The following is a 57671-nucleotide window of genomic DNA, read 5'->3' as shown; positions in this document are numbered from 1 at the left end:
CGAGTATTCCCAGGGCGATGGCCAGTACGGCGAGAGGCGGGACAGTGTTGCCGATGTTGAAGAGCTGCATGAAGCGTTCGGCGCGTCCGACCATGGTCGGGCGGCTGAGGAGGATACCGGCGGGGATGCCCACAACGAGGGCGGCCAGCATGGAAACGAGGACGAGAATCAGATGAGCTTGCAGGTAAAACAACAAATCGTCGCGGTACAGGTCGATCGTGTTGATGCCGATCCAGTGGATCAGCAGGGCCAGAAGGGCGACGACAACCGCTCCTCCTATCAGCCCTTTGCCATAGCGAATAGCCACAGGCGGACTCCTTTATTTCAGTCGGCGAACAGCGCTTCGTGTGGCAACGCCATACTTGGCTGCCGAAGACACTGTTCGCGAAAAGCAGCTCGTCAATGCCGGCAAAGCGGCATGAGATCGAGCCATAAGCGCAGCCTCGTCAGGCTGACTTGCTGATATTTCAGCCCCTGGCGACAGGTCGTAACAGGGGAGTGGACGGCTCCACGGTTTAAAAGGTTCCCACGTTAGACAGTATTTGGCCACCCCGGTCGCCTCTCACTCCGTAGCAACTGCCGAGCCTGCGAGGCTGCGTTCGGCGGCGAAGCCGTCGTAAAGCCGTTACACACGGTATACCTGAAAGACCGCATTGTTTGATTTACGGCCGCTTCGCCGCCGAACGCAGCCTCGCAAGCTCGGCAGCTGCTACAGGGCGAATGGTGGTCCGTAGATGTCGTTTTGAGCTATACTCGCCGCCCTTTTTTGAATCACCTGCCAGGCGATTTCCCATGACCAAACAGGCCGCCGAAGTCGCGAAACGCCGCACTTTCGCCATTATTTCCCACCCCGATGCGGGTAAGACCACCATCACCGAGAAGCTCTTGCTGATGGGCAAGGCGATTGCGGTTGCCGGCACGGTGAAGTCTCGCAAGTCCGACCGCCATGCCACCTCCGACTGGATGGAAATGGAAAAGCAGCGTGGTATTTCCATTACCACGTCGGTCATGCAGTTCCCGTATCGCGATCACATGATCAACCTGCTCGACACTCCGGGCCACGAAGACTTCTCCGAAGACACCTACCGCACCCTGACGGCGGTCGACTCGGCATTGATGGTCCTCGACGGCGGTAAGGGTGTAGAGCCACGGACCATCGCCCTGATGGACGTTTGCCGTCTGCGTGACACGCCGATCGTCAGCTTCATCAACAAACTCGACCGCGACATTCGTGACCCGATCGAACTGCTCGACGAAATCGAAGCCGTCCTGAAGATCAAGGCTGCGCCGATCACCTGGCCGATCGGTTGCTACCGCGATTTCAAAGGCGTCTATCACCTCGCCGACGACTACATCATCGTCTACACCGCAGGCCACGGCCACGAGCGGACCGATGTGAAAATCATCGAGAAGCTCGACTCCGATGAAGCCCGCGCGCATTTGGGTGACGAGTACGAGCGCTTCATCGAACAGCTGGAACTGGTGCAAGGCGCCTGCCACGAATTCAATCAACAGGAATTCCTGGACGGCCAACTGACCCCGGTGTTCTTCGGTACCGCGTTGGGCAACTTCGGGGTCGATCACGTGCTCGACGCCGTGGTCGACTGGGCACCGAAGCCGCTGGCTCGTGTCGCCAACGAGCGTACCGTGGAACCGGTAGAAGAGAAGTTCAGCGGCTTCGTGTTCAAGATCCAGGCGAACATGGACCCTAAACACCGCGACCGCATTGCCTTCATGCGTATCTGCTCCGGCAAGTACGAAAAAGGCATGAAGATGCGCCATGTGCGCACCGGCAAGGACGTCCGGATCGGCGACGCGCTGACCTTCTTCTCCTCCGAGCGTGAGCAGCTGGAAGAAGCGTTTGCCGGCGACATTATCGGTCTGCACAACCACGGCACCATCCAGATCGGCGACACCTTCACCGAAGGCGAAGCCCTGGGCTTCACCGGTATCCCGCACTTCGCCCCGGAACTGTTCCGTCGCGTACGCCTGAAGGATCCGCTGAAATCCAAGCAACTTCGCCAGGGCTTGCAGCAGCTGGCCGAAGAGGGCGCGACCCAGGTGTTCTTCCCGGAACGCAGCAACGACATCATCCTTGGCGCCGTCGGTGTGCTGCAGTTCGATGTGGTCGCCAGCCGCCTGAAAGAGGAATACAAGGTCGAATGCGCCTACGAGCCGGTCACCGTGTGGTCCGCGCGCTGGATCGATTGCAGCGATAAGAAGAAGCTCGAAGAGTTCAGCGTCAAGGCTGTGGAAAACCTCGCCCTCGACGGCGGCGGCCACCTGACTTACCTGGCCCCGACCCGAGTCAACCTGGCGCTGATGGAAGAGCGCTGGCCGGACGTGAAATTCCGTGCGACGCGTGAGCATCATTAATTTGTAGAAGCACGGCTTGCCGGCGATGGCGATTTCGAATTTGCCATCGCGAGCAAGCTTAGTTCCTACAGGCTGATTGGTTGTATCCCAAGCCCCGTTGCGTAAGCTGCGGGGCTTTTTATTGGGCAAGTCGCCACCAGTGCCCAGTGGCAATTAAATAGCGATTCGACCTAGCCATTATTCCAAACCTGTCTTTTGGCAAACGGCAATTGGCGACCATCGTTAGTGTCCTATCTGGTCAATCCGATCTATCCAGACTAGATTTCAGACAGCGCTACGCTCGTTGGACATACGATCCGTAGCTACTCGTGATTCACCTACGAAAGGATGGAATCAGCTATGAGCATTTTTCAACGCATGGTTTTACTGATCAAAGTGCTGGTGCTGCTGTCGGTGGGCACTTCGGCAGCGTGGGCGAGCAGCGGCGCGGTGCAGGACCAGGGTTTTTGGGCAGCAAAAAGTGTGCAGGGCAGTGGCTTGGTGGTTGCCACCGGTGATCAGAGTCAAAGTGACACTAAAGGCGATGAGGACCCATCCTCCGACGATTCCGAAGACGATACCCAGGGTTAAGGCTTAAGGATTCAGACAAAAGAACCCTCCTCCTGTCGGACTGATGCGCAGTCCGACAGGAGGAGGGTTGGTCAACGCGTTTCAAAAAGCGCCCCGAGAGGGCGCTTTTTCATGCCCGGCCTAGACGACGAATTGCTCGGCGTAATGGCAGGCCACCTGGCGGCTGTCGAGCTGGCGCAGGGCCGGCTCTTCTTTGCTGCACAGTTCGGTGGCGTACGGGCAGCGCTTGTGGAACGCACAGCCGGACGGCGGGTTCAGCGGGTTCGGCAGTTCGCCGACGATCTTGATTTTCGGCTTGGTCGGATCTGGATGGATCGTCGGCGTGGCCGACAGCAGGGCCTGGGTGTACGGGTGCAGAGGACGGGTGTAGATGTCTTCTTTCGGGCCCATTTCCACCGGCCGGCCGAGGTACATCACCAGCACCTGGTCGGCGACGTGACGCACCACCGCCAGGTTGTGGGAGATGAATACATAGGCGGTGTTGAACTCTTGCTGCAGGTCCATGAACAGGTTCAGCACCTGGGCCTGAATCGACACGTCCAGCGCCGAGGTCGGTTCGTCCGCGACCAGCACTTTGGGTTGCAGCATCATGGCGCGCGCCAGGGCGATCCGTTGGCGCTGGCCGCCCGAGAACATGTGCGGATAACGCTGGTAGTGCTCAGGACGCAAGCCGACCTGCTTCATCATCGCCTGGACTTTTTCACGGCGTTCGGCCGCGGAAAGCTTGGTGTTGATCAATAATGGCTCTGCAAGCTGATCGCCGATTTTCTGCCGTGGGTTCAACGACGCGTAAGGGCTCTGAAAGACCATCTGCACGTCTTTGCGCAGCTGTTTACGTTCGGCCTTGTTGGCGCCGGTGACTTCCTGCCCGGCGATTTTCAACGAGCCCGAAGACGGCTCTTCGATCAGCGTCAGGGCGCGGGCCAGGGTCGACTTGCCGCAGCCGGATTCGCCAACCACGGCGAGGGTTTTGCCGGCTTCGAGTTCGAACGACACACCATTGAGTGCGCGTACCAGCGCGGTGCCTTTGAACAGGCCGCGGGAGACTTCGTAGTGACGGGTCAGGTCACGGGCGGTGAGAACGACGGCCATTACGCCACCTCCTGATTCAAAGGATAGAAGCAGCGGGCGAGGCTGTTGCTTTTCGGGTCCAGGCCTGGACGTTGTTGACGGCAGCTGTCCTGCACGTACGGGCAGCGCGGCGACAGCAGGCAGCCTTGCGGACGGTCATAGCGACCGGGAACAATGCCCGGCAGGGTGGACAGGCGCGAGGAACCCAGGCTGTGCTCGGGAATAGCCTTGAGCAGCGCTTCGCTGTACGGGTGCGCAGGGATGTCGAACAACTGCGGCACCTGACCGACTTCTACCGCTTGGCCGGCATACATCACGCATACGCGCTGGGCGGTTTCGGCTACCACGGCGAGGTCGTGAGTGATCAGCACCAGGCCCATGTTCTGCTCTTTTTGCAGCGCCAGCAGCAGGTCCATGATCTGCGCCTGAATCGTCACGTCCAGTGCGGTGGTCGGTTCGTCGGCGATCAGCAGTTTCGGCTCGCCGGCAATCGCCATGGCAATCGCCACACGTTGGCTCATACCGCCGGACAGTTGGTGCGGGTAGGCATCCATACGGCTCGCGGCGCCCGGGATTTCGACTTTTTCCAGCAGCTCGATGGCGCGCTTGCGGGCATCCTTGCTGGACATTTTCAGGTGCAGGCGCAGTACTTCTTCGATCTGAAAGCCGACGGTGTAGCTCGGGTTCAGCGCGGTCATCGGGTCCTGGAAGACCATGGCCAGGTCTTTGCCAACGATTTGCCGACGCTGACGATTGCTGAGCTTGAGCATGTTCTTGCCGTCGAAATTCAGGGCGTCAGCGGTGACGATCCCCGGGTGTTCGATCAGGCCCATCAGCGCCATCATGGTCACGGATTTACCGGACCCCGACTCGCCAACGATGGCCAGGACTTCGCCCTTGTCCACGGAAATGTCGAGACCGTCGACCACCGGAACGGCGTTCTTGTCGCCGAAGCGAACGTTGAGATTCTTGATTTCCAACAGTGACATTTGAATCTCCTCAGGCGGCGTTCTTGAGTTTCGGGTCCAGCGCGTCGCGCAGGCCGTCGCCCATCAGGTTGATTGCCAGCACGCTGAGCAAAATGGTCAAGCCAGGCAGGCTGACGACCCACCAGGCGCGTTCGATGTAGTCGCGAGCCGAAGCCAGCATGGTGCCCCACTCAGGGGTTGGCGGTTGTACGCCAAGGCCGAGGAAGCCCAGTGCTGCGGCATCGAGAATCGCCGAGGAGAAGCTCAGGGTCGCCTGAACGATCAGCGGCGCCATGCAGTTGGGCAGCACGGTGATGAACATCAGGCGCGGCAGACCGGCACCGGCCAGGCGCGCGGCGGTCACGTAGTCGCGGTTCAGTTCGCCCATGACCGCAGCGCGGGTCAGACGAACGTAGGCCGGCAGGGACACCACGGCGATGGCGATCACGGTGTTGATCAGGCCAGGGCCGAGGATAGCGACGATCGCCACAGCCAGCAGCAAGGACGGCAGGGCCAGCATGATGTCCATCAGGCGCATGATGGTCGGGCCCAGCAGGCGCGGGAAGAACCCGGCGAACAGACCCAGCAGGATCCCCGGAATCAGCGACATGACCACCGACGACAGGCCGATCAGCAAGGACAGGCGCGAACCATGGATCAGGCGCGACAGCAGGTCGCGTCCCAGCTCATCGGTACCGAGCAGGAATTGCATCTGCCCATTTGCCAGCCAGGCCGGCGGGGTCAGCAGGAAGTCGCGGAACTGCTCGCTCGGGTTATGCGGAGCAACCCATGGGGCGAAAATCGCGCAAAAAATAACCAGCAGCATGAACAACAGGCCGGCGACGGCGCCCTTGTTCTTGGAGAACGCTTGCCAGAACTCTTTGTACGGCGACGGATAAAGCAGGCTTTGGTCGACTGCTACGGCGGTAGTTGGAGTACTCATACGTAGGGTCTCAGCGCTGGTGACGGATGCGTGGGTTTGCGAAGCCATAAAGAATATCCACTACAAAGTTGACCAGAATCACCAGGCAGGCGATTAACAGAATTCCGTTTTGCACCACGGGGTAGTCCCGGGCGCCAATGGCTTCGATCAGCCATTTGCCGATACCGGGCCACGAGAAGATGGTTTCGGTCAGGACCGCACCGGCCAGCAATGTGCCGACCTGTAGGCCGACCACGGTCAGTACCGGGATCAAGGCGTTGCGCAGGCCGTGAACGAACACTACGCGCGACGGCGACAGGCCTTTGGCCCGGGCGGTGCGGATGTAGTCTTCACGCAGGACTTCGAGCATCGAGGAACGGGTCATCCGGGCGATCACCGCCAGCGGGATGGTGCCGAGCACGATGGCCGGAAGAATCAGGTGGTGCAGGGCGTCGAAGAACGCGCCGGTGTCATTGGCCAGCAGGGTGTCGATGAGCATGAAGCCGGTTCTTGGCTCGATGTCATACAGCAGGTCGATCCGCCCGGACACCGGGGTCAGGCCCAGGGATACGGAGAAGAACATGATGAGAATCAGGCCCCACCAGAAAATCGGCATCGAATACCCGGCAAGGGAGATGCCCATCACCCCATGGTCGAACAGGGACCCTCGCTTCAGCGCCGCGATCACCCCGGCCAGCAGGCCGAGAACGCCGGCGAACAGCAGGGCTGCCATGGACAGTTCCAGGGTGGCGGGGAACAGCGAGGTGAATTCAGTCCATACGCTTTCACGGGTCCGCAGGGATTCACCCAGGTCGCCGTGGGCCAGTTTGCCGATGTAGTCCAGATACTGGGCATACAGCGGTTTGTTCAGACCAAGGCGTTCCATTGCCTGAGCATGCATTTCGGGATCGACCCGACGTTCGCCCATCATGACTTCCACGGGGTCGCCGGGAATCATGCGAATCAACGCGAAAGTCAGCAAGGTGATGCCGAAGAACGTGGGGATCAATAATCCCAATCGGCGGGCAATAAAACTAAACATCTTGTGGTGTACCTCATCAGCCGGTTAGGCGTTCCCGGCAGCGTTGGGGTCAACGTTGCCGGGCGTTTTCTTATCTACTTCACTTCGGTAGTAGCGAAGTTGTTTGTGGTCAGGGGGCTCTGGTGGAAGCCCTCGACGTTTTTACGCATGGCGGTAAATATTTTCGGGTAAGCCATTGGAATCCATGGCTGCTCCTTGTCGAAAACTGTCTGGGACTGTTCATAGAGTTTTTTCCGTTCCCCAGAGTCGGTGCCGGCGCGAGCCTTGTCGATCAGGTCCTGGAACGTTCTGTTGCACCAGCGGGCGTAGTTCTCGCCGTTTTTTGCAGCCTCGCAACTCAGGTTCGGAGTCAGGAAGTTGTCCGGATCTCCGTTATCTCCTGCCCAGCCAGCCGAGACCATGTCGTGTTCCCCGTTCTTGGCGCGTTTGAGCATCTCGCCCCACTCCATCACGCGGATATCGACCTTTATACCGATCCTGGCCAGGTCCGACTGCATCATTTGTGCACCGAGCATCGGGTTCGGATTGGTCGGTCCGCCGCCGTTGCGCGTGAACAGGGTGAACACCGTACCTTCCGGCACACCGGCTTCCTTGAGCAGTGCACGCGCCTTGTCGAGGTCACGTGGAGGGTTCGTCAATGTGTCGTTGAAGCCTAGCAGGGTCGGCGGATACGGGCCGGTGCCGACCACTGCGTTGCCTTTACCGTACAAGGCATCAGTGTAGGCCTCCTTGTCGAAAGCGATATTGATTGCATGGCGAACCCGTGCATCGCTCATGTATTTGCGTGTGGTGTTCAGAGCGGTGTAGCTGGTGGTCATGGCCGCTATTTCATCGACCTTCAGGTTCTGGTCAGCCTTGATGCTCTGGATATCATCCGGTTTCGGATAGAGGGCGATCTGGCACTCGTTGGCCTTGAGCTTTTGCAGGCGAACGTTGTTGTCGGTGGCGATGGCCAGAATCAGCGCGTCAGCCGGTGGCTTGCCACGGAAGTACTCCGGGTTGGCCTTGAAGCGAACCTGAGCATCCTTGGCGTAACGCTGGAAGATGAACGGGCCGGTACCGACGGGCTTGTTGTTCAGGTCGCCGGTCTTGCCGGCCTTGAGCAACTGGTCGGCGTACTCGGCGGAGTAGATCGAGGAGAAGGCCATGGCGATGTCCGCCAGGAACGGCGCTTCACGGCGGGTCAGGGTGAATTTGACCGTATTGTCGTCGACCTTCTCGACACTTTTGAGCAGCTCTTTGAAGCCCATGCTTTCAAAGTACGGGAAGCCCACGCTCGACTTGGTGTGCCACGGGTGGTTCGGGTCCAGCTGACGCTGGAAACTCCAGACCACGTCGTCGGCATTCATGTCGCGGGTCGGCTTGAAGTATTCGGTGGTGTGGAACTTGACGCCTTTGCGCAAGTGGAACGTGTAGGTCAGACCGTCCTCGCTGATGTCCCAGGAGTCGGCCAGTGCCGGAATCACTTCAGTGGTGCCGGGCTTGAAGTCCGCCAGACGGTTGAAGATGGTTTCGGCCACCGCATCGGCTGTGACTGCAGTCGTGTACTGGACCATATCGAAGCCTTCCGGGCTGGCTTCGGTACAGACCACCAAGGGTTTGGCCGAGGCGCCAATAGCGACACTCAGCAGCGCGGCGGCGATGGCCGCACGTAGGGGTAGCATTTTCATCAAGAGCCCTCTGCAATCGGTTGAACAGGAAAAAACCAGACGGCCGACTCATCGTGAGTCAACCGTTTGGCAGCGCTTTTACAGAATGTTGAACGGGATGGTGGTCACGAGACGGAACTCGTTGATGTTGCCGTCGCCCTGGTTCGCGCTTGCACGGTGAGTGGTGTAGGTCGCGCGAACGGTGGTGGCTTTAAGCGGGCCACTTTGTACGGCGTAGGAAGTACCGATGCCGTATTCATAGTGGTGTTCGCCATCCAGGTTTTTCACGTCATAGGCAGTCCCGGTGTAGTGCGTACCGTCGATGCCCCAGCCGCGAGCCTGGTAGATGTTGAACTTCAAACCGGGCACGCCGTATTCAGCCATGTTCAGGCCGTAGGCGATCTGGAAGGATTTCTCGTTCGGACCGTTGAAGTCCGACAGCAGGGAGTTGGCCAGGTAGATGCCGTTGGTTTCGTGCAGGTAGTCGAAGTACTCGTCACCGACAATTTGCTGCCAGGAGAATGTCAGGCTGTGGGCCTGGTGGGTCAGGCCGAACGACAGGGAGTAGGCATCGTTGTCGATTTTCCCCATTTCCTTTTTGCCGGTGTCGAGGGTCTTGTAGTAGTTCAGGCCGGTGGTCAGGCCCAGCACCGAGCTATCGCCCAGTTCGTGGGTGGCGCCGAAGTAGTACTGATTCCAGAAGTCTTCGACATTCGCGACGTACAGGCTGGTCTTCAGGCTTTTGAACGGCTGATAGTTCAGACCCGCGGTATTCACGTGATCGGTTTCGGCGTTGTTGTTGTTATATTCGGAGCGGAATTTCGACAGGCTTTGTTCGGTCCGTGGCGATACGCGGTCGAACGTGCCGAGATCGAACGACAGGTTATTGAACTCTTCGCTGTGGATCGACACACCTTCAAAGCTTGAAGGCAGTGGACGGTTTCCGATGACATCGACAATCGGGGTGCTGAAGTTCTGACGGCCGGCGGTCAGGGTGGTGTTGGAAATACGTGCCTTGACGTTCGCCAGGCCGAGCTTGCTCCACTGATCTACCGGATCGCCATTGTTGTCACTCAGGGTGCGGTTGTTTGCACTTGCGCCACCGCTGCCAGCGGCAACGTCGTGACGGCTGCGATCCAGAGCAATCGCGTTATACGCCGCGATCTCGGTACTGATACCGACCGTGCCTTGGGTAAAGCCCGAGGTGTAATTGAGAATCGTGCCTTGAACCCAGTTTGTACGACGTGGAGTCGTGGTGAGTACGCCATCTTTTTGGTATTTGAAGCGGTCATCACGACGCTTCAATTCGTTTGCGTACCAGTTGCGGGTGGATCCCGACAGGCTCTGACCTTCGATAAAACCCTTGGTATCAGCCTGGGCATTGGTGGTGCTCAGGCCGGTTGGAACGAAATCCTGGCTTGCAGGTTCAGCGTAGGCGGTAGCCGTGACGCTGCTGATGGCCAAGGCCAATATCGCGGTGCTGCTCAGTTTCATGGGTGAAGCTCCTTTCTTTCTTTTTTTAATGCCGGTCTTTTTTGGTGATCCGGCTATTTGGTTTTGAACTCATTCACGTATCGCAAACGTTTGCATTTGGCGTGTTCGCCGAATTCAGGCAACACCTTTGCGTGAGGGCGAAAATCGCCCTCAGGTTTTTGGCTAATCAGTTATTGGTCGATGCTGACACCCGAGAAGACGTTACGGCCGAAGGGGCTGACCTTGAATCCTTCGACTTTGGCGCTCAACGGCTGGTTGACCGTCGAGTGGGCGACAGGCGTGATCGGCACTTGCTGCTTGAGCAATTGCTGAGCCTGTTTGTAGAGCACCGTGCGTTGCTCACGGTCGGTGACAATCTTGGCTTGCTTGATCAGCTTGTCGTATTGCGGGTCACACCACATGGAGTAGTTGTTGCCGCCAATCGCGTCGCAGCTGTACAGGGTGCCCAGCCAGTTGTCCGGGTCCCCGTTGTCGCCGGTCCAGCCGATCAGGCTGATGTCGTGTTCGCCATTCTTGGTGCGCTTGATGTACTCGCCCCATTCGTAGCTGACGATCTTTACTTTCAGGCCGATTTTCGCCCAGTCCGACTGCAGCATCTCAGCCATCAGCTTGGCGTTCGGGTTGTACGGACGCTGTACCGGCATGGCCCAGAGTGTGATCTCGGTGCCTTCCTTGACCCCGGCAGCCTTGAGCAATTCCTTGGCTTTTTCCGGGTTGTAGGCGGCGTCTTTGATGGTTTCGTCGTAGGACCACTGGGTCGGTGGCATGGCGTTGACCGCCAGTTGGCCGGCGCCCTGGTACACCGCCTTGAGAATCCCCTGCTTGTTCACCGCCATGTCCAATGCCTGGCGTACTTCGAGCTGGTCGAAGGGTTTGTGCTGCACGTTGTAGGCGATGTAGCCAAGGTTGAAACCGGGCTTCTCGATCAGTTGCAGCTTGGGGTCGTTTTTCAGCGCGTCGACATCGGCCGGACGTGGGTGCAGGGTGATCTGGCACTCGTTTTTCCTGAGCTTCTGCACGCGCACCGACGCATCGGTGTTGATGGCGAAAATCAGCTGGTCGAGCTTGACCCGGCTCGGGTCCCAGTACTGCTTGTTGCCGGTGTAACGTATGTTGGAGTCTTTCTGGTAGCTCTTGAACACGAACGGCCCGGTGCCGACCGGCTTCTGGTTGATGTCGCTCGGCTTGCCGGACGCGAGCAACTGGTCGGCGTATTCGGCGGAAAGAATCGCGGCGAAACTCATGGCGATGTTCTGAATGAACGCGGCGTCTACCGAGTTCAGGGTCATGACCACGGTCAACGGCCCGGTCTTCTCGACCTTGGCGATGTTCTTGTTCAGACTCATCCCGTTGAAGTACGGAAACTCGGTCGGGTAAGCCTTGCGGAATGGATGCTCGGTATCGAGCATGCGATTAAAGGTGAACAACACATCGTCGGCGTTGAAGTCGCGGCTCGGTGTGAAGTACTGGGTGGTGTGAAATTTCACCCCTTCGCGCAGGTGGAACGTGTACTTGAGACCATCCTCGGAAATATCCCAACGTGTGGCCAGGCCCGGTACAACATTGGTGGAGCCTTTTTCGAACTCGGCCAGCCGGTTGTACAACGGTTCGGCGGCGTCATTGTCGGTCGCAGTGGTGTACTGCGCGGTGTCGAAGCCCGCCGGGCTGCCTTCAGAGCAAAACACCAGGCTGTTATTGGCGGCCTGGCTGATTGACGTGGCGGCCAACAGACCGGTGCCCAGTAATGCGGATAAAACCAAGGTATGGCGCATAACGCTCCCTCTCTTTTTAGGTGTTAAACAGTGAGTCGTCGTCCCGTCCTGGGACGTGCAGACATCACTGATCCAAAGCCATGGGGTCAGCAGTTGCCAGCCGTAGCGAAAAAACGGCCGTACCCCGACGGTATGAGTCGAAGGTCAGGCGGTAAATGCGTAAGGCCTGAAAAACAGGTAGGAAAAGGCGACACGTCCTAAGCCCGCTGCAGTGGTCCGCAGTGGTTTGGGAAGTAGGCGAATTCCAGCTGTCTTGGCAGATAAGGCAACGGCGACGTCAGGGACGTCACCGTTGCAAAACCTTATTTGCTGACGCTGACTCCGTAGAAGGAGTTCAAGCCAAACGGGCTGATCTTGAAGTCCTGCACGTTGTCGCGCATGGGTTGGAACACCGTCGAGTGAGCGATAGGTGTCATTGGAACGGCGTCTTTGAGGACGTGTTGCGCCTGTTTGTACAGTTCGGTGCGCTTGGCCTGATCGGTGGTGCGCTTGGCTTCTTTCACGATGCCGTCAAACTTCTTGTCACACCATTTGGAGAAGTTGTTGCCCTGCAGCGAATCGCAGCCGAACAGCACGTTCAGCCAGTTGTCCGGGTCACCGTTGTCGCCGCTCCAGCCAATCAGCATCGCGCCGTTTTCGCCGCCTTTGGAGCGCTTGATGTACTCGCCCCACTCATAGGTCACGATCTTGGCCTTGATACCGATCTTGGCCCAGTCGGACTGCAGCATTTCAGCCATCAGCTTGGCGTTCGGGTTGTAAGGACGTTGCACCGGCATCGCCCACAGGTTGATCTCGGTGCCTTCCTTGATGCCGGCTTCCTTGAGCAGCTGTTTGGCTTTCTCAGGGTTGTATGGCGCATCCTTGATGGTGGTGTCGTAGGACCACTGGGTTGGCGGCATGGCGTTGACCGCCAGTTGACCCGCACCCTGGTAAACCGAGTCGATGATCTGCTGTTTGTTGACGGCCATGTCCAGTGCCTGACGCACTTTCAGTTGAGCCATCGGGTTCGGCTGATCGCTGCCCTTGATCTTGTCCATCACGTTGTAGGCGATGTAACCCAGGTTGAAACCAGCCTGGTCAGGCACCTTCAGGGTCTTGTCTTCTTTCAGCGCCTTCAGGTCAGCCGGGCGTGGGAACAGGGTGATCTGGCACTCGTTCTTTTTCAGCTTCTGAATACGTACCGACGGGTCGGTGGTGATGGCGAAGATCAGGTTGTCGATCTTGACGTCGTCAGGCTTCCAGTAGTCCTTGTTCCCGGTGTAGCGGATGTTGGAGTCTTTCTGGTAGCTCTTGAACACGAACGGACCAGTGCCGACCGGCTTCTGGTTGATGTCGGCGGCTTTGCCTTCCTTGAGCAGCTGGGCAGCGTACTCGGCGGACTGGATCGAAGCGAAGCTCATGGCCATGTTCTGGATGAACGCGGCATCAACTTCCTTGAGGGTGAACTTGACGGTGTGATCGTCGACTTTATCGATCTTGGTGATGTTGGTGTCCATCCCCATGTCGGTGAAGTACGGGAATTCGGTCGGGTACGCCTTACGGAACGGGTCATCCTTGTTAATCATACGATTGAAGGTGAACAGCACGTCGTCGGCGTTGAAGTTACGGGTCGGCGTGAAATACGGCGTGGTGTGGAACTTCACCCCATCGCGCAGATGGAAGGTGTAAGTCAGGCCATCGGGGGAAATGTCCCAGCTGGTGGCCAGGCCAGGAACAACGGCGGTGCCGCCACGTTCGAACTGGCTCAAACGGTTGAACATGGTTTCTGCTGAGGCGTCGAAGTCGGTTCCGGTGGTGTACTGACCAGGATCAAAACCGGCCGGGCTCCCTTCGGAGCAAAACACCAGGTTAGTCGCCGCTTGGGCGAAAGGTGCGCTAGCTAATAAGCTTGCGCCGACTAAAAACGGAATGACCGCGTGTTTAAGCATGGTGGCCTCATGATTTGTTGTCATTTTTGGAATTAGAGGACGACCTCGTGAGTCGACCTGCCGATACTTATGCAGGGCCCATACCCAATGCAAGATGCCGGGGAGCTACAAGCCTTAAACAGTGGCACGAACGTACCTAAATGTCGCATATGTATAAAAGTTGACGCATTTGACCGTTTGCGGTCGTATTTCTCGGTGCAAACGACGCACCATTGAGGTGCGGCCAGGGCGCCTGGCGCACCCGGCCGGAGCGTGGTGTTACTTATTTATACCCACGCCATAAAAGGGTGTGAGGCCGAACGGGCTGATCTTGAAGTCGGAAACTTCCTTGCGCAGAGGTTGAAAAACCGTCGAGTTGGCGATCGGTGTGATAGGCACTTGTTGCTTAAGGATTTTTTGTGCCTGTTGATAGAGCTTGACCCGCTCGTCACGGTCAGTGGAGACCTTGGCCTGCTGAACCAGCTTGTCGTACGCCGGGTCGCACCACTTGGCGTAGTTGCTACCTTTTACGGCGGCGCAGCTGTAGAGCACGCCGAGCCAGTTGTCCGGGTCACCGTTGTCGCCGGTCCAGCCGTAGATCATCGCGTCGTGCTCGCCGTTCTTGGCGCGCTTGATGTACTCGCCCCATTCATAGCTGACAATGTTGGCCGTGATGCCGACCTTGGCCCAGTCCTGCTGGATCATCTGTGCCGACATTCGCGCGTTCGGGTTGGACGCCCGCTGCACGGTCATTGCCCACAAATTGATGGTGGTACCGGGGGCAACCCCTGCTTCTTTTAGTAGCGCCTTTGCCTTGGTCGGGTCGTAGGGTGCGTCCTTGATGGTCGGGTCATACGACCATTGCGCTGGCGGCAGGGCGTTCTGCGCCAGTTGCCCGGCGCTTTGATAGACGGCCTTGATGATCGCCGGCTTATCGATGGCCATGTCCAGCGCCTGGCGAACCTTGAGCTGGTCCAGTGGCGGGTGGGATACGTTGTAGGCCAAGAAGCCAAGGTTGAAACCGGCTTGCTTGAGCACCCGCAGATTCGGGTCCTGCTCCATCACCTCGATGTCGGCCGGTCGCGGATAACCGCTGACCTGGCACTCGCCGGTCTTGAGCTTTTGCAGGCGCACGGCGGCATCCGGGGTGATCGAGAAAATCAGGTTGTCGAGTTTCACATCCTCGGGTTTCCAGTAGGCGCGGTTGGCGCTGTAGCGGATCTGCGAGTCCTTCTGATAACGCTTGAACACAAAGGGCCCGGTGCCGACCGGCTTCTGGTTGAGGTCGGCGGCTTTGCCTTCTTTGAGCAACTTGTCGGCGTACTCGGCGGACTGGATCGAGGCGAAGCTCATCGCCAGGTTCTGCACAAACGCGGCGTCGATGTTGTTCAGGCTGAAGCGCACCGTATGCTCATCGAGCTTATCGACACTTTTGATCGTGGTGTTCAGGTCCATGTCGGTGAAGTACGGCGACTCGGTGGGGTAGGCCTTGCGAAACGGGTTTTCAGGGTCGAGCAAGCGCTGGAAGGTGAACAGCACATCGTTCGCATTGAAATCGCGGCTCGGCGTGAAGTAGTCGGTGGTATGAAACTTCACCCCGTCACGCAGGTGGAAAGTGTAGGTCAGGCCGTCTTTGGAGACCTCCCAACTCGTTGCCAACCCCGGCTCGACTTCGGTGCCACCGCGTTTGAACTGGGTGAGACGGTTGAAGACTGTTTCGGCCGAGGCATCGAAATCCGTGCCGCTGGTGTACTGGCTCGGGTCGAACCCGGCAGGACTGGCTTCGGAGCAGTAGACCAGGGTCGTCGCGGCCTGGGCGAATGGGGCGATGGTGGCGAGGGTGAGGGCAAGCAGAAGCGGTTTGACGGTGGTTCTATCCATGGAGTCCCCGAGGGTTTGGCGGCGGCTTTTTCTGGAGAGTAGCGTTGTTGACGGGGAGCGCGGAAATATCAGTTTGTTAGGGGGACCCCTCTGTTTGGGCATACACAGGCCTCTGTCAAACGGAGCCGCCACCCATTCGTTACCGACATTTACGGTAACAACAGAGTTCGCTCCTACAAAAAGCGCTGTCAGCCGAGGGCATGAGGACGAATGTTCCGACGAGTTGTGGCGGTTGCGTTGGGTTTGGGGCTGCGCCTAACCTTTGGCTGTCGCTGAAAACTCAGCGAACGGGAGTGAGATCCCGGCAAAGAGTATGAATCGAGTGCCAGTACCACCATAATTGCCGCCAGCTTATCCGCTGTTCGCAATGCTTTATGGCGACTGTGTGCGGGCAGGCTTCGGTCTGGCCGGTTCTACTCCCGGTAATCTCACACCGCACACAGCTGCCACCCCTTCGCCGAGTGAGATCGGCAAGAGATGGCTCCCAAAATGAGTGGAGTATTCACATGGACAAGTTAATCCCCGATCCCCCCGCACCCGACGACGTTTCCCCGTACGAATCCCTTGATTCCAAAAAGCTCCACGATGCTGCCCACCGGGCGCTGGATCACTACCTGAAACCGACGCTCGCCAAACTGCGCTTCAGCGATTTGCGTTCCGACCGGTTATTCAGTGTCGCCCCTGATGTGGGCACTGAAAGCCTGTTGGCCAATGCCTCGGAAGACCTGGCGTCGGTGAAGGTCATGGCCGCCGACCTGGCGTTCGAGATCGAAGGTTCGCGGCGCCATGTGGCGTTGGCGATTTGTCGGCTGGTGGATGGGGTGCAGTTGCTGGTGGACAGGGCACTGGATGATTTCGATGTGCCGGAGCCAGCGGAGTACCAGGTCAAGTAGGGCGCAGTGGGTCAGTCAGCGGAAGGCTGGCTGACCCACCTCAACTTCAAGGCATCAACACTTCAATCGAGCCATCGGCGGTCATGTTGACCTGGCTGGTGCCGGCTTCGACATCCGGAGTGACCGGTGCGGGACCCATACGACGATTCGGCTTCTATAGGCATTCGCTCAATACCCCTAGAACAAGTACACCGCCGAAAGAAAAAGCCGCCATTCGAAACGGAATAATGACCCAGCGTCGTAGATGCGGGGGAAAGCGCCTGATGTCTTCAAGCGCCTGCGGGTTGTTTATTAGCAACACAGAAGCGCGCCCGCGAAGTATTGCAGTGATTTGGCTGAGTCTGTACCTGCGGCCGTATAAGCCATTGCCCATATCCCGGCGGTTGCTTTGAACGAGATAACAGTGCGTGAGGTGAGACTCAATTTCGTCGAGTTTGAAAAGGCTCACGTACGCCATGACGGCCAAGTTGATAAAAATCAGCGTGAACAAGACAACAGCAACAGCCGCGTAAAGCAACTTCGTTTCATTCATGGCGTTGTAGCTTCGTAAATGATTTCACCGGCGGATTCCAGGGCTTTCGAGCCTAGATTTCCTCCAACAGATGCTGTCGCGCCACTTAAAACCAAGACGCATATTACGCCTCCAATTCCGCGAGTTTTCAGCGCCAAACCCGCACAATACTCCATTGTGACAGGTGCGGCATAAGCACCCGCGATGGCTGAGCCTCCAACGTTGCCGGCCAACTTTCCTCCTTCTATGAGTTTCACCTTCCGGCACTCTTCGTTGGTTCCGGTGCGACAGACTTCATTGATTCGCATAGCTGAGGCCCCTGTCGCTAAGCCGATGCCGACATATCCTCCTGCCTGCATGAACCTCGCGGCCCGTGCTACTCCTTCAATGTTCGTGGCATAACCCGGCAACTGCGCCGGCGCTCCTGCCTTATTCCAATGGTGAATCGTTCTACGAGACGACAGCCCCAGCGCACGTTTGAGCTTGGGATGATCTGGAATTCCGATGCCCTTGCGCACCAAAGGTCCCAGACTGGCATCCAGCTTTGCCATCAGGCGTTTGCGTTGGGCAAAGAACTCTGGTGAGTGCAGGTGACCGTATTGGCGGTAGTGCTGTTGATGCAGCTCCTCGAAGTGTTTCAGTGTGATTTTCAGCGTTTCCAGATGTTGCCCGATCATGAAAGAAGCCACACCCAACGACCCCGCCGACACCTCAAGAAACGGCTCAATCACCTCATGATGCTCAACCATGAACGAAGCTTCTTCATCGCTAAGATCCTTGAGCGCTTCGTTGACCTTATTTGCAGCGATCATCAATTGCGCCTCCTCCCGGCGACACATGTAATGCCGAGGATCGCTGAAGATCACCATCTGCCCGGGCTTCACCTGTTCGCCGAGATGCCGGTTGAGCGAGCGGAACACTTTGCGCAAGGCATCGCTGGGCGGGTTTTCGTACAGTGAGCGTTCCAGTGTTTCGAGACTCATCGGCCGCTGGATGACGTGAAACCCTGATTCGACCGGTTGGGGCAGAGTGAAGGCGTGTTCTTCGACCAGATGCTGCGCCGGTGGCGGTTCGGATTTAGGCTTGTACGCATTCCACGAGGCGCCGCCGTTATCGGGGGCGACGCGTGGTGCCACCATCACCCAGTCGCCGCTGCTGACGGCGTCGATGAGTTTTTTCTGATGGGCGGTCTGCATGTAGTTGGAGCGATGGGCGCCGACGGAGCTCAGCAGGTCGTCGAAGCCTTGCAGATTGTCTGGAGAACTCAGGGCCTGGCGCAGGTCGTAGGCCGCCTGGCTGCTGTCGAGCACCTGGCCGCGCTGGCCGCGCCGGCCGGCGAGTTGGCTTTTGGGGATGAGTTTGGTCACGCCCGTGTCCCGTTCCGTGGAAACGGGCGACTGTGGCGAGTGGACTCAGGAAATGATGCCGGGAGATTCGGTGACGGATGTAGGGATGATCCGATTCGTTGGCATGCCGACATTAACGTTTACAACACCAGCGACTCCTACAAAAAGCGCTGTCAGCCGAAGGCATGAGGGCGATTGTTCCGACGAGTTGTGGCGGTTGCGTTGGGTTTGGGGCTGCGCCTAACCTTTGGTTGTCGCTGCAAAATCAGCGATCAGGTGTGGAAACCTGGAATCTCAGTAGGCGTATAGCCTCACCACCGCAATCGTTGCCGATGTATTCTCTCGTCGGCAAGAAGAGCGTCATGGCGGCTGTGCGTGGGCAGACTTCGGTCTGACCGGGGTCCTACTGTCCCGTTTTCCACCCCACGTATAGCCGCCACCTATTTGCCGTGTGGAAATGGCAAAAGATGGCTCCAATTTGCGAGTAAGGAGCATCTGCATGGACAAGTTAATCCCCGATCCCCCCGCACCCGACGACGTTTCCCCGTACGAATCCCTTGATTCCAAAAAGCTCCACGATGCTGCCCACCGGGCACTGGATCACTACCTGAAACCGACGCTCGCCAAACTGCGCTTCAGCGATTTGCGTTCCGACCGGTTATTCAGTGTCGCCCCTGATGTGGGCACTGAAAGCCTGTTGGCCAACGCCTCGGAAGACCTGGCGTCGGTGAAAGTCATGGCCGCCGACCTGGCGTTCGAGATCGAAGGTTCGCGGCGCCATGTGGCGCTGGCGATTTGTCGGCTGGTGGATGGCGTGCAGTTGCTGGTGGACAGGGCGCTGGATGATTTCGATGTGCCGGAGCCAGCGGAGTACCAGGTCAAGTAGGGCACAGTGGGTCAGTCAGCGGAAGGCTGGCTGACCCACCTCAACTTCAAGGCATCAACACTTCAATCGAGCCATCGGCGGTCATGTTGACCTGGCTGGTGCCGGCTTCGACATCCGGGGTCACCGGTGCCGAGTCCATGCCCGCGGCTTTCATCATCATTGGCGCACGCAGGTAAGGCTGTGGATAACCGTTGCTGTTGAGGTTCAGGTTGACGATTTTGTAACCCTTGCCGCCCAGTGCATCAGTGGCCAGTTGGGCGCGGGCCTTGAAGGCGGTGACGGCTTCCTTGAGCAGCGCATCTTCGCTGGCCTTGCGGGTCGGGGTGGCGATGGCGAAGTCCATGCCGCCCATTTTCAGGTCGGTCAGCAGTTCGCCGGTGAGCGTGGACAGCGCCGCGAAGTTCGAGCTTTCCAGGCGCAGTTCGGCACGTTCACGCCAGCCAGTGATCTTCTGGCCCTTGGTGTCGTAGATCGGGTAGCTGTGACGGCTGCCCTGACGCAGGGTGATGTCCTTGACCTGTTTGGCCTGGGCCAGCGCCTTGTTCATGGTGGTACTGACGTCGGCGGCGAGTTTCGCCGGGTCGGTGTTTTGTTCTTCGGTGTAGAGGGTCACGATCATCAGGTCGCGGGCCACTTCCTGACTGACTTCGGCGCGCAGGGAAATCTGGTTGTAGTGAAGTTCGTCGGCGGCCAATGCCGGCAGGCTGGCAACGGTGCCGACACTGAGGGCGAGAAGGGCGGCGCTGCGGCGCAATGTGTTCATGAAAGCTCCTTGGATGATGCGCAGGGGTTATGGTCCGAGCCTGCGTGAAACCATCAGACTGTAGCTTTTATTGTCGGGTTCACCCGATTACAACTTCTATACAGATCTGACCGCCTACCGTTCCCCTTGGCAGAAGAGCTTTTGTGGCGAGGGAGCTTGCTCCCGCTCGGCTGCGAAGCAGTCGTAATCCTGTGTACGCGGTTCTCCAGATATACCCAGTCGACAGGTTTTGGGCCTGCTTCGCAGTCCATCGGGGGCAAGCCCCCTCACCACAATGGATCTTCAATGTCCTGTGGCGCTTTGCCGCACTTTTGCCTGTCGGGGCCCTCGCTTGGTTATACTCGACGCGATCCGCCTGGAGCGCTCATCAGGAGAGCTCATGCTCGCCCCCGTACAACTGCTTTCCGCGACTCGCCAGAACCTCTGGCGACTGACGTTCATCCGCACCCTGGTGCTGGCCGCTCAGGCCGGTTCGGTGGGGCTCGCCTACTGGTTCAACCTGTTGCCGCTGCCGTGGTTTCAACTGGCGGCGACCCTCGTTTGCTCGATGCTGTTGTGTGCCTTTACCGCGATCCGCTTGCGCACTTCGTGGCCGGTCACCGAGCTCGAATACGCCGTGCAACTGGCCTGCGACCTGTTTATCCACAGTGCGCTGCTGTATTTCTCCGGTGGTTCGACCAACCCGTTCGTTTCCTATTACCTGGTGCCGCTGACCATCGCTGCCGTCACGCTGCCGTGGCGTTATTCGGTGATTCTCTCGGGCATCGCGCTGGCGATGTACACCTTGTTACTGGCGCAGTTTTACCCGCTGGAAACATTCCCGATGTACCGGGAAAAGATGCAGATCTACGGCATGTGGCTGAGTTTTGCCTTGGCCGCTGCGGTGATTACCTTCTTTGCTGCGCGGATGGCCGAAGAGTTGCGCCGCCAGGAAGAACTGCGGGCGATTCGTCGGGAAGAAGGTCTGCGCGATCAACAATTGCTGGCCGTGGCGACTCAGGCCGCTGGCGCCGCTCACGAACTGGGTACGCCGCTGGCGACCATGAGCGTGCTGCTCAAGGAAATGCAGCAGGATCATCACGACCCGTTGCTGCAAGATGACTTGAGGGTGCTTCAGGATCAGGTGAAGCTGTGCAAGGAGACTTTGCAACAGCTGGTTCGCGCCGCCGAAGCCAATCGTCGGCTGGCGGTGGAGGTGCAGGGCGTCAGCGTCTGGCTCGATGAAGCGCTTAACCGCTGGCACCTGATGCGTCCCGAAGCGACCTACCGCTTGCGGCGCCTGGGACTTGGCGATGAGCCGCGTCTGGCGCCGCCGCCAGACTTGACCCAAGCCTTGCTGAACTTACTGAACAACGCCGCCGATGCCTGCCCCGAAGGGCTGGAAGTGACGCTGAACTGGGATTCCGTCGAGCTGACCATCAGTATTCGCGACCATGGCGCCGGTGTGCCGCTGGCGATTGCCGAACAGATCGGCAAACCGTTTTTTACCACCAAGGGCAAAGGTTTCGGCCTGGGCCTGTTTTTGAGCAAGGCCAGCGTGACACGCGCTGGCGGCTCAGTGAAACTCTACAGTCATGAGGAAGGCGGTACGCTCACCGAGCTGCGCCTGCCCCGTGTCGCCCGAGGAGACGAACATGAGTGACGAGATCCAAGTCGAAGGCGAAGAGCTGCCGCATTTGTTGCTGGTAGACGACGACGCAACATTCACCCGTGTCATGGCCCGCGCCATGAGCCGCCGTGGCTTTCGGGTCAGCACCGCAGGCTCTGCCGAAGAAGGCCTGACCATCGCTCAGGCCGATCTGCCTGATTTTGCCGCGCTGGACCTGAAAATGGACGGCGATTCGGGCCTGGTGCTGCTGCCCAAGCTGCTCGAACTCGACCCGGAAATGCGCGTGGTGATCCTCACCGGTTACTCGAGCATTGCTACTGCCGTCGAGGCGATCAAACGCGGTGCCTGCAACTACCTGTGCAAACCGGCCGACGCCGATGACGTGCTGGCCGCTTTGCTCTCAGAACACGCCGACCTTGATACCCTGGTGCCGGAAAACCCGATGTCGGTGGACCGCCTGCAATGGGAGCACATCCAGCGCGTGCTGACCGAGCATGAAGGCAACATCTCCGCCACTGCCCGCGCCCTGGGCATGCACCGGCGCACCCTGCAGCGCAAACTGCAGAAGCGTCCCGTTCGTCGCTGAACCGGCGCTGAACGGTTATCGCCAGGCCTCGCGACAACCCGAGCCGATCATCTATGATCGGCTTGTGCCTGTTCTTTTCTTTATCGAGTCTGAACCATGAATCAGAACGCTGAATATTCCGCGGTCAACGACAGTGTGCGCGGGCAGTTTTTTCGCCGTGTCTGGCAGATGATCACGCCGTACTGGCGCAGTGAAGAGAAGGGTACGGCCTGGGCACTGCTGGTTGCGGTGATCGTGCTATCGCTGATCAGCGTGGGGATCTCGGTGTGGTTCAACACCTGGTACAAGGACTTCTACAACGCCCTGCAAAAGAAGGACGAAGCGGCGTTCTGGCATCTGATCCTGTATTTCAGCGCGATTGCCGCGGTGGCGATTGTCGGTGCGGTGTACCGGCTCTACCTGACCCAGATGCTGACCATTCGCTGGCGGGCCTGGCTCACCGAGAAGCACTTCGCCCGTTGGCTCGGCGACAAGAATTACTACCAGCTGGAGCAGGGCGGTTACACCGATAACCCGGACCAGCGGATTTCCGAAGACCTTAACAACTTCACGTCCAACACCCTGGCTTTGGGGCTGGGCCTGATCCGCAATATCGTCAACCTGGTGTCGTTCTCGATCATCCTGTGGGGGGTGTCGGGCAGTATCGAGGTGTTTGGCTTTACCATTCCCGGCTACATGTTCTGGTGCGTGCTGGTCTATGCGACGGTTGGCAGCTGGCTGACGCATTTGATCGGTCGCCGCTTGATCGGTCTGAATAACCAACAACAACGCTTCGAAGCCGACCTGCGTTTTTCCATGGTCCGGGTGCGTGAAAACGCCGAGAGTATCGCCCTGTACAACGGCGAACCGAACGAACATCAGCGCTTGAGCACACGGTTTGGCAGGGTCTGGCACAACTTCTGGGACATCATGAAAGTGTCCAAGCGCCTGACCTTCTTTACCTCCGGTTACGGCCAGATCGCGATTATCTTCCCCTTCATGGTCGCTGCGCCGCGCTACTTTGCCGGCAAGATCGAACTCGGTGAACTGATGCAAATCAGTTCGGCCTTCGGCAACGTGCAGGAGAGTTTCAGCTGGTTCATCAGTGCGTACCAGGACCTCGCCTCGTGGCGCGCCACCTGCGACCGTTTGCTGAGTTTCCGTCAGGCCATGAGCGAAAACGAAGAGCGCCAGCCGGCCATCGACGTGCAGAATCAGGGCTCGGAGCTGAAGATCCACAACCTGGGTCTGGACCTGGCCGACGGTCGTCACTTGCTGACTAATGCCGACATGACGGTAGAGGCGGGCGAGCGCGTCATGCTCAGCGGTCGTTCCGGCAGTGGCAAATCCACCTTGCTGCGGGCGATGGGACACCTTTGGCCTGCGGGGCACGGCAACATCCGACTGCCGGCTGCGCGTTATCTGTTCCTCCCGCAAAAGCCGTATCTGCCGATTGGCAGCCTGCGTGACGCCCTGAGTTATCCACAGGCCGGCGACACCTACACGCACGAGCACTACGCGCGTGTGCTGGAAACCTGCCGTTTGCCGCATCTGGTTTCCCGTCTCGACGAAGCCAATCACTGGCAGCGAATGCTCTCACCGGGTGAGCAGCAACGTCTGGCGTTTGCCCGAGCGCTGCTCTACGCGCCGCAATGGCTGTACATGGATGAAGCGACTTCGGCGATGGACGAAGAGGATGAAGCGTCGCTGTATCAGGCACTGATCGATCACTTGCCAGGCCTGAGCATCGTCAGCGTCGGCCATCGCAGCAGCCTGAAACGTTTCCATCCACGGCATGTGCGGATCGACAGCGGGCATCTGCTGGAGCAGACCGTTACCGCGTAAACACTGTCTCGCTTGCTCCTACGGGGCGAAGTTCACCGGCAGTGATCGTACAACTGCGCTGCGCTATGATGCGTTCACCACCGTTTGCCTGAGACTGATGTTCACCATGGAAAACCCGATCGACGCCCCCCGTCTTCCGCGCAAGCGCCGCAGCCTCGCGCAGGAATTGGTTACGGTGCTGTCCGAGCAGATTCGCGACGGCATGCTCAAGCGTGGCGACAAGTTGCCCACCGAGTCGGCGATCATGGAAGCACATGGCGTCAGCCGCACCGTGGTGCGTGAAGCGATATCGCGTTTGCAGGCGGCGGGGCAGGTTGAAACCCGTCATGGCATCGGCACGTTTGTGCTCGACACGCCGAGCCCAAGCGGCTTTCGCATCGATCCGGCGACCGTGGTGACCTTGCGCGATGTGCTGGCGATCCTGGAGTTGCGCATCAGCCTGGAAGTGGAGTCCGCAGGTTTGGCCGCGCAACGCCGCAGCCCCGAACAGTTGGCCTTGATGCGCGCAGCTCTGGATGCCCTCAACGAAAGCGCGGCCCACGCCGGCGATGCGGTGGCATCGGACTTCCAGTTCCATTTGCAGATTGCCCTGGCCACCGGCAACCGCTACTTCACCGACATCATGACCCACCTGGGCACCAGCATCATTCCGCGTACCCGGCTCAATTCTGCGCGGCTGGCCCACGATGACCAGCAGCACTACATGAATCGCCTGGCGCGTGAGCACGAAGAAATCTACGACGCCATCGCCCGCCAGGATTCGGACGCGGCCCGAGCGGCCATGCGCCTGCACCTGACCAACAGCCGCGAACGACTGCGCCATGCCCATGAAGAGGCAGAAGCGCAGCGCTGAGGCGGGACTGGTTATTCTTCGACTTTGATGGTCAAGACTGAAGATACGACCACATTGCCAGACTGGTCTTTGACGCTGTAATGAAGTATTGCCGTGGCGTCGGGGAACAGGTTCTTTTCAAACACGTGCTTCGGAATTGCGAAAGTGATGGGCTTGCTTGGATCAGTTACGACGTGCCGCTCACTACTCCATGCATTGCCATGAGATGGCTGAACCTTAAACACGACTATTGCGCCTACCTTCATGCCGGTGTTCGGCGGAACCACGCCATGGGCTGCGTCTTTTAGTTTGTGGACGTAAAGAATATCGTCGACCGCTTCTTCAAGGGTGGGAGCGGGCAGAACCTTCTGCTGTGCAGTCATGATCAAAATCCCTTTAATGATGTTTCAAACCGTTTGATAAGCGCCGCTTTGAACGCTGCGCTGAAGGAGCCGTTCTGTTAACTCCCGAGCTATTTAGGTCACAGCCGCTCAAGTCCGCCTACTGTCAGAAATTACAGGTTCGACGAGTGGTCGGTCTTCAGAGGTCCAGCTGCAAGAAGGGTGTCGTCCGGCAGACTGCATTCACGAGCAAACGAACGTCGCCCGGCCCTTCTCACACTGGATTGAAGTCGTACTCAGATGCTGTGTATGACAACGATCAAATATGGGAAGGGCCGGGCGACGTTCGCTTGCTTGCGAAAGGGCCGGCAGCCATCTCGCTATAACTTCAGCCAGTCTTGAGGATCGAACGATCCACCCTCACCGCCAGTGTCCCGGCTCCGGGCTTGGCATCAAACGCCACGTGGCCCTTGTCATCCACAGTCGCCCGGGCAACCGGCACGCCATTGGCCAGCAGTTCCAGCGGTGCGCCGTTGAGGGATTGGCCCGAGGCCAGTTCGAGTGTCAGGTTGATAGTCATCGGTGATTTCCTTATCAGGCGTTACGGTCAATGAAGGTGCTGGTGTGCGCGTCGATCGAGCCGATCAGCTCGGGTGAGCCGCCGCGAAACTGGCGGAAAATGTTGCGTGAGGCGCCGTTGCCCGGCACGTTCAGCGTTGGCTGAAAGCGTTCGCTCAACTCCGCGTAATTCGACCAAGGGCCGATGTAGGACTCATTCAAGCCGTTGGTGTAGCTGAAGGCGTAACGCACGGCATTGCCTGGCAACCAGTTGGGTTCGCCGGGCGTTTGGCTCTGCCAGCCGTCAGCCCGGATCGTCGGCGCTGTGGCTGGGGATTCCAGGTAGCCGGCCGGTTTGTTCGGTGTGTAGTCCTTGAGCAGCAAGTAAGTGCTCCAGCCCCACCAGTTGTCGATCTTGCTGCTGTCGTTGAGGTTGTTGACGTCGCTGCGACGCAGCACCTTGTTGCCATCCAGAACAAATAATCCGGAGAAGTTGCCCGCCGGTTTTTTCACGGAGTTGAGGTCAGGCAGATACTTCAGCGCAACGTAGCTGGACGGCGCGGGCAGTGAACCGCTGAGGAACGTATCGAAGACTTCGTCGGCCGAGCGCTGGACCGCGAGTTTGACCTGTTTGCGGTTGGCGCTGTCGACCGAGTCGAAGTAGCGTTTGTCGCCGTAGGCATGCCACTGATCACCGTTGGCGTTGTTCACGTTGAGGCCGTATTTGCTGTCTTCGTCGTGCATGAAACGGGTGATCAGCGAACCCAGGTCACTCGGCGTAACCGCTGCTGCCAGTTGTTTGCGCGGGATTCGCAGATGGCCGGCAGAGAACAGGTCGGTCAGGTAATGGTCGGCAAATGCGTTCATTGCGTAGGCCAGTTCCAACTGCTTTTCATCGCCACTGTTGTGGGCCAGAACAGCCTGTTGCAGGGCGGCGGTGTGCCCGGCGATGTACGCCAGCAACGCCCATTCACCGAAGTGATCGGCGTTGTTCGCCGCCAGTTTCAGATAGCGCCCCAAGGGGAACAGTGCTGAGACGAAACTGCCGCCGCCGGTGATTTTGTTCCACTCTTCGGACAACGTATCACCGAGTGCGTCGTAGGCCTCGTGGGGTTGTTTGCCGTCCCTGATCGCCTGATTGGCGGCAGCGATTTCCTTCTGCATCACGCCGAGAATCAACCCGGCTTCTGCTCGTGACGCCGGCAGTACGGCCAGTGAGTTGAACGCGGCAGTAAAACGCTGGATGCGATCAACCGGGGTCGCGCCATCGCAGATTGGCTGGTCGGGAATGCCGTAGAAATCACCGCCTAGCGAAACGATTTGGCCGTAGCTCAGTGCCAGGCCATTGGGCAGGTGCAATGGCACTTGCCAGGCCGCAATGGCCGGTGCGTCCTTGACGAAGCGCAGCAGGGTGGCATCGCCGATGGCGGTGTGTTCGCCGCCTTCGAAGCGCGGTGCTGGCTCGGTGTTCAGCGATTTTCCAGCCAGACCCGGTGTGTGATGTTTGGGGCTGTGTTGACTGTGAGTCAGCAGTATCAGGTGATCGCCGTCATCGGAAATGGCAATGCCACGTTCGCTGAACAGCTGATCCAGATCGGCAATGATCCGGTCGTCATGATTGAGGTTTTCCTGCGATTGGGTGTGTAGACCTGACATTTCTAGCTCCTTGATATGTCGTAGGTTGCGTCTCTAATAGCTGTATGTATATACAGTTGTTGTCGAGCATAGCTGCAAAATCTCCTACGTCAAGGAAGTGCTTTTTCTTACCCGGATTTTCCATCTGGCGATGAAATGCAGTTGACGGTCGTATTTTAAGTTGTACGATGACTTACAACTTCGGCGAGAGCTGAGCAGGTTTTCTCATCACAACGTGCGTCCAGGGTGTTCGAATAATGAATCCACAAGAACTGAAGTCCATCCTCTCCTCCGGTTTGCTGTCCTTCCCGGTTACCGATTTCAATGCTCAGGGCGATTTCCATCGCGCGGGCTATATCAAACGTCTCGAATGGCTGGCCCCATACGGCGCTTCGGCCTTGTTCGCCGCAGGCGGCACCGGTGAGTTCTTCTCCCTGGCGGCCAGCGAATATTCTGAAGTGATCAAGACGGCTGTAGACACCTGCGCCAGCAGCGTGCCGATTCTGGCCGGTGTCGGTGGTTCGACCCGTCAGGCCATCGAATACGCTCAAGAAGCCGAGCGCCTGGGCGCCAAAGGCTTGCTGCTGCTGCCGCACTACTTGACTGAAGCCAGTCAGGACGGCGTTGCCGCTCACGTTGAAGCCGTGTGCAAATCGGTCAAGATCGGTGTAATCGTCTACAACCGTAACGTCTGCCGCCTGACCGCGCCGCTGCTGGAACGCCTGGCTGAACGCTGCCCGAACCTGATCGGCTACAAGGATGGTCTGGGTGATATCGAGTTGATGGTGTCGATCCGTCGCCGTCTCGGTGATCGCTTCAGCTACCTGGGTGGTCTGCCGACAGCCGAAGTCTATGCCGCGGCTTATAAGGCGCTGGGCGTTCCGGTCTATTCCTCGGCGGTGTTCAACTTCCTGCCGAAAATGGCGATGGATTTCTACCACGCCATCGCCCGCGACGATCACGCTACCGTCGGCAAACTGATCGATGACTTCTTCCTGCCTTACCTGGACATCCGTAACCGCAAGGCCGGTTACGCGGTGAGCATCGTCAAGGCGGGCGCGAAAATCGCCGGCTACGATGCCGGTCCCGTACGTACCCCGCTGACTGACCTGACGCCAGAAGAGTTCGAAATGCTCGCGGCGTTGATGGACAAGCAAGGCGCGCAATAACCCGCTGAATCAACCAGGGCCGCTGAGCAATCGGCGGCTTTTTGTGTAAGAACTTCTGTTAAGGGGAAAGCGCTGTGGCAGACGTAAAACGATTCGACAACTTCATTGGCGGCCAATGGGTCGCGGGTGCCGAGTACTCGATCAATATCAACCCGTCCGAGTTGTCCGATGTCATTGGCGAATACGCCAAGGCGGACCTGGCTCAGGTGAACGCCGCCATCGACGCGGCTCGTGCTGCTTTCCCGGCCTGGTCGACCTCAGGCATTCAGGCCCGTAGCGATGCGCTGGATAAAGTCGGCAGCGAAATCCTCGCGCGTCGCGAAGAACTCGGCACCTTGCTGGCGCGGGAGGAGGGCAAGACCTTGCCAGAGGCCATCGGCGAGGTGTCTCGTGCCGGCAACATCTTCAAGTTCTTTGCGGGTGAGTGCCTGCGCTTGTCCGGCGATTACCTGCCGTCGGTGCGTCCTGGCGTCAACGTCGAAGTCACCCGCGAAGCCCTTGGCGTGGTGGGTTTGATCACGCCGTGGAACTTCCCGATTGCGATCCCGGCGTGGAAAATCGCCCCGGCCTTGGCCTACGGCAACTGCGTGGTGCTCAAGCCGGCAGAACTGGTGCCCGGTTGCGCCTGGGCGCTGGCTGAAATCATTTCCCGGGCAGGTTTCCCGGCCGGGGTGTTCAACCTGGTGATGGGCAGCGGTCGAGTGATCGGCGACGCCATGGTCAACAGCCCGAAAGTCGATGGCATCAGCTTCACCGGCTCGGTGGGCGTAGGCCGGCAGATCGCGGTCAACTGTGTGTCGCGTCAGGCCAAGGTGCAGTTGGAAATGGGCGGCAAGAACCCGCAGATCATTCTCGACGATGCCGACCTCAAGCAAGCTGTCGAACTGTCGGTGCAGAGCGCGTTTTATTCCACTGGCCAGCGTTGCACGGCCTCGAGCCGCTTGATCGTCACCGCCGGGATTCACGACAAATTTGTCGAGGCCATGGCTGAGCGGATGAAGTCGATCAAGGTCGGGCATGCCTTGAAGAGCGGCACCGATATCGGCCCGGTGGTTTCCCAGGCACAACTGGAACAGGACTTGAAGTACATCGACATCGGCCAGTCCGAAGGTGCGCGACTGGTCAGCGGTGGTGGCCTGGTGACCTGTGACACCGAAGGCTATTACCTGGCGCCAACGCTGTTTGCCGACAGCGAAGCGGCCATGCGTATCAGCCGCGAAGAGATCTTCGGCCCGGTGGCGAACATCGTTCGGGTGGCCGATTACGACGCGGCGCTGGCGATGGCCAATGACACCGAGTTCGGTTTGTCGGCGGGTATCGCCACCACCTCGCTGAAGTACGCCAACCACTTCAAGCGCCACTCCCAGGCCGGGATGGTGATGGTCAATCTGCCGACTGCCGGCGTGGATTACCACGTGCCTTTTGGTGGCCGAAAAGGTTCATCCTATGGATCGCGGGAGCAAGGTCGCTACGCGCAGGAGTTCTACACCGTGGTGAAGACTTCCTATATCGGTTCGTAACACGCAACACCGCTCTCTGTGGAAGCGAGCTTGCTCGCTCCCACAGAAAGCAAAAAACAAAACGATTACCCGCAAAAAAAATAATTAGTGGGAGTACATCTACATGCAAGCGACCAAGCCGACCCACGTCCGCTATTTAATCCTGCTCATGCTGTTTCTGGTGACCACGATCAACTACGCCGACCGTGCCACCATCGCCATTGCCGGCTCCAGCCTGCAAAAAGACCTGGGCATCGACGCCGTCACCCTCGGCTATATTTTCTCCGCATTCGGTTGGGCCTACGTCGCCGGTCAGATCCCCGGCGGCTGGCTGCTCGATCGCTTCGGCTCGAAAAAAGTCTATGCGCTGAGCATCTTCACCTGGTCGCTGTTCACCGTGCTGCAAGGCTATGTCGGTGAGTTCGGTGTCTCCACCGCCATCGTCGCGCTGTTCGTGTTGCGCTTTCTGGTGGGCCTGGCCGAAGCGCCATCCTTCCCCGGTAATGCACGCATCGTTGCGGCCTGGTTTCCAACCGCCGAACGCGGGACCGCCTCGGCGATCTTCAACTCCGCGCAATACTTCGCCACGGTGATCTTCGCGCCGCTGATGGGCTGGATCGTCTACAGCTTTGGCTGGCAGCACGTGTTTATGGTGATGGGCGGGATCGGCATCGTGTTCTCGCTGATCTGGTTGAAAATTATCCACAGCCCGCGCCAGCACCCGATGATCAATGACTCCGAGTTCAAACACATCGCCGACAACGGCGGCCTGGTCGACATGGATCAGGACCGGGGCAAGCGCAGCGACGGGCCGAAGTGGGATTACGTGCGCCAACTGCTGAGCAACCGCATGATGCTTGGCGTGTACCTGGGCCAGTACTGCATCAACGGCATCACTTATTTCTTCCTGACCTGGTTCCCGGTGTACCTGGTGCAGGAACGCGGCATGACCATTCTCAAAGCCGGTTTCATTGCCTCACTGCCGGCGATCTGCGGGTTTATCGGTGGGGTGCTGGGCGGACTCATTTCCGACTATCTGCTGCGCAAGGGCCACTCGCTGACCTTCGCCCGCAAGGCGCCGATCATCGGTGGGCTGTTGCTGTCGACCAGCATTGTGGCCTGCAACTACGTGAACATTGAATGGATCGTCGTGGGCTTCATGGCCCTGGCCTTCTTCGGCAAAGGTGTGGGCGCATTGGGTTGGGCGGTGGTTTCCGATACCTCGCCAAAACAGATCGCGGGCTTGAGTGGCGGGCTGTTCAACATGTTCGGCAATATCGCGTCGATCACTACACCGATCGTGATTGGCTACATCATCAGTACCACCGGCTCCTTCAAATGGGCGCTGGTGTTTGTCGGCTGCAACGCGCTGGTCGCGGTGTTCAGCTATCTGGTGATCGTCGGCCCGATCAAGCGCGTGGTACTCAAAGAGCCACCCGCCAATGACTCCCAACTGACTAACAAATTGTCTCAAGCGCATTCCTGAGGAGCGGCGTCATGCAGTTGATTGAACATTCCGACTCGCCGCGCTACATCCGGCTGCACGAGCGCGACAACGTGGTGATCGTGGTCAATGACCAGGGCGTACCGGCCGGCACTGAATTCCCGGACGGCTTGGTGACCGTGGAGTTCGTGCCGCAGAGCCACAAAGTAACGCTGGAGGATATCCCCGAAGGCGGCCAGGTGATCCGTTACGGCCAGACCATCGGTTACGCCTTGCAGTCGATCCCGCGTGGCAGTTGGGTCAAGGAAGATCAACTGCGCATGCCCACCGCACCGCCGCTGGACAGCCTGCCGCTGTCCACCGAGGTGCCGGCCGCTCAAGCGCCACTGGAAGGCTTCACCTTCGAGGGTTATCGCAATGCTGACGGCACCGTCGGTACGCGCAACATTCTCGGGATCACCACTACCGTGCAATGCGTCACCGGGGTGCTCGACCATGCGGTCAAGCGCATCAAGGACGAGTTGCTGCCCAAGTACCCGCACGTCGATGACGTGATCGCATTGACCCACAGTTACGGCTGCGGCGTGGCGATTACCGCCACCGACGCCTACATCCCGATTCGCACCGTGCGCAATCTGGCGCGCAACCCGAACCTGGGCGGCGAAGCGTTGGTGATCAGTCTGGGCTGCGAGAAATTGCAGGCCGGGCAGGTGATGCACGAGAACGACAGCTCGGTGGACCTCAGCGAGCCGTGGTTGTATCGCTTGCAGGACTCCAGTCACGGTTTCGGCGAGATGATCGAACAGATCATGGCGTTGGCCGAAGTCCGTCTGAGGAAACTCGACCTGCGTCGCCGCGAAACCGTACCGGCGTCCGAGTTGATCCTCGGCATGCAGTGCGGTGGCAGTGATGCGTTTTCCGGGATCACCGCCAACCCGGCGCTGGGTTATGCCTCGGACTTGTTGCTAAGGGCCGGGGCGACGGTGATGTTTTCCGAAGTCACTGAAGTGCGCGACGCGATCTACCTGCTGACTTCGCGGGCAGAAACCAAGCAAGTCGCCCAGGAACTGGTGCGCGAAATGGACTGGTACGACCGTTACCTGGCCAAGGGCGAAGCGGATCGCAGTGCCAACACCACGCCGGGTAACAAGAAGGGCGGGTTGTCGAACATTGTCGAGAAATCCCTGGGCTCGATCGTCAAATCCGGCAACAGCGCGATCAACGGCGTGCTCGGCCCGGGCGAACGGTTCAAGCGCAAAGGGCTGATTTTTTGTGCGACGCCGGCCAGTGATTTTGTCTGCGGCACTTTGCAACTGGCGGCCGGGATGAACCTGCACGTGTTCACCACTGGGCGCGGCACGCCTTATGGCCTGGCGATGGCGCCGGTGGTCAAGGTCTCGACCCGAACCGAGCTGGCCCAGCGTTGGCCGGATCTGATCGACATTGATGCGGGGCGGATTGCCACGGGGCGCGCATCCATCGAGGAATTGGGCTGGGAGTTGTTCCACTTCTATCTGGACGTGGCCAGTGGCAGGAAGCAGACCTGGGCGGAGCAGCACAAACTGCACAACGACATTACCTTGTTCAACCCGGCGCCCATCACCTGAGACCGAGTCACCTCAATCGCGGGCAAGCCTTGCTCCTACAAGTTTTGTAGCGTCGTTTTGTGCCCGGCAAAAATATTGTAGGAGCAAGGCTTGCCCGCGATGGCGGTCTACCAGACGCCAGCGTCTTCAGTGGCTTATCATTAGCCCCCTAACGACGCCCCTCAAGGTTCACCCGGCATGCTGGCAATCTTTCTCGAAACGCTGACCATCACCGCGCCAGTCTTTGCCATGTTGTTTTTGGGCGTTCTGCTCAAGCGCATCAACTGGATCAACGACGACTTTATCCACACCGCCTCGGCATTGGTGTTCAACGTCACCATGCCGGCACTGCTGTTTCTCGGGATTGTGCACGCCGACCTGCACGCGGCCTTGAAGCCGGCGCTGCTGATCTATTTCGTCCTGGCGACCCTGGCGTGTTTCGCCATTGCCTGGGGCTGGGCGATCTGGCGTTGCCCGCGCGAGGATCGCGGGATCTACACCCAGGGTGCGTTTCGCGGCAATAACGGGGTCATCGGCCTGGCGCTGGCGGCGAGCATGTACGGCGACTACGGAATTTCCCTCGGGGCGATTCTTGCCGCGCTGGTGATCCTGTTTTACAACACGCTGTCGACCATCGTGCTGGCGGTGTACAGCCCGGTGATCAAGTCCGATCCCTGGAGCATCTGCAAAAGCGTGCTCAGCAATCCGTTGATCATCAGTGTGATATCCGCCGCGCCGTTCGCCTATTTCAAGATCGGCTTACCCGGCTGGCTGGAGACGTCCGGCAACTACCTGGCGCAGATGACCTTGCCGCTGGCGTTGATCTGCATTGGCGGCACGCTGTCGCTGGCGGCGTTGCGCAAGAGTGGTGACCTGGCGTTGAGTTCAAGTCTGGTAAAGATGATCGGCTTGCCGATTTTGGCCACGCTGGGGGCCTGGCTCTGGGGTTTTCGTGGTCCCGAGTTGGGGATTTTGTTCCTGTACTTCGGCAGTCCGACGGCCGCCGCCAGTTTTGTCATGGCCCGGGCGGCCAATGGCAACCATGAACTGGCGGCGGCGATCATCGTCATCACCACGTTGATGGCGGCGGTCACCACCAACCTCGGGATCTTTGTGTTGCAATGGGGCGGGTGGATTTAGCCGCTTCTGTGCCAAACCGGAACTTGTGGCGAGGGGGCTTGTCGGAACGCCGCACCGCCCCGTTCGGCCGCGTAGCGGTCGTAAAATCGGCGACAGTGACTTTCCTGACAGAGCCCATTTGCACATGATGGGCCTGCTACGCAGACCAACGGGGGCAAGCCCCCTCGCCACAATGGATTCGTCCAGCCTGTTACTCAGACTTCTGGTAACTGTCGATCACTTCCTGCGCTGCCCGAAACGCTTCCATCGCTGCTGGCACGCCGGCGTAGACCGCGCAGTGCATCAGCGTTTCGCGGATCTCGTCGACCGTGCAGCCGTTGTTCAGCGCGCCACGCACGTGGCCTTTGAGTTCTTGCGGGCACTTGAGCGAGGTCAGGGCCGCGAGGGTGATCAGGCTGCGGGTCTTCAATTCCAGACCACCGCGGTTCCACACCGCGCCCCAGGCGTGTTCGTTGACGAACTCCTGAAACGGTCGGGTCAGCTCGGTGGCATTGCCCATGGAACGGTCGACGAAGGCGTCGCCCATGACCTGGCGCCGTACTTCAATGCCGGTCGGTTGGCTGGAGCCGGGTTTGTCGGTCATGGCGATTCCCTCTTGTGGTGTTGGCGGTGCCAGGCGCGCAGTGACGTAAACAGTAAAAACGCCACCAGCGCCGGCAGGACGAAAAACAGCATCAGGTGTTCAAGCTTGCCGGCCAGTGGCATGCCCGTGGTAAACGACACGACATGCAGTCCATACGCCAGGTACAAGGCCAGAAACAGCAGGCCTTCGGCGCGGGTGATTCGGTAGCCTGAATAGAACATCGGCAAACACAGCACGCTGACCGCCAGCAGCACCGGCAAGTCGAAGTCCAGTGCGTTGGGCGATACCGACAGCGGCGTCGGCGCGACCAGGGCGGTGACGCCCAGCACGCCCAGCAGGTTGAACAGATTGCTGCCGATCACGTTGCCCACGGCGATGTCGCGCTGACCACGCAGGGCGGCGATCAGCGAGGTGGCCAGTTCCGGCAGCGACGTGCTGACGGCAATGATGGTCAAACCGATAATGCGTTCTGACAGGCCGAGGTCGGTCGCCACCTCAACCGCTGCGCTGAGCAACAGATGCCCGGCAAACACCAGCAACGCCAGCCCCGTGAGCATCAGCAACAGGCTGCTCAACCACGGCGCGCCGGATGCGTTGTTGCTGTCCGCCGGAGTGGTGTGCGGGCGCACCGAGTGCCGTGACTGATGCAGCAACAACCCGAGGTACAGCACCAGCGCAGCTAACAGAATCGTGCCGTCGAGCGGTGTCAGTCGTTCATTCCAGGCAAGAGCGAACACCAGCAGGCTGGCGCCGATCATCACCGGGATATCCAGGCGCACCAATTGCCGGGAGACCCGCAACGGGATGATCAGCGCCGAGAGTCCGAGGGTGACCAGGATGTTGAAAATGTTGCTGCCAATCACGCTACCGACGGCGATGTCGGTGTTTTGCATCAGTGTCGCTTGCAGGCTGATCGCCATTTGCGGCGCGCTGCTGCCCAGGGCTACGACGCTCAGGCCGATGATCAGCGGTCGCACCTTCAAGCGTGCGGCCAGGCGCACGGCGGCGCGGACCAGTAACTCGGCGCCGGCGATCAGCAGGACCAGGCCACCGAACAGTTGCAGCACGCTGAGCAGTGGTAAATCGGCAAGTCCGAAAATGGCCTGGGCTCCGTCTGTCAGTTGTCGAGGGATTGCACGCGAACCCGCGCGGTGCCACTGCCCATCATGCCCAACCGCTGGGCCGCTTCACGAGACAGATCGATCAGGCGCCCACGGGTGTGTGGCCCGCGATCGTTGATCCGCACGACACAGGATTTATCGTTATTGAGGTTGGTGACCTTCACCCGGGTACCAAAGGGTAATTGGCGATGGGCAGCGGTCAGGGAATTGGCGTTGAAACGCTCGCCACTGGCGGTGCGTTTACCCTGGTGTTTGGCGCCGTAGTACGAGGCCACGCCGGTCTTGTCGTAGCCGTGTGGATCGATGACATCCGTGCTGGCGCAACCGGCCAGCAGAGAGAGCAGGGCGCACGCGCCAAGTAGACGTTTCATTGAAAGAGCTCCCCAAATAAATGTGGGAGCGAGCCTGTTGTGGCGAGCGGGCTTGCCCGCGCTGGGTTGCGAAGCAGCCCCAAAACCTGGATTCCGGTTGTATCTGATAAACCGTGCCACCAAGTTTTGGGACTGCTGTGCAGTCCAACGGGGGCAAGCCCCCTCGCCACAACAAGCCCGCTCCCACAGGGAATTGAGCCAGTAGTCAGAGCTGGCTCCATTCCGGTCAGCCCTCGAGCTTGCTTTTCAGCAGTTCGTTGACCTGTTGCGGGTTGGCTTTGCCTTTGGAGGCTTTCATCGCCTGGCCGACGAAGAAGCCGAACATCTTGCCGCGTTTGGCTTCGTCTGCCGCGCGGTACTGTTCAACCTGTTCGGCATTGGCTGCGAGCATTTCATCGAGTACGGCCGAGATTGCGCCGCTGTCGGTGACCTGCTTCAAGCCGCGCTTGTCGATGATCTCGTCGGCGCTGCCTTCGCCGTTGGCCATGGCTTCGAACACGGTCTTGGCGATTTTGCCGGAGATGGTGTTGTCCTTGATGCGCAACAGCATCCCGCCCAACTGCTCGGCCGAGACCGGTGCTTCGTCGATTTCCAGGCCTTGCTTGTTCAGCAGGCTGCCCAGTTCGACCATGACCCAGTTGGCTGCCAGTTTGGCGTCACCGGCGATACTCACGACTTTTTCGAAGTAGTCCGCTTGCTCGCGGCTCGAGGCCAATACGCTGGCATCGTAGACCGACAGGCCGAACTGCTCCTGGAAGCGCTCGCGTTTTTGCGGTGGCAGTTCCGGCAGGGTGGCGCGGATGTCATTGAGGAACGAGTCCTCGATGACCACCGGCAACAGGTCCGGATCGGGGAAGTAACGGTAGTCGTTGGCTTCCTCTTTGCTGCGCATGGCGCGGGTTTCGTCTTTGTTCGGGTCGTACAGGCGCGTCTGCTGGATCACCTTGCCGCCGTCTTCGATCAGTTCGATCTGGCGACGCACTTCGGTGTTGATCGCCTTCTCGATGAAACGGAACGAGTTGACGTTCTTGATCTCGCAACGGGTACCGAACTCGACCTGGCCTTTTGGACGGATCGACACGTTACAGTCGCAACGCAGCGAACCTTCGGCCATGTTGCCGTCGCAGATGCCCAGATAACGCACCAGCGCGTGGATCGCCTTGACGTAGGCCACGGCTTCCTTGGCGCTGCGCATGTCCGGCTCGGAAACGATCTCCAGCAACGGCGTGCCGGCACGGTTCAGGTCGATGCCGGTGGCGCCGTTGAATTCTTCATGCAGGCTTTTACCGGCGTCTTCTTCCAGGTGCGCGCGGGTGATGCCGACGCGTTTGACCGTGCCGTCTTCCAGCGGGATGTCCAGGTGGCCCTTGCCGACGATCGGCAATTCCATCTGGCTGATCTGGTAGCCCTTCGGCAGGTCCGGATAGAAGTAGTTCTTGCGGGCGAACACGTTGTGCTGGCCGATTTCGGCGTCAATCGCCAGGCCGAACATCACCGCCATGCGCACCGCTTCCTGGTTCAGCACCGGCAGTACGCCGGGCATGCCCAGGTCTACCAGGCTGGCCTGGGTATTGGGCTCAGAGCCAAACGTGGTGGCGCTACCGGAGAATATCTTCGATTGGGTGGCGAGCTGGGTATGAATCTCCAGCCCGATCACGACTTCCCATTGCATGTGTTTCTCCTCAGAAGCCTGTCGGGGTGCGGGTGTGCCAGTCAGTGTTGAGCTGATACTGGTGGGCGACGTTCAACAGACGGCCTTCCTGGAAATACGGGGCGAGCAATTGCACGCCAACCGGCAGACCATCGACGAAACCGGCTGGCATCGACAGGCCCGGCAGGCCCGCGAGGTTGGCGGTGATGGTGTAGACGTCTTCCAGGTACGCAGCGACCGGGTCGCTGTTCTTGGCGCCGAGTTTCCAGGCCGGGTTCGGCGTGGTTGGGCCGAGGATGATGTCGACTTCATTAAAAGCTGCCATGAAATCGTTTTTCACCAGGCGGCGGATTTTTTGCGCCTTCAGGTAGTAGGCATCGTAGTAACCGGCCGACAGCGCGTAGGCACCGACCATGATCCGACGCTGCACTTCCGGGCCGAAACCTTCGCCGCGCGAACGCTTGTACAGGTCGGTCAGGTCTTTCGGGTTTTCGCAGCGATAGCCGAAACGCACGCCGTCGAAACGCGACAGGTTGGAGGAGGCTTCGGCCGGGGCGATCACGTAGTACGCAGGAATTGCGTGCTGCATGTTCGGCAGGCTGATTTCCTTGACCACCGCGCCGAGCTTTTCCAGCTCCTTGACGCTGTTGTGGATCAACTCGGCGATACGCGGGTCGAGACCTGCGCTGAAGTATTCCTTCGGCACGCCGATACGCAGGCCTTGCAGCGAACCGTTGAGGCCAGCGCTGTAATCCGGCACGGGTTCGTCGATGCTGGTGGAGTCTTTCGGGTCGAAACCGGCCATCCCTTGCAGCAGGATCGCGCAGTCTTCAGCGGTGCGCGCCAATGGGCCACCCTGATCGAGGCTGGACGCGTAAGCGATCATGCCCCAGCGTGAAACACGACCGTACGTCGGTTTCAGACCGGTGAGGTTGGTGAAGGCGGCCGGCTGTCGGATAGAACCGCCGGTGTCGGTGGCCGTTGCGGCTGGCAACAGGCGAGCGGCAACGGCCGCCGCCGAACCGCCGGACGAACCGCCGGGTACGTGCTCCAGGTTCCACGGGTTTTTCACCGCGCCGTAGTAGCTCGACTCGTTGGCCGAACCCATGGCGAATTCGTCCATGTTGGTCTTGCCCAGGGTCACGGCCCCGGCAGCGGCCAGCTTGGCGACCACGGTGGCGTCATACGGCGCCTTGAAGTTGTCGAGCATCTTCGAGCCGCAGCTGGTGCGGATGCCCTGGGTGCAGAACAGGTCTTTATGAGCGATCGGCGCACCGAGCAGGGCGCCGCTCTCACCATTGGCCCGGCGTACGTCCGCGGCTTTCGCCTGCGAGAGTGCGAGGTCTTCGGTGAGGCTGATGAAGCTGTTGAGCTGAGGGTCGAGCTGGGCGATACGCGCCAGCAGCACTTTGGTCAGCTCTTCGGAAGAAAACTTTTTATCGGCGAGTCCGCGGGCGATCTCGGCCAGAGTCAATTGATGCATTGCAGGCTCTTTCCCTTTAGTCGATGACTTTCGGAACCAGATACAGGCCGTTTTCGACCGCTGGTGCGATGGACTGATAGGCCTCGCGGTGATTGGACTCGGTCACGACGTCTGCGCGCAGGCGCTGACTGGCTTCCAGCGGGTGGGCCAGAGGCTCGATACCGTCGGTATTGACAGCCTGCATTTCGTCGACCAGCCCGAGAATGCTGTTCAGGGCCGAAGTGATGTGTGGAAGATCGGCATCATTAAGGCCAAGGCAGGCCAGATGAGCGATTTTTTCCACGTCGGAGCGTTCAAGCGCCATGGGATTCTCCAGTGGAAAACAGAACGGACGCTGTCCGTGTGTTAGATTGTCGGAACACTACCGCATTTCTACGGTCATAAGGCCGCGATTGTGGGGGTTGGTGCACAGAAAAGCGGCCAATTTAACATATTGGCGCCTTGCCCAAAATCCCTGTCGTTGTTAGAGTTTGCCGCACTTTTTTACCCACGCGTTGCCTAGGGTCCCTTTCCCATGTTCAAGAAACTGCGTGGCATGTTTTCCAGCGATCTTTCCATTGACCTGGGCACTGCCAACACCCTTATTTACGTGCGCGAGCGCGGTATCGTCCTGAATGAACCATCGGTTGTGGCCATTCGGACCCACGGTAATCAGAAAAGTGTCGTTGCTGTCGGCACCGAGGCCAAGCGCATGCTCGGCCGTACACCGGGCAACATTGCTGCCATTCGTCCGATGAAGGACGGCGTTATTGCCGACTTCAGCGTCTGCGAAAAGATGCTGCAGTATTTTATCAACAAGGTTCACGAAAACAGCTTTTTGCAACCTAGCCCTCGTGTGCTGATCTGCGTTCCATGCAAATCCACTCAGGTCGAGCGTCGTGCCATCCGTGAATCGGCGCTGGGTGCCGGTGCTCGTGAAGTGTTCCTGATCGAAGAGCCAATGGCTGCTGCGATCGGTGCCGGCCTGCCGGTTGAAGAAGCGCGCGGTTCGATGGTCGTCGATATCGGTGGTGGTACCACTGAAATCGCACTGATCTCCCTGAACGGTGTGGTTTACGCCGAATCCGTACGGGTTGGCGGCGACCGCTTCGACGAAGCGATCATCACTTACGTGCGTCGCAACTACGGCAGCCTGATCGGCGAGTCCACCGCCGAGCGCATCAAACAGGAAATCGGCACGGCCTACCCGGGCGGTGAAGTTCGCGAAGTCGACGTTCGCGGCCGTAACCTGGCTGAAGGCGTTCCACGCGCATTCACCCTGAACTCCAATGAAGTGCTGGAAGCTCTGCAAGAGTCCCTGGCAACCATCGTTCAGGCCGTGAAAAGCGCACTGGAGCAATCGCCGCCGGAACTGGCGTCGGATATCGCCGAGCGTGGCCTGGTACTGACCGGTGGTGGCGCCTTGCTGCGTGACCTCGACAAGTTGCTGGCCCAGGAAACCGGTCTGCCGGTAATCGTCGCCGAAGACCCGCTGACCTGCGTTGCTCGCGGCGGTGGCCGTGCATTGGAAATGATGGATAAACACACCATGGACCTGCTCTCCAGCGAATAATTTCGCCGGAGGCTTCTATGCTGTTTCGCGCGCAGGCAGCACTTTGCAGTGCTGCCTGTTGGCGTTTATCTTCTGTCAGTCTGCATCCAGGCCGGTTTGATGGCGTATGAGTAAAGAGAACATTTGCCTGGGAGGAGCGGCTTATTAAACCGCTTTTCGCCAAAGGCCCCTCAATGGGCGTGCGCTTTCTGGTGCTGGCCGTGCTATCGGTCGCGCTGATGGTGGTCGATGCCCGCTTTGAAGTGCTCAAGCCTGCGCGCAGTCAGATGTCGCTGGTCTTGATGGACGCCTATTGGATCACCGACCTGCCGGAGCGGTTGTGGCAGGGTGTGAGCAGTCAATTTGGCAGCCGTACCGAACTGGTCGCCGAAAACGAAAAGCTCAAGACTGAAAACCTGCTGCTGCAGGGGCGCATGCAAAAGCTTGCGGCCTTGACCGAGCAGAACGTTCGGCTGCGCGAGTTGCTCAATTCGTCGGCACTGGTCAACGAGAAGGTCGAAGTGGCCGAGTTGATCGGCGTCGATCCCAACCCCTTCACTCATCGCATCATCATCAACAAGGGTGAGCGCGACGGCGTGGTGCTCGGCCAACCGGTGCTCGATGCCCGTGGGCTGATGGGGCAGGTGGTCGAGCTGATGCCTTACACCTCGCGGGTGTTGTTGCTGACTGACACCACCCACAGTATTCCCGTGCAAGTGAACCGTAACGGTTTGCGGGCGATTGCCAGCGGCACCGGCAACCCGGAACGCCTGGAATTGCGTCACGTGGCGGACACGGCTGACATTAAAGAAGGCGACTTGCTGGTGAGTTCCGGTCTTGGCCAGCGTTTCCCGGCCGGTTACCCGGTGGCGACTGTCAAGGAAGTGATCCACGATTCCGGCCAGCCGTTCGCCATCGTGCGTGCGGTACCGACCGCAGCGCTCAACCGCAGTCGTTACATGTTGCTGGTGTTCAGCGATAGCCGCACCCCGGAAGAGCGTGCCAACGAAGCTGCTCAGGCCCAGGACGCAGATCAGCATCCTGGCGGTGCTGCATTTGTGCCAGCCACCGTGCCAAAACCTGCTGCCGCAGTTGCCCCGGCGCCAGCCGCCACTGCAGTTGCTCCAGCAACCGCAACACCCGCGGCGGCCAAGCCTGCGAGCAAACCTTCGACCCCGGCCAAGCCTGCTGCGCATTCCGCAGCAGTCAAACCGGCAGCGGTCGCCAAGCCGGCGGCGGCCAAACCGCCTGCCGCGGCGCCTGAAGCCACCACTCAGGGTAGAGAATAATGGCCAGTACCCGCTCCCGTAATGGCTGGATGATCTGGCTGACGTTTGTCATCGGCTTGTTGCTCAGTATCGTACCGTTCCCGCACGTCGAGATTTTGCGTCCGATGTTCCTCGCGCTACCGTTGGCGTATTGGGCATTGGAAGTGCCGCAGAAAGTCGGGATGCTCACGGCCTGGTGTCTGGGCATGGCGCAAGACGTGCTGTTCGGCACCTTGCTGGGACACAACGCACTGATTCTGACCCTGATCACCTTTTTGATCCTGACGCTGCGACCGCGTTTGCGGATGTTTCCGATGTGGCAGCAAAGCCTGGTGATCCTGGTGATCCTGGGACTCGCACAACTGCTGCAATTGTGGCTCAGCGCCTTGACCGGTAACCGTCAGACGCTGGCCGTGCTTTTGCCTGCACTGATCAGCGCCTTGCTCTGGCCCTGGGTCAGTTTTGGATTGCGTGGGTTAAGCCGCCGCTACAAAATCAATTAATTCGGTCAGGCATTAGCCCGCACCTCGACAGGGAGATGTCTTGATGAATCCGCTATTCCTCGCCTCAGGCTCGCCGCGTCGGCGTGAACTGCTCACGCAGATCGGCGTGCCGTTCACCGCCATCAGCGCGGACATCGATGAAACCCCTCTGACTAACGAGTCCCCGGCGGCCTATGTCGAGCGTCTGGCGCGCGCCAAGGCCCAGGCCGGTCATGCGTTGTTGGCGCTCAACCAGCCGGGTGCGCCCGTTTGTGTGTTGGGTGCCGATACGGCTGTGGTGCTCGATGGGCAGATACTTGGCAAACCGCTCGACGAGGCCGAAGGGCTGAGTATGTTGATGAACCTGTCGGGGCGTGAACATGAGGTGCTGACCGCCATCGCCGTGCTTGATGGCCAGTATTGCGAATCACGCGTGGTGCGCAGCCTGGTGCGTTTTCGCTTCATCAGTCATAAAGAGGCAGCGGCCTACTGGGCCAGCGGCGAGCCACAGGACAAGGCTGGCGGCTATGGCATTCAGGGCCTTGGTGCAGTGTTTGTCGCGGCACTCAACGGCAGTTATTCCGCCGTGGTTGGCCTGCCGCTGTGCGAAACCGCGGAACTGCTCGGCCATTTCGGCATACCCTGTTGGCAAAACCTTGTCGCGCGCCAAGCGCCGTACTGATTTGATGCGGCCATAATCGTGAATATGCCTGAACGAGACCCTGCCATGAGTGAAGAGATTCTGATCAACATCACGCCGATGGAGTCGCGCGTGGCGGTGGTCGAAAACGGTGTCCTGCAAGAGGTTCATGTCGAGCGCACCCAGCGTCGCGGGATTGTCGGCAACATTTATAAAGGTAAGGTCGTTCGCGTTCTGCCAGGCATGCAGGCGGCATTCGTCGATATCGGTCTGGACCGGGCAGCCTTTATCCACGCCTCGGAAATCTCCCTGCGTGAAGGCCCGGCGGTGGAAAGCATCAGCGCGCTGGTGCATGAAGGCCAGAGCCTGGTGGTGCAGGTCACCAAGGATCCGATCGGCTCCAAGGGCGCGCGCCTGACGACCCAATTGTCGATTCCCTCGCGCTATCTGGTGTACATGCCGCGCACGGCTCATGTCGGTATTTCGCTGAAAATCGAGGATGAAACCGAGCGCGAGCGCCTCAAGCAAGTGGTCACCGATTGTGTCGCGAAGGAAGGCATCAAGGAGGCCGGCGGTTTTATTCTGCGCACCGCGGCTGAAGGCGCCGGTGCGGATGAGATCCTGATGGACATTCGCTACCTGCGCCGCCTCTGGGATCAAATTGGCACGCAGATCAAGACAGTCAGCGCGCCGAACGTAATCTACGAAGACCTCGGCCTGGCCCTGCGGACCTTGCGCGATCTGGTCAGCCCGAAGATCGAGAAAATTCGTATCGACTCGCGGGAAACCTTCCAGAAAACCACGCAGTTCGTTGCCGAGCTGATGCCGGAGATCGCCGACCGCCTGGAGCATTACCCGGGCGAGCGACCGATTTTCGATCTGTATGGTGTCGAGGATGAAATTCAAAAGGCCCTTGAGCGCAAAGTGCCGCTCAAGTCCGGCGGCTATCTGGTGGTCGACCCGGCAGAAGCCATGAGCACCATCGATGTGAACACCGGCGCTTTCGTCGGGCACCGCAATCTTGAAGAAACCATCTTCAAAACCAATCTGGAAGCGGCCACCGCGATTGCCCGGCAACTGCGCCTGCGCAATCTGGGCGGGATCATCATCATCGACTTCATCGACATGGAAGATGAGGAACATCAGCGCCAGGTGCTGCGTACGCTTGAGAAACAGCTGGAGCGCGATCACGCCAAGACCAACATCATCGGCATCACCGAGTTGGGCCTGGTGCAGATGACGCGCAAGCGTACGCGCGAAAGTCTTGAGCAAGTGCTCTGCGAACCGTGCAGCAGTTGCCAGGGCCGTGGCAAGCTCAAGACCCCGGAAACCGTGTGTTATGAAATCTTCCGGGAGATCCTGCGTGAAGCTCGCGCCTATCAGGCTGAAGGCTATCGTGTACTGGCTAACCAGAAAGTGGTTGATCGGTTGCTTGACGAAGAGTCGGGTAATGTCGCGGAACTTGAAGGTTTTATCGGGCGAACCATTCGTTTTCAGGTAGAAACCATGTACTCCCAGGAACAATACGACGTGGTGCTGCTCTGATCCGCTGTGTTTCATTACTAACGGCCGGCCTCAGCTTGCTGCACGATTTCGCCATGGGAGCCAACTGACATGGATCGTCTGATCCGCATCTTGACCACATTGACCCGCTGGGGGCTGGGGCTTTGCGCATTATTGCTGGTGCTGGCGGCGCTTTACAGCAGCCTCGGTCGTGAGTTCATTCCGTTGGTGGCCGAGTATCGCGCGGATGTCGAAGCCAAGGCTCGAGAAGCGCTGGGCATGCCGTTGCACATCGGCCGCCTGGAAGGCCGCTGGAGTGGCATGGCGCCAATTTTGCTGGCACATGACGTGGTGGTCGGCGAGGGTGCCAATGCCTTGCACCTGGATCAGGTGCGGGTGGTGCCGAATGTCTGGGCCAGCTTGCTGGCGCGTGCGGTGCGGATCGGACACCTGGAACTCAACGGCCTGAAGATCAGCCTCAAGCAGGGCCCGCAGGGGCAATGGGCGCTCGAAGGCTTGCCGGTGCAGGAGAATCAGCCGCTGGACCCCGAGCAACTGCTCAACCGCATGCAGATGGTGGAGCAATTGTCGGTGCTCGACAGCCAGATCACCTTGCTGCCGATCGACCACGTGCCGCTGACCCTGACCTATGTCGGCCTGAATCTTAAAACCGGTATCAGCCAGCAGCGCCTCGATGCCCGGTTGACCTTGCCTGACGGCCAGCCGCTGGCCATGAGCCTGAGCAGCCGGACTCAAGCCAGTCAGTGGAAAGAGTCTGAAATCGATGCCTACCTGAGCTTGCCGCAGAGTGATTGGTCGAAATGGTTGCCTGAGAGCCTGACCGGGAAATGGAATTTTTCCGAGATCAAGGCCGGTGGCGAGCTTTGGGTTAACTGGAGCAAGGGAGCCCTGCAGCGTGCTGCGATTCGTCTCAATGCACCGCAACTCAACGGTGCCTACGCCGAACGCAAGTCGATCCAGATCAACAATCTGGCGCTCAACGGGTATTTCCAGCGCAATACCGAAGGTTTCCAGGTGTCGTTCGATTCCCTGGCCATGACCCTGGAGGACATCCGCTGGGAAACCCGTCTGCAACTTCAGCAGACCGCGACCACTGAAACGACCTCCGAGCTCTGGCACCTGCAAGCCGACCGCTTCGACCTCACCCCGATCACTCCGTTACTGAATGCCCTGGGACCACTGCCCAAGGACTTTGCCACGGTGGTCGAGCGGCTGAAGGTCACCGGTGCGTTGCGCAACGTGCTGATCGATGTCCGGCCCGAGGCGACCGATGACAGCAAATTCAGTTTTGCCGCCAATCTGGAGCGTGTCGGGTTTGATGCTTATCACGGTGCTCCGGCGGCGCGTAACGTTTCCGGGAGTATCAGCGGTGACCTCGGCAAGGGTGAGCTGCGCATGGACAGCAAGGATTTTTCCCTGCACCTGGACCCGATCTTTGCCAAGCCATGGCAGTACATCCAGGCGAATGCCCGGCTGACCTGGAAACTCGATCAACAAGGTTTCACCCTGATTGCGCCGTACCTGAAGGTGCTGGGCGAAGAGGGCAAGATTGCCGGCGATTTCCTGATTCGCCTGCATTTCGATCACACCCAGGAAGACTACATGGACCTGCGGGTCGGTCTGCTGGAAGGTGATGGACGCTACACCGCCAAGTACTTGCCCACGGTCTTGAGCCCCGCGCTGGATGAATGGTTGCGCACGGCGATTCTCAAAGGCGCGGTGGATGAAGGTTTCTTCCAGTATCAGGGTTCGCTGAACCACGATGCGGTCGCCGCGGCGCGCAGCATCAGCCTGTTTTTCAAAGTGCACGACGCCGAGCTGGCCTTCCAGCCGGGTTGGCCGCATGTCGGCAAGGTCAGCGGCGATGTGTTCATCGAGGACAGTGGGGTGCGCATTCTGGCCAGCAAGGGCCAGTTGCTCGACACTCAGGTTCACGATATTTACGTCAACATCCCCCATGCGCCTGCCGGGCAGAACCCGCACCTGTTCCTCGATGGCACTTTCGACGGTGGTCTGGGCGATGGCCTGAAGATTCTTCAGGACGCACCGATCGGTACCGGTTCGACCTTCGCCGGTTGGCAGGGCGAGGGTGAATTGCAGGGCAACCTGAAACTGGATATCCCCTTGGCCAAGGGCGAAGAGCCGAAGATTGTGGTCGACTTCAAAACCGCCAAGTCGCGTCTGAAATTGACTGATCCTGTGCTGGAGCTGACGCAGCTCAAAGGTGATTTCCGTTTTGACAGTGCCAAGGGGCTCAGTGGCCAGAACATTACGGCACAGGCCTTTGAACGACCGATCAGTGCACAGATCTATGCCGATGGCAGCCCTGGCAAGTTCAACACCCGGGTCACTGCCAGCGGCCAGGTGGCGGTGAAAAAACTCACCGATTGGCTGAATGTCACTCAGCCGTTGCCGGTTTCCGGGACGATCCCTTATCAGTTGCAGCTCAACCTCGACGGCCCCGACAGCCGATTGATGGTCAGTTCCAGCCTCAAGGGCGTAGTCGTCGACTTGCCGGCACCGTTCGGCATGCCCGCCGCGCAAGGCCGCGACACGGTGTTCCGCATGACCCTGCAAGGGCCGGAACGGCGTTACTGGCTCGACTATGGTGATCTGGCGGACTTCACTTACGCAGCGCCCAGCGGCAATTTTGCCGATGGCCGTGGCGAGTTGTTCCTGGGTAACGGCAACGCACTGTTGCCGGGCGATAAAGGCCTGCGTATACGGGGCGTGCTGTCGGAGCTGGATGTCGAACCGTGGAAAGCCCTGATTGATCGGTACGCCGGGCAGGATCCGGGTGGCAACGCCAAGCAATTGCTCAGTGGCGCAGACTTCAAGGTCGACAAGCTCACGGGGTTTGGTACCACGCTGGATCAGGCCCGCCTGCAACTGGATCGCAAACCGACAGCCTGGGCATTGCAACTCGATAGCCAGCAGGCCAAAGGCACTGTCGGGATTCCCGATGCCAAGTCCGCGCCGATTGCGATCAACCTGCAATATGTGCGTTTGCCGGCGCCTGATCCGAAAGTGCAGGCCGACGAGAATGCACCGGACCCGCTGGCGTCGGTCGACCCAACGAAAATTCCTGCACTGGATATCAGTATTGACCAGTTGTTTCAGGGCCCGGACCTGGTAGGTGCCTGGTCGTTGAAGGTCCGCCCGATCGTCAAGGGCATTGCCTTCAACAGCATGAATCTGGGCCTCAAAGGCATACAGTTGCAGGGCGCAGGTGGCTGGGAAGGTGTGCCGGGATCCACCAGCAGTTGGTACAAGGGACGCATTGAGGGCAAGAACCTCGGTGACGTGCTCAAGGGCTGGGGGTTCGCACCGACAGTGACCAGCGAAGAGTTCCATATGGACATCGACGGCCGTTGGCCTGGCTCGCCGGCCTGGGTCGGACCCAAGCGTTACTCCGGTAGCCTGGATGCGACGCTGCGCAAAGGTCAGTTCGTCGAAGTCGAAGGTGGCGCGCAGGCGTTGCGGGTGTTTGGCCTGCTCAACTTCAACTCGATCGGCCGTCGCTTGCGCCTGGACTTCTCCGACCTGTTCGGTAAAGGCCTGAGTTATGACCGGGTCAAGGGCCTGCTGGTGGCCAGCAACGGTGTTTACGTCACTCGGGAGCCGATCATCATGACTGGCCCGTCGAGTAACCTGGAACTCAACGGTACGCTGGACCTGGTGGGTGACAGGGTCGATGCGAACCTGTTGGTGACCTTGCCATTGACCAACAACCTGCCGATTGCTGCGCTGATCGTCGGTGCGCCTGCGGTAGGCGGTGCACTGTTTCTGATCGACAAATTGATCGGTGATCGCGTAGCGCGCTTTGCCAGCGTCAAATACACCATTAAAGGCCCGTGGAAAGAGCCGAAAATCTCTTACGACAAACCTTTTTGAGGTCTTTTTTGAAAAGCCACGGTTCGTCCTATGGAGTAGCATGGCCGCATACCTGATACGGAGTGCACCATGTCTCTTGCGGTGATTCAAATGGTCAGCCAGAGCGATGTGCCGGCCAACCTGATCCAGGCTCGGCATCTGCTCGAGCAAGCTGCAGCGGGTGGTGCGCGACTGGCGGTGTTGCCGGAAAACTTTGCGGCCATGGGCCGTCGCGACATCGCCGACATCGGTCGCGCCGAAGCCTTGGGCGAAGGCCCGATCCTGCCCTGGTTGAAACAGACCGCTCGCGACCTCAAGTTATGGATAGTGGCCGGCACCTTGCCGTTGCCGCCGGTGGATCAACCGCTGGCGAAGTCCAATGCCTGCTCGTTACTGATCGATGAGCACGGTGACACGGTGGCGCGCTACGACAAGCTGCACTTGTTCGATGTCGATGTGGCGGACAATCGCGGACGCTACCGTGAATCCGATGACTATGCTCATGGCAGTAAGGTGGTGGTTGCCGATACGCCGGTCGGTCGGGTTGGCCTGACGGTTTGCTACGACTTGCGCTTTCCGGAGCTGTACAGCGAATTGCGCGCCGCCGGGGCAGAACTGATTACTGCACCGTCAGCGTTTACGGCAGTGACGGGCGCGGCCCATTGGGATGTGTTGATTCGCGCGCGGGCCATCGAAACCCAGTGTTACGTATTGGCCGCTGCCCAGGGTGGAACTCATCCGGGACCGCGTGAAACCTTTGGCCATGCAGCGATTGTTGACCCGTGGGGGCGCGTGCTGGCGGAACAGGATCAAGGCGAGGCCGTGCTGCTGGCCGAACGCGATAGCAGCGAACAGGCGTCCATCCGGGCGCGGATGCCGGTGTCCAGTCACCGGCGCTTTTTCTCGCAGGGCGCACAGCGACCTGCTTCAGAACGTGGAATTAAGGCGTAAACCTATGAGCGAGTTGTTGTCCTCAGTCAGTGAACATCTGTTAGCGCCTGGCGGCGTGACGATCGAGAACCTGCAAAGCGTGTTGGGTGACCTGGCCGGCCCGGGCATCGATGCGGCCGACCTGTATTTCCAAGGACAGATCTCCGAGTCCTGGGCGCTTGAAGACGGTATCGTCAAGGAAGGCAGCTTCAACCTCGATCAGGGTGTCGGCGTGCGTGCGCAATCGGGTGAAAAAACCGGTTTTGCCTACAGCAATGCGATCACCCTGGAAGCCCTGGGTCTGGCTGCCCGTGCTGCGCGTTCGATCTCCCGTGCCGGGCAAAACGGTACGGTTCAGGCGTTCAGTACCCAGGACGTTGCCCGTTTGTACGGCCCTGATAACCCGTTGGAAGTGATGACCCGCGCCGAGAAAGTCGAGCTGCTCAAGCGTATCGACGTGGCCACTCGCGCGCTCGATCCGCGTATCCAGCAAGTCACCGTGAGTATGGCCGGGGTCTGGGAGCGGATTCTGGTGGCCTCCACCGACGGTGGTCTGGCGGCGGATATACGACCGCTGGTGCGCTTCAATGTCAGTGTGATCGTCGAGCAGAACGGTCGTCGCGAACGCGGTGGTCATGGCGGCGGCGGGCGTACCGATTACCGCTATTTCCTCGCTGAAGACCGTGCCATGAGTTATGCCCGTGAGGCATTGCGCCAGGCGCTGGTGAATCTCGAAGCCATTCCGGCGCCGGCCGGTACCTTGCCGGTGGTTCTGGGGTCGGGCTGGTCCGGCGTGTTGCTGCACGAAGCGGTCGGTCATGGTCTGGAAGGTGACTTCAACCGCAAAGGCAGTTCGGCCTACAGCGGCCGCATGGGTGAAATGGTTGCCTCCAAACTCTGCACCATCGTCGATGACGGCACACTGGCCGGTCGCCGTGGATCGCTGAGTATCGATGACGAAGGCACCCCGACCGAGTGCACCACGCTGATCGAAAACGGCGTGCTCAAGGGCTACATGCAGGACAAACTCAATGCTCGCCTGATGGGCTTGGCGCGCACGGGTAACGGTCGTCGCGAGTCTTATGCGCACCTGCCAATGCCGCGTATGACCAACACGTACATGCTGGGTGGCGAAAGCGATCCGGCAGAAATCATCGCTTCGGTGAAGAAGGGCATCTACTGCGCCAACCTGGGCGGTGGTCAGGTCGACATCACCAGCGGCAAGTTCGTGTTCTCCACCAGCGAGGCGTACCTGATCGAGGACGGCAAGATTACTGCGCCGGTCAAAGGCGCAACATTGATCGGTAACGGTCCGGAAGCCATGAGCCGGGTGTCGATGGTCGGTAACGATCTGGCGCTGGACAGCGGGGTAGGGACGTGCGGCAAGGATGGTCAGTCGGTGCCGGTGGGTGTCGGCCAGCCAACCTTGAAAATTGACGCGATTACCGTGGGTGGCACGGGCGCGTAAGGGATGGAGCCTGGGGTGCGCGGCATGGCCGAACACCCCGGTCGAAGACTAACGCAAACCGCGTTGAGTCTCGTCCAGCTCACGGATGTACTTGAAGATTTTTCGGCTGGAGGCAGGAGGCTTGCTTTGGGCGAGCTCGTGCTGGGCCTGACGGATCATGGAGCGCAGTTGCTGGCGATCCGCGTCCGGGTAGTCGACGACGAACTTTTCCAGTACGGCATCGTCGCCAGCGATCAAGCGATCGCGCCAGCGTTCCAGACCGTGGAAACGTTCGTTGTACTGGCGAGTGGAGGCATCGAGTTGGTCAAGCAGCACCAAAATGGCGCTGGTGTCCTGATCGCGCATCAGCTTGCCGATGAACTGCAGGTGCCGTTTACGCGCGATATTCGCGGTGTGCTTGGGCGCATCGGCCAGGGCCCGGCGCAAAGCGTCGGTCAACGGCAGTTTTGCCAGCAAGTCAGGCTTGAGTGTTGTAAGGCGCTCGCCAAGGTCAACCAGAGCATGCAGCTCGCGTTTGACCTGGGATTTGCTTTTTTCTCCCCCGTCGAGGGAGTCGTCGTAAGAATCAACCATGGTGGCAGTCCGCAAAGAAACGCCGCCATGATAACCAGTCGGGGGCCGCTTGTCCGGCCCGGTCGCTCGATGACCTTAACCGAAAGCAGAATTTGAGTGGAGAACAGCATGAGTGCAGTTGAAAGCGTCGGCCCACAAGCGTTGCCGGCACTGCAAGAGCAAGTCGAGCAGATCATCGCCGAAGCCAGGCGCCAGGGCGCCAGCGCCTGCGAAGTGGCTGTGTCTCTGGAGCAAGGCCTGTCGACCACGGTGCGTCAGCGGGAGGTTGAAACCGTTGAGTTCAACCGTGACCAGGGTTTTGGCATTACCTTGTATGTTGGCCAGCGCAAAGGCTCGGCCAGCACCTCGGCCAGTGGCCCCGAGGCCATTCGCGAAACCGTCGCCGCGGCCTTGGCTATCGCCAAGCACACCTCCGAAGACGAACACTCGGGCCTGGCCGACGCCGCGCTGATGGCCAAGGACTTGCCGGACTTCGACCTGTTCCATGAATGGGACATCACCCCTGAGCAAGCGATCGAGCGGGCGCTGGCCTGTGAAGCGGCGGCATTCGCCACCGACAGCCGGATCAAGAACGCCGATGGCACCACCTTGAGCACTCACCAGGGCTGCCGCGTCTATGGCAACAGCCATGGCTTTATCGGTGGTTATGCGTCGACGCGTCACAGCCTGAGCTGCGTGATGATCGCCGAAGCTGACGGCCAGATGCAGCGCGACTATTGGTATGACGTCAATCGCCAGGGCAATCTGCTGGCCGATCCGCTGAGCATCGGTCAACGTGCGGCGCAGCGTGCAGCCAGCCGCTTGGGCGCACGCCCGGTACCGACCTGCGAAGTGCCGGTGCTGTTTTCCGCGGAACTGGCGGGTGGTTTGTTCGGCAGTTTCCTCGGCGCAATTTCGGGCGGCAATCTGTACCGAAAGTCGTCGTTCCTCGAAGGTGCACTGGGCCAGAAACTGTTCCCTGAATGGCTGACTATCGATGAGCGTCCGCATCTGATGCGCGCCTTGGGCAGTTCGGCATTCGATGGCGATGGTCTGGCGACGTACGCCAAACCGTTCGTCGAGAAGGGTGAGTTGGTGTCTTATGTGCTCGGTACGTATTCCGGACGCAAACTTGGCATGCCAAGCACCGCCAACGCCGGTGGCGTGCACAATCTGTTCGTTACCCATGGCGATGAGGACCAGGCGGCGTTGTTACGGCGCATGGGGCGTGGCTTGCTGGTGACTGAATTGATGGGACAGGGTTTGAACATGGTCACCGGTGACTACTCTCGCGGCGCGGCGGGTTTCTGGGTCGAGAACGGTGAAATCCAGTTCGCGGTCCAGGAAGTGACTATTGCCGGCAACATGCGCGATATGTTCAAGCAGATCATTGCCGTGGGTAATGACCTGGAACTGCGCAGCAACATTCGCACCGGTTCAGTGTTGATCGAGCGGATGACGGTAGCGGGCAGCTAAGCGCTACCGCGATACAAAAAAAGCGCGCCACCCAATGGGTGGCGCGCTTTTTTATTGCCTGAAGCAAAACCTGTGGTGAGGGGGCTTGCTCCCGTTGGGGTGCGGAGCGGCCCTAAAGCCAGCTGCCGCGAGTATTCAGGTGGAATGCGATTGTTGGATTACGACCGCTTCGCGATCGAGCGGGAGCAAGCTCCCTCGCCACATAAGCCCGCTCGTGTTTACTCGCCTTCGTCGAAGTAGTTGTTGATCAGCGCCACCAATGCGTCCATCGCTTCCTGCTCCTGCTCACCTTCAGTGCTCAGGTGGATCTTGGTGCCTTTGCCAGCCGCGAGCATCATCATGGCCATGATGCTTTTGCCGTCGACCATGGATTGCGGGGTGCGTCCGGCTCTGATCTGGCAGGGAAACTGACCCGCGACGCCAACGAATTTGGCGGAAGCACGGGCATGCAGACCCAGTTTGTTGATGATTTCAATTTCCAGAGCAGGCATCGCGGTGTGAATCCTTTAGCTAAGGTCGCGGTGGCGAACCTGGACGTTCTTCAGGGATTGTTGCAGGACCTGACCCAGGCGTTCGGTCAGGTAGACGGAGCGATGATGCCCGCCGGTGCAGCCAATGGCGATGGTGACGTAAGCGCGGTTACTGGCGGCAAAGCGCGGTAGCCATTTGAGCAGGTAAGTGGAGATGTCCTGGAACATCTCTTCGACATCCGGTTGAGCTGCCAGGTACTCGGCAACCGGCTGGTCCAGCCCGGACTGACCGCGCAGTTCCGGCTTCCAGTATGGGTTCGGCAAGCAACGTACGTCGAACACCAGATCGGCATCCACCGGCATGCCCCGCTTGAAGCCGAAGGATTCCACCAGAAACGCAGTGCCCGGCTCTGGCTGGTTCAAGAGGCGCAACTTGATGGTATCGCGCAACTGATACAGGTTCAGATTGGTGGTGTTGACCTTGAGGTCCGCCAGGTCGGCAATCGGCCCCAGCAGATTGGTTTCGTCATCGATGGCTTCGGCCAGCGAGCGGTTGGCGCTGCTCAGCGGGTGGCGGCGACGGGTTTCCGAGAAACGCTTGAGCAAGGTTTCTTCGTCGGCGTCCAGGTACAGCACATCGCATTGAATGTGCCGGCTGCGCACTTCTTCCAGGAGTTCCGGGAAGCGTGACAGGTGGCTCGGCAGGTTGCGCGCATCGATGGAAACCGCAACCAGCGGTTGCGCCAGTTCGGTGTGAATCAGTGCGCGCTCGGCCAGTTCCGGTAACAGGCCGGCCGGCAGGTTGTCGATGCAGTAGTAACCGTTGTCCTCCAGTACATCGAGGGCGGTACTTTTACCTGAGCCAGAACGGCCGCTGACGATGATCAAGCGCATGATTAGTGACCGTTCTGCTCGTCGAGGACAACCTGATACAGGGCTTCATTACTTTTTGCGCTGCGCAGGCGATCACGGACTTCTTTACGATCGAGCATGCTGGCGATCTGGCGCAGCAGTTCCAGGTGCGCATCGGTAGCGGCTTGCGGGACCAGCAGAACGAATAGCAGGTCGACCGGAGCGCCGTCGATGGCGTCGAAATCTATAGGAGCGTCCAGGTGCATCAAGGCACTGATGGGTGACTCGCAACCTTTGAGGCGGCAGTGGGGGATGGCGATGCCGTTGCCAAAACCGGTGGAGCCGAGTTTTTCACGGGCGACCAGACTCTCGAAGACATCCTGCATGGCCAGACCCGGCACTTCGCGGGCGATCAGGTTGGCAATTTGTTCGAGGGCTTTCTTTTTACTGCCGCCCGGCACGTTCACCAAAGAACGGCCGGGGGTCAGGATGTTTTCAAGTCGGATCATGGGTTGGGAGTGTTAACGACCGGTCGCGCCCTGGAGGAGGCTCTGGGTCTTTTCCTTATGCTTTTTGAGTTGTTTATCCAGCTTGTCGGTCAGGGCGTCGATCGCGGCATACATGTCGTTATGCTCAGCGTTGGCGACCACTTCTCCACCGGGGATATGCAGCGTGGCTTCGATTTTCTGCAGCAGCTTCTCGACGGTCAACGTGACCTGCACATTGGTGATCTTGTCGAAATGCCTTTCTAATCGGTCGAGCTTTTCGCCGATGTAGATGCGCAGGGGTTCGGTCACTTCCAGTTGGTGTCCACTGATGTTGACTTGCATACAGCTTCTCCTTCGTTGCCAGTGCATAAGGCGGCAGGCTGGCTTGCCTGCCACTAGAGCGTGTCCGAAAAGCTTTCGAACACACCCTGGAACGCTATGGCGTAGCCCGTCACATCAACCGCTTGCGTTCGCTCGAAGGCGCGATCCCCAGGGACTCGCGGTACTTGGCGACGGTGCGGCGGGCCACCTGAATGCCTTGTGCCTCCAGTAAACCAGCGATCTTGCTGTCACTCAACGGCTTTTTCTGATTTTCCGCTGCAACCAGTTTTTTGATGATTGCGCGGATCGCTGTGGACGAGCATTCGCCGCCTTCAGAGGTGCTGACATGGCTGGAGAAAAAGTATTTCAGTTCATAAATACCGCGTGGGGTATGCATGAATTTTTGCGTGGTCACCCGTGAAATCGTCGACTCGTGCATGCCGACCGCTTCAGCGATGTCATGCAGGACCAAAGGCTTCATGGCCTCATCGCCGTACTCAAGGAAGCCGCGCTGGTGCTCGACGATCTGGGTAGCGACTTTCATCAGGGTTTCGTTGCGGCTTTGCAGGCTCTTGATGAACCAGCGCGCTTCCTGCAACTGATTGCGCATGAAGGTATTGTCGGCGCTGGTGTCGGCGCGACGGACGAAGCCGGCGTATTGCGGGTTGACGCGCAGGCGCGGAACCGACTCCTGGTTCAGCTCCACCAGCCAGCGCTCGTTGTCTTTGCGCACGATGACGTCGGGAACGACGTACTCGGCTTCGCTGGACTCGATTTGCGAGCCTGGACGCGGATTCAGGCTTTGCACCAGTTCGATGACCTGGCGTAGCTCATCTTCCTTGAGCTTCATGCGGCGCATCAGTTGGCTGTAGTCGCGGCTGCCCAGCAGGTCGATGTAATCGATGACGAGGCGCTTGGCCTCGGCCAGCCAAGGGGTATTGGCAGGCAATTGGCGCAGTTGCAGCAACAGGCATTCGCTGAGGTTGCGTGCGCCGATACCGGCCGGCTCGAATTGCTGGATGCGATGCAGGACGGCTTCGATCTCGTCGAGCTCGATGTCCAGTTCCGGATCGAAGGCTTCGAGGATTTCCTCGAGGGTTTCGTCCAGGTAGCCCTGATTGTTGATGCAATCGATCAGGGTCACCGCGATCAGTCGATCGGTGTCGGACATCGGCGCCAGGTTCAATTGCCAGAGCAGATGACTCTGCAGGCTTTCGCCGGCGGAAGTGCGAGTGGTGAAGTCCCATTCGTCGTCATCGTTGCTCGGCAGGCTGCTGGCGCTGGTCTGGTAAACGTCTTCCCAGGCGGTGTCGACCGGCAGTTCGTTAGGGATGCGCTCATTCCAGTCGCCTTCCTCGAGGTTGTCTACCGTCGGCGCGGTTTCCTGGTAGGAGGGTTCCTGGATGTCGGTGTTGGGTTTCTGCTCGATATTGTCCGCCATCGGGTCGGCGTTATCGAAGTCGTCGCCTTCTTCCTGGCGTTCGAGCATTGGATTGGACTCCAGTGCCTCCTGGATTTCCTGTTGCAGGTCCAGGGTCGACAATTGGAGCAGGCGGATGGCCTGTTGCAGCTGCGGTGTCATCGTCAGCTGCTGGCCCATTCTCAAGACTAGCGATGGTTTCATGGCAGGGGCTTAACACCTTATTCGCCGGCGCACATGCGCCATCCACTACAGGGCGCCGGAGCGCCAAACATAAGCAAATTATATGCCTGAAACTGAAGTGTTTGCCTAGAGCGCTGTAACAATAAATACGTATAGTTTTATTGGGGCAAGCGCTCCGGCGACTGACCAGACACCTCAGTGCTTACAGGCGGAACTCATGGCCCAGATACACTTCCTTGACCAGGTCGTTGGCCAGGATGGTTTCGGCGTCGCCTTCGGCGATCAATTGACCGTCGTTGACGATGTAGGCGGTTTCGCAGATGTCCAGGGTTTCACGAACGTTGTGGTCCGTGATCAGCACGCCGATACCCTTGGCCTTGAGGTGATGAATGATCTGCTTGATGTCGCCCACCGAAATCGGGTCCACGCCGGCGAAAGGTTCGTCGAGCAGGATGAATTTCGGTGCCGTGGCCAGGGCGCGAGCGATTTCCACACGGCGACGTTCGCCACCGGAAAGGCTCATGCCGAGGTTGTCGCGGATATGGTTGATGTGGAATTCCTGCAACAGGCTTTCCAGCTCTTTGCGACGACCGGCCTTGTCGAGTTCCTTGCGGGTCTCGAGGATGGCCATGATGTTGTCGGCGACCGAGAGTTTGCGGAAGATCGACGCTTCTTGTGGCAGATAGCCGATACCCGCTCGTGCACGACCG

General features: G+C 59.2%; 51 protein-coding genes (2 of these 51 only partly in view). 22 read left to right on the top strand and 29 right to left on the bottom strand.

What is annotated here, in order from left to right; translation table 11 throughout:
- On the bottom strand, positions 1 to 307 hold the 5' portion of the coding sequence (locus tag AO353_RS05425; RefSeq protein ID WP_054594037.1) for an ABC transporter permease. Its footprint begins 410 nt before the window's first position; 307 of the gene's 717 nt are visible here — the first part of the coding sequence; it begins with the start codon at positions 305 to 307; the stop codon falls past the left edge of the window.
- 485 nt (positions 308 to 792) lie between these two features.
- Here AO353_RS05425 and AO353_RS05420 point away from each other — a divergent pair, with 485 nt between their 5' ends.
- Positions 793 to 2376, top strand: a complete 1584-nt coding sequence (locus AO353_RS05420) for a peptide chain release factor 3 (RefSeq protein WP_054594036.1) — start codon at positions 793 to 795, stop codon at positions 2374 to 2376.
- 327 nt (positions 2377 to 2703) lie between these two features.
- Positions 2704 to 2946, top strand: a complete 243-nt coding sequence (locus AO353_RS05415) for a hypothetical protein (protein ID WP_371917627.1) — start codon at positions 2704 to 2706, stop codon at positions 2944 to 2946.
- A gap of 120 nt (positions 2947 to 3066) precedes the next feature.
- On the opposite strand, the gene AO353_RS05410 is transcribed toward AO353_RS05415, so the two are convergent.
- The 9 genes from AO353_RS05410 to AO353_RS05370 all read right to left on the bottom strand — a co-directional run bounded on the left by AO353_RS05410 (position 3067) and on the right by AO353_RS05370 (position 15652).
- Positions 3067 to 4038, bottom strand: coding sequence for a peptide ABC transporter ATP-binding protein (locus AO353_RS05410; protein ID WP_054594034.1), 972 nt, complete (start codon positions 4036 to 4038; stop codon positions 3067 to 3069).
- Positions 4038 to 5006 (bottom strand): ABC transporter ATP-binding protein, encoded by a 969-nt coding sequence (locus tag AO353_RS05405; RefSeq protein ID WP_054594033.1) that lies wholly within the window; start codon positions 5004 to 5006, stop codon positions 4038 to 4040. The genes AO353_RS05410 and AO353_RS05405 overlap by 1 nt, the downstream gene beginning before the upstream one ends.
- Before the next feature lie 10 nt (positions 5007 to 5016).
- The gene (locus tag AO353_RS05400; protein WP_054594032.1) at positions 5017 to 5928 is read right to left on the bottom strand and encodes an ABC transporter permease subunit; all 912 of its coding nucleotides are present in this window, start codon (positions 5926 to 5928) and stop codon (positions 5017 to 5019) included.
- Positions 5929 to 5938: 10 nt separating this feature from the next.
- Positions 5939 to 6949 (bottom strand): ABC transporter permease subunit, encoded by a 1011-nt coding sequence (locus AO353_RS05395; RefSeq protein WP_054594031.1) that lies wholly within the window; start codon positions 6947 to 6949, stop codon positions 5939 to 5941.
- 74 nt (positions 6950 to 7023) lie between these two features.
- Complete coding sequence (locus tag AO353_RS05390; protein WP_054594030.1) at positions 7024 to 8619, bottom strand: ABC transporter substrate-binding protein; 1596 nt, start codon at positions 8617 to 8619, stop codon at positions 7024 to 7026.
- A 78-nt stretch (positions 8620 to 8697) separates the two neighbouring features.
- A complete protein-coding gene (locus tag AO353_RS05385) occupies positions 8698 to 10092 on the bottom strand; it encodes an OprD family porin (RefSeq protein WP_054594029.1) in 1395 nt (464 codons plus the stop codon).
- Positions 10093 to 10262: 170 nt separating this feature from the next.
- Complete coding sequence (locus AO353_RS05380; RefSeq protein ID WP_054594028.1) at positions 10263 to 11864, bottom strand: ABC transporter substrate-binding protein; 1602 nt, start codon at positions 11862 to 11864, stop codon at positions 10263 to 10265.
- Between the two features lie 302 nt (positions 11865 to 12166).
- On the bottom strand, positions 12167 to 13792 hold the full coding sequence (locus AO353_RS05375) for an ABC transporter substrate-binding protein (RefSeq protein ID WP_054594027.1): 1626 nt from the start codon (positions 13790 to 13792) through the stop codon (positions 12167 to 12169).
- 258 nt (positions 13793 to 14050) lie between these two features.
- The gene (locus tag AO353_RS05370; protein WP_054594026.1) at positions 14051 to 15652 is read right to left on the bottom strand and encodes an ABC transporter substrate-binding protein; all 1602 of its coding nucleotides are present in this window, start codon (positions 15650 to 15652) and stop codon (positions 14051 to 14053) included.
- 506 nt (positions 15653 to 16158) lie between these two features.
- Here AO353_RS05370 and AO353_RS05365 point away from each other — a divergent pair.
- Positions 16159 to 16545, top strand: a complete 387-nt coding sequence (locus AO353_RS05365; protein ID WP_054594023.1) for a DUF6124 family protein — start codon at positions 16159 to 16161, stop codon at positions 16543 to 16545.
- A 154-nt stretch (positions 16546 to 16699) separates the two neighbouring features.
- Here the strand turns inward: AO353_RS05365 and AO353_RS05360 are convergent, their stop codons facing one another.
- Both AO353_RS05360 and AO353_RS05355 read right to left on the bottom strand, forming a co-directional pair.
- Positions 16700 to 17077: a hypothetical protein gene (locus AO353_RS05360; protein WP_054594025.1), complete on the bottom strand. Its 378-nt coding sequence runs from the start codon at positions 17075 to 17077 to the stop codon at positions 16700 to 16702.
- Positions 17074 to 18423: a hypothetical protein gene (locus AO353_RS05355; RefSeq protein WP_054594024.1), complete on the bottom strand. Its 1350-nt coding sequence runs from the start codon at positions 18421 to 18423 to the stop codon at positions 17074 to 17076. The genes AO353_RS05360 and AO353_RS05355 overlap by 4 nt, the downstream gene beginning before the upstream one ends.
- 478 nt (positions 18424 to 18901) lie before the next feature.
- On the opposite strand from AO353_RS05355, the gene AO353_RS05350 reads away from it, so the two are divergent.
- Positions 18902 to 19288, top strand: coding sequence for a DUF6124 family protein (locus AO353_RS05350; protein WP_054594023.1), 387 nt, complete (start codon positions 18902 to 18904; stop codon positions 19286 to 19288).
- A 46-nt stretch (positions 19289 to 19334) separates the two neighbouring features.
- Here the strand turns inward: AO353_RS05350 and AO353_RS05345 are convergent, their stop codons facing one another.
- Positions 19335 to 20051: an SIMPL domain-containing protein gene (locus AO353_RS05345; protein WP_054594022.1), complete on the bottom strand. Its 717-nt coding sequence runs from the start codon at positions 20049 to 20051 to the stop codon at positions 19335 to 19337.
- Positions 20052 to 20430: 379 nt separating this feature from the next.
- On the opposite strand from AO353_RS05345, the gene AO353_RS05340 reads away from it, so the two are divergent.
- The 4 genes from AO353_RS05340 to AO353_RS05325 all read left to right on the top strand — a co-directional run bounded on the left by AO353_RS05340 (position 20431) and on the right by AO353_RS05325 (position 24923).
- Positions 20431 to 21693, top strand: coding sequence for an ATP-binding protein (locus AO353_RS05340; protein ID WP_054594021.1), 1263 nt, complete (start codon positions 20431 to 20433; stop codon positions 21691 to 21693).
- Positions 21686 to 22246, top strand: a complete 561-nt coding sequence (locus tag AO353_RS05335; protein WP_054594020.1) for a response regulator transcription factor — start codon at positions 21686 to 21688, stop codon at positions 22244 to 22246. The genes AO353_RS05340 and AO353_RS05335 overlap by 8 nt, the downstream gene beginning before the upstream one ends.
- Positions 22247 to 22342: 96 nt before the next feature.
- Entirely contained in the window at positions 22343 to 24070 is a 1728-nt protein-coding gene (locus tag AO353_RS05330) for an ABC transporter ATP-binding protein/permease (protein ID WP_054594019.1), read from the top strand.
- Positions 24071 to 24176: 106 nt separating this feature from the next.
- Positions 24177 to 24923: a FadR/GntR family transcriptional regulator gene (locus tag AO353_RS05325; RefSeq protein WP_054598177.1), complete on the top strand. Its 747-nt coding sequence runs from the start codon at positions 24177 to 24179 to the stop codon at positions 24921 to 24923.
- An 11-nt stretch (positions 24924 to 24934) separates the two neighbouring features.
- On the opposite strand, the gene AO353_RS05320 is transcribed toward AO353_RS05325, so the two are convergent.
- The 3 genes from AO353_RS05320 to AO353_RS05310 form a co-directional block, all read right to left on the bottom strand.
- A complete protein-coding gene (locus AO353_RS05320; protein WP_054594018.1) occupies positions 24935 to 25285 on the bottom strand; it encodes a hypothetical protein in 351 nt (116 codons plus the stop codon).
- Between the two features lie 346 nt (positions 25286 to 25631).
- Complete coding sequence (locus AO353_RS05315; RefSeq protein ID WP_054594017.1) at positions 25632 to 25823, bottom strand: hypothetical protein; 192 nt, start codon at positions 25821 to 25823, stop codon at positions 25632 to 25634.
- Between the two features lie 14 nt (positions 25824 to 25837).
- Positions 25838 to 27457 (bottom strand): hypothetical protein, encoded by a 1620-nt coding sequence (locus AO353_RS05310; RefSeq protein ID WP_054594016.1) that lies wholly within the window; start codon positions 27455 to 27457, stop codon positions 25838 to 25840.
- Between the two features lie 236 nt (positions 27458 to 27693).
- On the opposite strand from AO353_RS05310, the gene kdgD reads away from it, so the two are divergent.
- The 5 genes from kdgD to AO353_RS05285 all read left to right on the top strand — a co-directional run bounded on the left by kdgD (position 27694) and on the right by AO353_RS05285 (position 34274).
- Positions 27694 to 28605: a 5-dehydro-4-deoxyglucarate dehydratase gene (kdgD, locus tag AO353_RS05305; protein WP_054594015.1), complete on the top strand. Its 912-nt coding sequence runs from the start codon at positions 27694 to 27696 to the stop codon at positions 28603 to 28605.
- Between the two features lie 74 nt (positions 28606 to 28679).
- Positions 28680 to 30125, top strand: a complete 1446-nt coding sequence (locus AO353_RS05300; RefSeq protein ID WP_054594014.1) for an aldehyde dehydrogenase family protein — start codon at positions 28680 to 28682, stop codon at positions 30123 to 30125.
- A 103-nt stretch (positions 30126 to 30228) separates the two neighbouring features.
- Positions 30229 to 31590, top strand: coding sequence for an MFS transporter (locus tag AO353_RS05295; RefSeq protein WP_054594013.1), 1362 nt, complete (start codon positions 30229 to 30231; stop codon positions 31588 to 31590).
- An 11-nt stretch (positions 31591 to 31601) separates the two neighbouring features.
- Positions 31602 to 33155: a galactarate dehydratase gene (garD, locus tag AO353_RS05290; protein ID WP_054594012.1), complete on the top strand. Its 1554-nt coding sequence runs from the start codon at positions 31602 to 31604 to the stop codon at positions 33153 to 33155.
- A 177-nt stretch (positions 33156 to 33332) separates the two neighbouring features.
- Complete coding sequence (locus tag AO353_RS05285) at positions 33333 to 34274, top strand: AEC family transporter (RefSeq protein ID WP_054594011.1); 942 nt, start codon at positions 33333 to 33335, stop codon at positions 34272 to 34274.
- A gap of 190 nt (positions 34275 to 34464) precedes the next feature.
- Here AO353_RS05285 and AO353_RS05280 read toward each other — a convergent pair whose 3' ends face one another.
- From AO353_RS05280 to gatC, 6 genes are all read right to left on the bottom strand, one after another.
- The gene (locus AO353_RS05280) at positions 34465 to 34857 is read right to left on the bottom strand and encodes a carboxymuconolactone decarboxylase family protein (RefSeq protein WP_054594010.1); all 393 of its coding nucleotides are present in this window, start codon (positions 34855 to 34857) and stop codon (positions 34465 to 34467) included.
- Positions 34854 to 35924 carry a calcium/sodium antiporter gene (locus AO353_RS05275; RefSeq protein WP_054594009.1) on the bottom strand — a complete coding sequence of 357 codons (1071 nt, stop codon included), beginning with the start codon at positions 35922 to 35924 and terminating at the stop codon, positions 34854 to 34856. The genes AO353_RS05280 and AO353_RS05275 overlap by 4 nt, the downstream gene beginning before the upstream one ends.
- A gap of 50 nt (positions 35925 to 35974) precedes the next feature.
- A complete protein-coding gene (locus AO353_RS05270; protein ID WP_054594008.1) occupies positions 35975 to 36349 on the bottom strand; it encodes a septal ring lytic transglycosylase RlpA family protein in 375 nt (124 codons plus the stop codon).
- A 226-nt stretch (positions 36350 to 36575) separates the two neighbouring features.
- Entirely contained in the window at positions 36576 to 38021 is a 1446-nt protein-coding gene (gene gatB / locus AO353_RS05265) for an Asp-tRNA(Asn)/Glu-tRNA(Gln) amidotransferase subunit GatB (protein WP_054594007.1), read from the bottom strand.
- Positions 38022 to 38031: 10 nt separating this feature from the next.
- Complete coding sequence (gene gatA, locus AO353_RS05260; RefSeq protein ID WP_054594006.1) at positions 38032 to 39483, bottom strand: Asp-tRNA(Asn)/Glu-tRNA(Gln) amidotransferase subunit GatA; 1452 nt, start codon at positions 39481 to 39483, stop codon at positions 38032 to 38034.
- 16 nt (positions 39484 to 39499) lie between these two features.
- Positions 39500 to 39787 (bottom strand): Asp-tRNA(Asn)/Glu-tRNA(Gln) amidotransferase subunit GatC, encoded by a 288-nt coding sequence (gatC, locus tag AO353_RS05255; RefSeq protein WP_007915356.1) that lies wholly within the window; start codon positions 39785 to 39787, stop codon positions 39500 to 39502.
- Positions 39788 to 39997: 210 nt separating this feature from the next.
- Here gatC and mreB point away from each other — a divergent pair, with 210 nt between their 5' ends.
- From mreB to tldD, 8 genes are all read left to right on the top strand, one after another.
- On the top strand, positions 39998 to 41035 hold the full coding sequence (gene mreB, locus AO353_RS05250) for a rod shape-determining protein MreB (protein ID WP_002555108.1): 1038 nt from the start codon (positions 39998 to 40000) through the stop codon (positions 41033 to 41035).
- 143 nt (positions 41036 to 41178) lie between these two features.
- On the top strand, positions 41179 to 42303 hold the full coding sequence (gene mreC / locus AO353_RS05245) for a rod shape-determining protein MreC (protein ID WP_256583769.1): 1125 nt from the start codon (positions 41179 to 41181) through the stop codon (positions 42301 to 42303).
- Positions 42303 to 42785 carry a rod shape-determining protein MreD gene (mreD, locus tag AO353_RS05240; protein WP_054594005.1) on the top strand — a complete coding sequence of 161 codons (483 nt, stop codon included), beginning with the start codon at positions 42303 to 42305 and terminating at the stop codon, positions 42783 to 42785. Before mreC ends, mreD begins: the two co-directional genes overlap by 1 nt.
- Positions 42786 to 42828: 43 nt before the next feature.
- A complete protein-coding gene (locus tag AO353_RS05235) occupies positions 42829 to 43446 on the top strand; it encodes a Maf family protein (protein ID WP_054594004.1) in 618 nt (205 codons plus the stop codon).
- A 45-nt stretch (positions 43447 to 43491) separates the two neighbouring features.
- Positions 43492 to 44949 carry a ribonuclease G gene (rng, locus tag AO353_RS05230; RefSeq protein ID WP_054594003.1) on the top strand — a complete coding sequence of 486 codons (1458 nt, stop codon included), beginning with the start codon at positions 43492 to 43494 and terminating at the stop codon, positions 44947 to 44949.
- A 69-nt stretch (positions 44950 to 45018) separates the two neighbouring features.
- The gene (locus tag AO353_RS05225) at positions 45019 to 48822 is read left to right on the top strand and encodes a YhdP family protein (protein WP_054594002.1); all 3804 of its coding nucleotides are present in this window, start codon (positions 45019 to 45021) and stop codon (positions 48820 to 48822) included.
- A gap of 69 nt (positions 48823 to 48891) precedes the next feature.
- Complete coding sequence (locus AO353_RS05220) at positions 48892 to 49752, top strand: carbon-nitrogen hydrolase family protein (protein ID WP_054594001.1); 861 nt, start codon at positions 48892 to 48894, stop codon at positions 49750 to 49752.
- A gap of 4 nt (positions 49753 to 49756) precedes the next feature.
- A complete protein-coding gene (gene tldD, locus AO353_RS05215; RefSeq protein WP_054594000.1) occupies positions 49757 to 51199 on the top strand; it encodes a metalloprotease TldD in 1443 nt (480 codons plus the stop codon).
- A gap of 48 nt (positions 51200 to 51247) precedes the next feature.
- On the opposite strand, the gene yjgA is transcribed toward tldD, so the two are convergent.
- The gene (yjgA, locus tag AO353_RS05210) at positions 51248 to 51772 is read right to left on the bottom strand and encodes a ribosome biogenesis factor YjgA (RefSeq protein ID WP_054593999.1); all 525 of its coding nucleotides are present in this window, start codon (positions 51770 to 51772) and stop codon (positions 51248 to 51250) included.
- Positions 51773 to 51880: 108 nt separating this feature from the next.
- Between yjgA and pmbA the strand changes: the two genes are divergently transcribed.
- Complete coding sequence (pmbA, locus tag AO353_RS05205; RefSeq protein ID WP_054593998.1) at positions 51881 to 53227, top strand: metalloprotease PmbA; 1347 nt, start codon at positions 51881 to 51883, stop codon at positions 53225 to 53227.
- A gap of 218 nt (positions 53228 to 53445) precedes the next feature.
- Here pmbA and AO353_RS05200 read toward each other — a convergent pair whose 3' ends face one another.
- The 6 genes from AO353_RS05200 to lptB all read right to left on the bottom strand — a co-directional run.
- Entirely contained in the window at positions 53446 to 53718 is a 273-nt protein-coding gene (locus tag AO353_RS05200; RefSeq protein ID WP_054593997.1) for an HPr family phosphocarrier protein, read from the bottom strand.
- A 15-nt stretch (positions 53719 to 53733) separates the two neighbouring features.
- Positions 53734 to 54591: an RNase adapter RapZ gene (gene rapZ, locus AO353_RS05195; RefSeq protein WP_054593996.1), complete on the bottom strand. Its 858-nt coding sequence runs from the start codon at positions 54589 to 54591 to the stop codon at positions 53734 to 53736.
- A 2-nt stretch (positions 54592 to 54593) separates the two neighbouring features.
- Positions 54594 to 55058, bottom strand: a complete 465-nt coding sequence (gene ptsN, locus AO353_RS05190) for a PTS IIA-like nitrogen regulatory protein PtsN (protein WP_054593995.1) — start codon at positions 55056 to 55058, stop codon at positions 54594 to 54596.
- 12 nt (positions 55059 to 55070) lie between these two features.
- Positions 55071 to 55379 carry a ribosome hibernation-promoting factor, HPF/YfiA family gene (hpf, locus tag AO353_RS05185; protein WP_054593994.1) on the bottom strand — a complete coding sequence of 103 codons (309 nt, stop codon included), beginning with the start codon at positions 55377 to 55379 and terminating at the stop codon, positions 55071 to 55073.
- Between the two features lie 109 nt (positions 55380 to 55488).
- The gene (locus tag AO353_RS05180; RefSeq protein ID WP_054593993.1) at positions 55489 to 56982 is read right to left on the bottom strand and encodes an RNA polymerase factor sigma-54; all 1494 of its coding nucleotides are present in this window, start codon (positions 56980 to 56982) and stop codon (positions 55489 to 55491) included.
- Between the two features lie 181 nt (positions 56983 to 57163).
- Positions 57164 to 57671, bottom strand: the 3' portion of a protein-coding gene (gene lptB / locus AO353_RS05175) for an LPS export ABC transporter ATP-binding protein (RefSeq protein WP_019691895.1). It continues 218 nt past the right edge of the window; the window shows 508 of its 726 coding nt (coding positions 219-726); its start codon lies off the right edge, out of view; its stop codon occupies positions 57164 to 57166.

It is taken from the genome of Pseudomonas fluorescens (genome assembly GCF_001307155.1).
GTDB lineage: Bacteria > Pseudomonadota > Gammaproteobacteria > Pseudomonadales > Pseudomonadaceae > Aquipseudomonas > Aquipseudomonas helvetica.
The sequence above is the reverse complement of the archived record's forward strand: the minus strand, read 5'-3'. Positions and strand labels throughout refer to the sequence as shown.

Bases quoted from the DNA above. Each gene is read 5' to 3' on its own strand.
- tldD (WP_054594000.1), top strand. From the start codon at position 49,757: ATGAGCGAGTTGTTGTCCTCAGTCAGTGAACATCTGTTAGCGCCTGGC.
- AO353_RS05375 (WP_054594027.1), bottom strand. From the start codon at position 13,792: ATGCTTAAACACGCGGTCATTCCGTTTTTAGTCGGCGCAAGCTTATTA.
- AO353_RS05200 (WP_054593997.1), bottom strand. From the start codon at position 53,718: ATGCCTGCTCTGGAAATTGAAATCATCAACAAACTGGGTCTGCATGCC.
- AO353_RS05365 (WP_054594023.1), top strand. From the start codon at position 16,159: ATGGACAAGTTAATCCCCGATCCCCCCGCACCCGACGACGTTTCCCCG.
- AO353_RS05310 (WP_054594016.1), bottom strand. From the start codon at position 27,457: ATGTCAGGTCTACACACCCAATCGCAGGAAAACCTCAATCATGACGAC.
- AO353_RS05220 (WP_054594001.1), top strand. From the start codon at position 48,892: ATGTCTCTTGCGGTGATTCAAATGGTCAGCCAGAGCGATGTGCCGGCC.
- mreB (WP_002555108.1), top strand. From the start codon at position 39,998: ATGTTCAAGAAACTGCGTGGCATGTTTTCCAGCGATCTTTCCATTGAC.
- garD (WP_054594012.1), top strand. From the start codon at position 31,602: ATGCAGTTGATTGAACATTCCGACTCGCCGCGCTACATCCGGCTGCAC.
- AO353_RS05335 (WP_054594020.1), top strand. From the start codon at position 21,686: ATGAGTGACGAGATCCAAGTCGAAGGCGAAGAGCTGCCGCATTTGTTG.
- AO353_RS05180 (WP_054593993.1), bottom strand. From the start codon at position 56,982: ATGAAACCATCGCTAGTCTTGAGAATGGGCCAGCAGCTGACGATGACA.
- AO353_RS05345 (WP_054594022.1), bottom strand. From the start codon at position 20,051: ATGAACACATTGCGCCGCAGCGCCGCCCTTCTCGCCCTCAGTGTCGGC.
- AO353_RS05415 (WP_371917627.1), top strand. From the start codon at position 2,704: ATGGAATCAGCTATGAGCATTTTTCAACGCATGGTTTTACTGATCAAA.
- gatC (WP_007915356.1), bottom strand. From the start codon at position 39,787: ATGGCGCTTGAACGCTCCGACGTGGAAAAAATCGCTCATCTGGCCTGC.
- pmbA (WP_054593998.1), top strand. From the start codon at position 51,881: ATGAGTGCAGTTGAAAGCGTCGGCCCACAAGCGTTGCCGGCACTGCAA.
- AO353_RS05405 (WP_054594033.1), bottom strand. From the start codon at position 5,006: ATGTCACTGTTGGAAATCAAGAATCTCAACGTTCGCTTCGGCGACAAG.
- gatB (WP_054594007.1), bottom strand. From the start codon at position 38,021: ATGCAATGGGAAGTCGTGATCGGGCTGGAGATTCATACCCAGCTCGCC.
- AO353_RS05360 (WP_054594025.1), bottom strand. From the start codon at position 17,077: ATGAATGAAACGAAGTTGCTTTACGCGGCTGTTGCTGTTGTCTTGTTC.
- AO353_RS05400 (WP_054594032.1), bottom strand. From the start codon at position 5,928: ATGAGTACTCCAACTACCGCCGTAGCAGTCGACCAAAGCCTGCTTTAT.
- AO353_RS05350 (WP_054594023.1), top strand. From the start codon at position 18,902: ATGGACAAGTTAATCCCCGATCCCCCCGCACCCGACGACGTTTCCCCG.
- mreD (WP_054594005.1), top strand. From the start codon at position 42,303: ATGGCCAGTACCCGCTCCCGTAATGGCTGGATGATCTGGCTGACGTTT.
- AO353_RS05280 (WP_054594010.1), bottom strand. From the start codon at position 34,857: ATGACCGACAAACCCGGCTCCAGCCAACCGACCGGCATTGAAGTACGG.
- AO353_RS05390 (WP_054594030.1), bottom strand. From the start codon at position 8,619: ATGAAAATGCTACCCCTACGTGCGGCCATCGCCGCCGCGCTGCTGAGT.
- AO353_RS05380 (WP_054594028.1), bottom strand. From the start codon at position 11,864: ATGCGCCATACCTTGGTTTTATCCGCATTACTGGGCACCGGTCTGTTG.
- AO353_RS05315 (WP_054594017.1), bottom strand. From the start codon at position 25,823: ATGACTATCAACCTGACACTCGAACTGGCCTCGGGCCAATCCCTCAAC.
- rapZ (WP_054593996.1), bottom strand. From the start codon at position 54,591: ATGCGCTTGATCATCGTCAGCGGCCGTTCTGGCTCAGGTAAAAGTACC.
- AO353_RS05420 (WP_054594036.1), top strand. From the start codon at position 793: ATGACCAAACAGGCCGCCGAAGTCGCGAAACGCCGCACTTTCGCCATT.
- rng (WP_054594003.1), top strand. From the start codon at position 43,492: ATGAGTGAAGAGATTCTGATCAACATCACGCCGATGGAGTCGCGCGTG.
- AO353_RS05410 (WP_054594034.1), bottom strand. From the start codon at position 4,038: ATGGCCGTCGTTCTCACCGCCCGTGACCTGACCCGTCACTACGAAGTC.
- kdgD (WP_054594015.1), top strand. From the start codon at position 27,694: ATGAATCCACAAGAACTGAAGTCCATCCTCTCCTCCGGTTTGCTGTCC.
- ptsN (WP_054593995.1), bottom strand. From the start codon at position 55,058: ATGATCCGACTTGAAAACATCCTGACCCCCGGCCGTTCTTTGGTGAAC.
- AO353_RS05395 (WP_054594031.1), bottom strand. From the start codon at position 6,949: ATGTTTAGTTTTATTGCCCGCCGATTGGGATTATTGATCCCCACGTTC.
- AO353_RS05340 (WP_054594021.1), top strand. From the start codon at position 20,431: ATGCTCGCCCCCGTACAACTGCTTTCCGCGACTCGCCAGAACCTCTGG.
- AO353_RS05285 (WP_054594011.1), top strand. From the start codon at position 33,333: ATGCTGGCAATCTTTCTCGAAACGCTGACCATCACCGCGCCAGTCTTT.
- AO353_RS05325 (WP_054598177.1), top strand. From the start codon at position 24,177: ATGGAAAACCCGATCGACGCCCCCCGTCTTCCGCGCAAGCGCCGCAGC.
- AO353_RS05330 (WP_054594019.1), top strand. From the start codon at position 22,343: ATGAATCAGAACGCTGAATATTCCGCGGTCAACGACAGTGTGCGCGGG.
- AO353_RS05320 (WP_054594018.1), bottom strand. From the start codon at position 25,285: ATGACTGCACAGCAGAAGGTTCTGCCCGCTCCCACCCTTGAAGAAGCG.
- AO353_RS05225 (WP_054594002.1), top strand. From the start codon at position 45,019: ATGGATCGTCTGATCCGCATCTTGACCACATTGACCCGCTGGGGGCTG.
- AO353_RS05295 (WP_054594013.1), top strand. From the start codon at position 30,229: ATGCAAGCGACCAAGCCGACCCACGTCCGCTATTTAATCCTGCTCATG.
- gatA (WP_054594006.1), bottom strand. From the start codon at position 39,483: ATGCATCAATTGACTCTGGCCGAGATCGCCCGCGGACTCGCCGATAAA.
- AO353_RS05370 (WP_054594026.1), bottom strand. From the start codon at position 15,652: ATGGATAGAACCACCGTCAAACCGCTTCTGCTTGCCCTCACCCTCGCC.
- hpf (WP_054593994.1), bottom strand. From the start codon at position 55,379: ATGCAAGTCAACATCAGTGGACACCAACTGGAAGTGACCGAACCCCTG.
- yjgA (WP_054593999.1), bottom strand. From the start codon at position 51,772: ATGGTTGATTCTTACGACGACTCCCTCGACGGGGGAGAAAAAAGCAAA.
- AO353_RS05385 (WP_054594029.1), bottom strand. From the start codon at position 10,092: ATGAAACTGAGCAGCACCGCGATATTGGCCTTGGCCATCAGCAGCGTC.
- AO353_RS05270 (WP_054594008.1), bottom strand. From the start codon at position 36,349: ATGAAACGTCTACTTGGCGCGTGCGCCCTGCTCTCTCTGCTGGCCGGT.
- AO353_RS05235 (WP_054594004.1), top strand. From the start codon at position 42,829: ATGAATCCGCTATTCCTCGCCTCAGGCTCGCCGCGTCGGCGTGAACTG.